The organism is Maribacter sp. 2-571, from assembly GCF_050589625.1.
Lineage (GTDB): Bacteria > Bacteroidota > Bacteroidia > Flavobacteriales > Flavobacteriaceae > Pelagihabitans.
In genome coordinates this window covers 79,374-123,307 of record NZ_JBNGOP010000016.1, presented here as the reverse complement: position 1 = coordinate 123,307, position 43,934 = coordinate 79,374, and the positions used below count along the sequence as shown (strand labels likewise).

The 43,934-nt window shown below is 42.5% G+C and carries 44 protein-coding genes (1 of these 44 only partly in view); 24 read left to right on the top strand and 20 right to left on the bottom strand.

The genetic code is table 11. The features are described from left to right. The first annotated feature begins 282 nt into the window (after positions 1-282). The 5 genes from ACRD7P_RS13000 to ACRD7P_RS12980 all read left to right on the top strand — a co-directional run bounded on the left by ACRD7P_RS13000 (position 283) and on the right by ACRD7P_RS12980 (position 5,945). Positions 283-942 carry a response regulator transcription factor gene (locus ACRD7P_RS13000; protein WP_430908055.1) on the top strand — a complete coding sequence of 220 codons (660 nt, stop codon included), beginning with the start codon at positions 283-285 and terminating at the stop codon, positions 940-942. 28 nt (positions 943-970) lie between these two features. Continuing rightward, positions 971-2,842: a tetratricopeptide repeat-containing sensor histidine kinase gene (locus tag ACRD7P_RS12995; protein ID WP_430908054.1), complete on the top strand. Its 1,872-nt coding sequence runs from the start codon at positions 971-973 to the stop codon at positions 2,840-2,842. Positions 2,843-3,883: 1,041 nt separating this feature from the next. Continuing rightward, positions 3,884-4,789, top strand: a complete 906-nt coding sequence (locus tag ACRD7P_RS12990; protein WP_430908053.1) for a hypothetical protein — start codon at positions 3,884-3,886, stop codon at positions 4,787-4,789. Positions 4,790-5,401: 612 nt separating this feature from the next. Further along, entirely contained in the window at positions 5,402-5,659 is a 258-nt protein-coding gene (locus ACRD7P_RS12985) for a type II toxin-antitoxin system ParD family antitoxin (protein WP_430908052.1), read from the top strand. 34 nt (positions 5,660-5,693) lie between these two features. After that, positions 5,694-5,945, top strand: coding sequence for a type II toxin-antitoxin system RelE/ParE family toxin (locus ACRD7P_RS12980; RefSeq protein ID WP_430908061.1), 252 nt, complete (start codon positions 5,694-5,696; stop codon positions 5,943-5,945). A 50-nt stretch (positions 5,946-5,995) separates the two neighbouring features. On the opposite strand, the gene ACRD7P_RS12975 is transcribed toward ACRD7P_RS12980, so the two are convergent. Further along, positions 5,996-6,883, bottom strand: coding sequence for a JAB domain-containing protein (locus ACRD7P_RS12975; RefSeq protein WP_430908051.1), 888 nt, complete (start codon positions 6,881-6,883; stop codon positions 5,996-5,998). 332 nt (positions 6,884-7,215) lie between these two features. Here ACRD7P_RS12975 and ACRD7P_RS12970 point away from each other — a divergent pair, with 332 nt between their 5' ends. The 8 genes from ACRD7P_RS12970 (at position 7,216) to ACRD7P_RS12935 (ending at position 15,867) form a co-directional block, all read left to right on the top strand. Beyond that, positions 7,216-7,593 carry a hypothetical protein gene (locus ACRD7P_RS12970; RefSeq protein ID WP_430908050.1) on the top strand — a complete coding sequence of 126 codons (378 nt, stop codon included), beginning with the start codon at positions 7,216-7,218 and terminating at the stop codon, positions 7,591-7,593. Positions 7,594-7,614: 21 nt separating this feature from the next. Next, entirely contained in the window at positions 7,615-8,082 is a 468-nt protein-coding gene (locus ACRD7P_RS12965) for an HAD domain-containing protein (protein WP_430908049.1), read from the top strand. A 939-nt stretch (positions 8,083-9,021) separates the two neighbouring features. Next, the gene (lexA, locus tag ACRD7P_RS12960) at positions 9,022-9,645 is read left to right on the top strand and encodes a transcriptional repressor LexA (RefSeq protein ID WP_430908048.1); all 624 of its coding nucleotides are present in this window, start codon (positions 9,022-9,024) and stop codon (positions 9,643-9,645) included. Position 9,646: 1 nt separating this feature from the next. Next, a complete protein-coding gene (locus ACRD7P_RS12955; protein ID WP_430908047.1) occupies positions 9,647-10,651 on the top strand; it encodes an SMODS domain-containing nucleotidyltransferase in 1,005 nt (334 codons plus the stop codon). Position 10,652: 1 nt separating this feature from the next. Beyond that, on the top strand, positions 10,653-12,794 hold the full coding sequence (locus tag ACRD7P_RS12950) for a ThiF family adenylyltransferase (RefSeq protein ID WP_430908046.1): 2,142 nt from the start codon (positions 10,653-10,655) through the stop codon (positions 12,792-12,794). Beyond that, a complete protein-coding gene (locus ACRD7P_RS12945) occupies positions 12,787-13,620 on the top strand; it encodes a DUF6602 domain-containing protein (RefSeq protein ID WP_430908045.1) in 834 nt (277 codons plus the stop codon). Before ACRD7P_RS12950 ends, ACRD7P_RS12945 begins: the two co-directional genes overlap by 8 nt. Continuing rightward, positions 13,617-14,156 (top strand): gamma-glutamylcyclotransferase, encoded by a 540-nt coding sequence (locus ACRD7P_RS12940; protein ID WP_430908044.1) that lies wholly within the window; start codon positions 13,617-13,619, stop codon positions 14,154-14,156. The genes ACRD7P_RS12945 and ACRD7P_RS12940 overlap by 4 nt, the downstream gene beginning before the upstream one ends. Positions 14,157-15,411: 1,255 nt before the next feature. Further along, positions 15,412-15,867 (top strand): hypothetical protein, encoded by a 456-nt coding sequence (locus ACRD7P_RS12935; protein ID WP_430908043.1) that lies wholly within the window; start codon positions 15,412-15,414, stop codon positions 15,865-15,867. A 189-nt stretch (positions 15,868-16,056) separates the two neighbouring features. Here ACRD7P_RS12935 and ACRD7P_RS12930 read toward each other — a convergent pair whose 3' ends face one another. From ACRD7P_RS12930 to ACRD7P_RS12920, 3 genes are all read right to left on the bottom strand, one after another. Then, the gene (locus ACRD7P_RS12930) at positions 16,057-16,824 is read right to left on the bottom strand and encodes a TerC family protein (RefSeq protein ID WP_430908042.1); all 768 of its coding nucleotides are present in this window, start codon (positions 16,822-16,824) and stop codon (positions 16,057-16,059) included. Positions 16,825-16,953: 129 nt separating this feature from the next. Beyond that, positions 16,954-17,496 carry a DUF4251 domain-containing protein gene (locus ACRD7P_RS12925; RefSeq protein WP_430908041.1) on the bottom strand — a complete coding sequence of 181 codons (543 nt, stop codon included), beginning with the start codon at positions 17,494-17,496 and terminating at the stop codon, positions 16,954-16,956. A 125-nt stretch (positions 17,497-17,621) separates the two neighbouring features. Next, a complete protein-coding gene (locus ACRD7P_RS12920; protein ID WP_430908040.1) occupies positions 17,622-17,963 on the bottom strand; it encodes a hypothetical protein in 342 nt (113 codons plus the stop codon). 202 nt (positions 17,964-18,165) lie between these two features. Between ACRD7P_RS12920 and ACRD7P_RS12915 the strand changes: the two genes are divergently transcribed. Continuing rightward, entirely contained in the window at positions 18,166-18,468 is a 303-nt protein-coding gene (locus ACRD7P_RS12915) for an HPF/RaiA family ribosome-associated protein (protein WP_430908039.1), read from the top strand. A gap of 144 nt (positions 18,469-18,612) precedes the next feature. Here the strand turns inward: ACRD7P_RS12915 and ACRD7P_RS12910 are convergent, their stop codons facing one another. Further along, on the bottom strand, positions 18,613-18,978 hold the full coding sequence (locus ACRD7P_RS12910; RefSeq protein WP_430908038.1) for a hypothetical protein: 366 nt from the start codon (positions 18,976-18,978) through the stop codon (positions 18,613-18,615). Positions 18,979-19,106: 128 nt separating this feature from the next. Then, entirely contained in the window at positions 19,107-19,442 is a 336-nt protein-coding gene (locus ACRD7P_RS12905; RefSeq protein WP_430908037.1) for a hypothetical protein, read from the bottom strand. A gap of 236 nt (positions 19,443-19,678) precedes the next feature. Between ACRD7P_RS12905 and ACRD7P_RS12900 the strand changes: the two genes are divergently transcribed. Together ACRD7P_RS12900 and ACRD7P_RS12895 are read left to right on the top strand one after the other, a co-directional pair. Then, the gene (locus ACRD7P_RS12900) at positions 19,679-20,188 is read left to right on the top strand and encodes a YceI family protein (protein ID WP_430908036.1); all 510 of its coding nucleotides are present in this window, start codon (positions 19,679-19,681) and stop codon (positions 20,186-20,188) included. A 323-nt stretch (positions 20,189-20,511) separates the two neighbouring features. Next, positions 20,512-21,459 carry a TerC family protein gene (locus tag ACRD7P_RS12895; RefSeq protein ID WP_430908035.1) on the top strand — a complete coding sequence of 316 codons (948 nt, stop codon included), beginning with the start codon at positions 20,512-20,514 and terminating at the stop codon, positions 21,457-21,459. A gap of 4 nt (positions 21,460-21,463) precedes the next feature. On the opposite strand, the gene ACRD7P_RS12890 is transcribed toward ACRD7P_RS12895, so the two are convergent. From ACRD7P_RS12890 to ACRD7P_RS12840, 11 genes are all read right to left on the bottom strand, one after another. After that, complete coding sequence (locus ACRD7P_RS12890) at positions 21,464-21,901, bottom strand: hypothetical protein (RefSeq protein ID WP_430908034.1); 438 nt, start codon at positions 21,899-21,901, stop codon at positions 21,464-21,466. A gap of 57 nt (positions 21,902-21,958) precedes the next feature. Beyond that, positions 21,959-22,210: an acyl carrier protein gene (locus ACRD7P_RS12885; RefSeq protein WP_430908033.1), complete on the bottom strand. Its 252-nt coding sequence runs from the start codon at positions 22,208-22,210 to the stop codon at positions 21,959-21,961. 66 nt (positions 22,211-22,276) lie between these two features. Next, on the bottom strand, positions 22,277-23,551 hold the full coding sequence (locus ACRD7P_RS12880; RefSeq protein ID WP_430908032.1) for a beta-ketoacyl-[acyl-carrier-protein] synthase family protein: 1,275 nt from the start codon (positions 23,549-23,551) through the stop codon (positions 22,277-22,279). After that, positions 23,541-23,993: a 3-hydroxyacyl-ACP dehydratase FabZ family protein gene (locus ACRD7P_RS12875; RefSeq protein WP_430908031.1), complete on the bottom strand. Its 453-nt coding sequence runs from the start codon at positions 23,991-23,993 to the stop codon at positions 23,541-23,543. Before ACRD7P_RS12875 ends, ACRD7P_RS12880 begins: the two co-directional genes overlap by 11 nt. 65 nt (positions 23,994-24,058) lie before the next feature. Then, positions 24,059-24,874, bottom strand: a complete 816-nt coding sequence (locus tag ACRD7P_RS12870) for an SDR family NAD(P)-dependent oxidoreductase (RefSeq protein WP_430908030.1) — start codon at positions 24,872-24,874, stop codon at positions 24,059-24,061. Positions 24,875-24,954: 80 nt separating this feature from the next. Continuing rightward, positions 24,955-26,010 (bottom strand): type III polyketide synthase, encoded by a 1,056-nt coding sequence (locus tag ACRD7P_RS12865; RefSeq protein WP_430908029.1) that lies wholly within the window; start codon positions 26,008-26,010, stop codon positions 24,955-24,957. After that, the gene (locus ACRD7P_RS12860; RefSeq protein WP_430908028.1) at positions 26,007-26,732 is read right to left on the bottom strand and encodes a methyltransferase domain-containing protein; all 726 of its coding nucleotides are present in this window, start codon (positions 26,730-26,732) and stop codon (positions 26,007-26,009) included. The genes ACRD7P_RS12865 and ACRD7P_RS12860 overlap by 4 nt, the downstream gene beginning before the upstream one ends. After that, entirely contained in the window at positions 26,726-27,859 is a 1,134-nt protein-coding gene (locus tag ACRD7P_RS12855) for an NAD(P)/FAD-dependent oxidoreductase (RefSeq protein ID WP_430908027.1), read from the bottom strand. The genes ACRD7P_RS12860 and ACRD7P_RS12855 overlap by 7 nt, the downstream gene beginning before the upstream one ends. Before the next feature lie 271 nt (positions 27,860-28,130). Continuing rightward, the gene (locus ACRD7P_RS12850; protein WP_430908026.1) at positions 28,131-28,823 is read right to left on the bottom strand and encodes an OmpA family protein; all 693 of its coding nucleotides are present in this window, start codon (positions 28,821-28,823) and stop codon (positions 28,131-28,133) included. A 4-nt stretch (positions 28,824-28,827) separates the two neighbouring features. After that, positions 28,828-29,301, bottom strand: a complete 474-nt coding sequence (locus ACRD7P_RS12845; RefSeq protein WP_430908025.1) for a lipocalin family protein — start codon at positions 29,299-29,301, stop codon at positions 28,828-28,830. A 193-nt stretch (positions 29,302-29,494) separates the two neighbouring features. After that, on the bottom strand, positions 29,495-31,471 hold the full coding sequence (locus tag ACRD7P_RS12840; RefSeq protein ID WP_430908024.1) for an alpha-ketoacid dehydrogenase subunit alpha/beta: 1,977 nt from the start codon (positions 31,469-31,471) through the stop codon (positions 29,495-29,497). A 296-nt stretch (positions 31,472-31,767) separates the two neighbouring features. On the opposite strand from ACRD7P_RS12840, the gene ACRD7P_RS12835 reads away from it, so the two are divergent. The 5 genes from ACRD7P_RS12835 to ACRD7P_RS12815 all read left to right on the top strand — a co-directional run bounded on the left by ACRD7P_RS12835 (position 31,768) and on the right by ACRD7P_RS12815 (position 35,949). Continuing rightward, complete coding sequence (locus ACRD7P_RS12835) at positions 31,768-32,718, top strand: isopenicillin N synthase family dioxygenase (protein ID WP_430908023.1); 951 nt, start codon at positions 31,768-31,770, stop codon at positions 32,716-32,718. Between the two features lie 55 nt (positions 32,719-32,773). Beyond that, a complete protein-coding gene (locus tag ACRD7P_RS12830) occupies positions 32,774-33,100 on the top strand; it encodes a translation initiation factor (protein ID WP_430908022.1) in 327 nt (108 codons plus the stop codon). 124 nt (positions 33,101-33,224) lie between these two features. Next, positions 33,225-34,157 carry a DUF1835 domain-containing protein gene (locus ACRD7P_RS12825; RefSeq protein ID WP_430908021.1) on the top strand — a complete coding sequence of 311 codons (933 nt, stop codon included), beginning with the start codon at positions 33,225-33,227 and terminating at the stop codon, positions 34,155-34,157. 1 nt (position 34,158) lies between these two features. After that, positions 34,159-35,043: a nucleoside phosphorylase gene (locus tag ACRD7P_RS12820; RefSeq protein ID WP_430908020.1), complete on the top strand. Its 885-nt coding sequence runs from the start codon at positions 34,159-34,161 to the stop codon at positions 35,041-35,043. Positions 35,044-35,097: 54 nt separating this feature from the next. Next, entirely contained in the window at positions 35,098-35,949 is an 852-nt protein-coding gene (locus tag ACRD7P_RS12815) for a substrate-binding domain-containing protein (protein ID WP_430908019.1), read from the top strand. A gap of 23 nt (positions 35,950-35,972) precedes the next feature. Here ACRD7P_RS12815 and ACRD7P_RS12810 read toward each other — a convergent pair whose 3' ends face one another. Both ACRD7P_RS12810 and ACRD7P_RS12805 read right to left on the bottom strand, forming a co-directional pair. Next, a complete protein-coding gene (locus tag ACRD7P_RS12810) occupies positions 35,973-36,377 on the bottom strand; it encodes a response regulator (RefSeq protein WP_430908018.1) in 405 nt (134 codons plus the stop codon). 424 nt (positions 36,378-36,801) lie between these two features. Then, a complete protein-coding gene (locus ACRD7P_RS12805; protein ID WP_430908060.1) occupies positions 36,802-37,467 on the bottom strand; it encodes a uracil-DNA glycosylase in 666 nt (221 codons plus the stop codon). 179 nt (positions 37,468-37,646) lie between these two features. On the opposite strand from ACRD7P_RS12805, the gene ACRD7P_RS12800 reads away from it, so the two are divergent. The 3 genes from ACRD7P_RS12800 (at position 37,647) to ACRD7P_RS12790 (ending at position 42,784) form a co-directional block, all read left to right on the top strand. Beyond that, positions 37,647-39,815 (top strand): endonuclease MutS2, encoded by a 2,169-nt coding sequence (locus tag ACRD7P_RS12800; RefSeq protein WP_430908017.1) that lies wholly within the window; start codon positions 37,647-37,649, stop codon positions 39,813-39,815. Positions 39,816-40,158: 343 nt separating this feature from the next. Then, the gene (locus tag ACRD7P_RS12795) at positions 40,159-40,581 is read left to right on the top strand and encodes a thiol-disulfide oxidoreductase DCC family protein (protein ID WP_430908016.1); all 423 of its coding nucleotides are present in this window, start codon (positions 40,159-40,161) and stop codon (positions 40,579-40,581) included. Between the two features lie 136 nt (positions 40,582-40,717). Further along, positions 40,718-42,784, top strand: a complete 2,067-nt coding sequence (locus tag ACRD7P_RS12790; RefSeq protein ID WP_430908015.1) for a mucoidy inhibitor MuiA family protein — start codon at positions 40,718-40,720, stop codon at positions 42,782-42,784. 265 nt (positions 42,785-43,049) lie between these two features. Here the strand turns inward: ACRD7P_RS12790 and ACRD7P_RS12785 are convergent, their stop codons facing one another. Beyond that, a protein-coding gene (locus tag ACRD7P_RS12785; protein ID WP_430908059.1) for a flavohemoglobin expression-modulating QEGLA motif protein crosses the window boundary here: on the bottom strand, positions 43,050-43,934 show its 3' portion. 285 nt of this gene lie beyond the right edge of the window; the window shows 885 of its 1,170 coding nt (coding positions 286-1,170); the start codon falls outside the window, past its right edge; its stop codon occupies positions 43,050-43,052.

Below are 43,934 nucleotides of genomic sequence, written 5' to 3'. Positions count from 1 at the left end.
AACCCTCCCTGAAAAATAACTTCGTGGATACCAAACAACTGTATTTGAACATATAGTTATATCGAACTCACGTTAAAAAAGCAATAGACGGGCAATGAATAAACACTTAGTAACTGACCGACGATAGAACGGAAGACAATAAATATACCATCGCAGCTACACAATCAATGCTATTGCCCTTCAATATGTTAAGGTATTTTTGAAATTTTACATCCAATTTTTCATTACAATCGTATTTATATGGTACTACATACCTTCGGTGGTTCTTAACTCAATCACAAAATGACTGATAGAAAGGCAATTGACATTCTTCTCATAGATGACCATATCATGTTTGCCGATGGACTGCAGTCCATTTTGAACTCCAATGACAACATAGGAACTTTAAAAAGTGTAACCAGCGCCGAAGAGGGCTATCAACTAATTGCCCAAGAGCCTATTGATTTGGTCATTACGGATATTGGTTTACCGAAAATGAACGGTATTGAATTGATTAAAAAAGTGAAGGCACGTAATATAACTGTCCCTTTTCTAGTCTTGAGCATGCATATTGGCAGAGAATTGGTGAAGGAAATTCTGTATGCCGAGGCGGAAGGTTATTTGTTGAAAAAGGCCGGTAAGGTTGAATTGTTAAATGCTGTCGATCGGATCGTTAATGGCGGCACATACTACGGAAGTGAGATTTCATCCATTATGATGGATTTGATCAATGACAAAAAACCCAATAAATTAAAAACGAGGGCAGAACTTACTTCTAGAGAACGTGAGATACTGCAGCTCATCTGTCGTGAATTATCAAGCAAACAAATCGCCAGTGAGTTAAATATAGGTGTGTGCACGGTAGAGACCCACCGCAGAAGTATGTTTCAAAAGACAAATTCAAAAAGTGTCATTGGGCTTATTCGCTATGCTGTTGAAAACAATCTGGCCATGTGGGACTAACCAAATTATTCCAAAAAAACCAGCACGAATGAAGCGCACCCATCTCTCCCTCATTTTTCTGCTCATCGTTTCTATTTCTTTTTCCCAGATTCCCGATGTAGAACTGGCCAAACTAAGACGTACTGCCGATTCCTTATACGATTCCCAGGCCAGTTACCATTTATCGCTAAAAGTGTTCCTAAGATTAGATTCGTTGTTAAAGAACGCACCAAATACCGATTTGGCCTATTATACCAAATCTAGAATCGCCAAAAATTATAATGCCATCGATAACGCCGATAAAGCGATAGCATACAGCAAAAAAAATTTGGTACATGCCGAACAAGAAAAAAATTCATATTACCAGACCGATGCGTTACTGAATTTGGTGGTCAGCCACACACTAAAACGCGAGTTTGATACCGCCTTGGAATATTATGAAAAAAGTGAACAATTCATAAATGAAAACAAGTCGGCATCGCTGGAAATGGATGCAAAAAACGCCTTGGCATTTTTATACGTCGTAAATGGGGATACGGACCAGGCCATTGAAAATTATCAAAAGGCATTGAAGTTCGCTACAGAATTAAAGGCGCATCGTCTGAAGAACAAGATTTATGCGAATTTGAGTTATTGCTACATGAGCAAGGAACAATACAAAGAAGCGATCGCCATTGGTAAAAGAGCAATGGCAGATGGTAAAAAGAACAATTTCAGTTCCAACTATACCATTCCTGGTAATATAGGGTCAAGTTATCAACTTCTCAAACAATATGATTCCGCGCTACACTATTTCAACATCTCCTTTCGACTGGCCAAAGATTCGCGGGTCAAACTTCATGTAGCTACCGCAGAGTATGATATTGGTAGTTATTATTCCGACAGAAAAGAGTACAAAGCGGCCATCCCGCACTTTATGCGGAGCTATATGCTTTCGGACAGTATCAAAAGCTTTCCGGCGATTGCAAGGGCAAGCGAAGAACTTTCGAATGTCTACGAGAAACTTGGGGATTATCAAAATTCTCTAGCTTTTTTGAAAAGAAACCAGATGATCAATGATACCCTTGCGGAAAGATCTAAGAAAAAGAAGCTGGAAGAATTTCAGACCAAGTATGCGACCAAGGAAAAGGAAGAGCAAATATTAATTTTGGATAAGGCAAACGCTGTAAAGGCTAGTATTATCAAACAAAAAGAATACCAAAGAAACATATTGTGGATCGTATTTGCCAGCGTATTGCTATTGCTAAGTTTTGGAATGTGGGGATGGCAAAAAATGAACAGGAAAAAATTACTGGTCAAACAGGAGAGCTTGAGATATAAAAGCATTATTGAAACAGAACAAAAAGAGCGAAAACGAATCGCCCAGGATTTGCATGACAGTTTAGGGCAAACGATTTCAACGATTCGAATGCAGGCAGCTAACTTACCCTTAACCAACGAACTGGCACCTTCTCAAGAGAAATTGTTAAAACAAGTCGATCATGCCTATGACGAACTACGGAATATATCGCAAAACATTATGCCCGACACCCTTATCAAGCTTGGGTTGGTTCCTGCAATACGGGAATTGATCTCCGAACTGGCGGTAGAGAATATCCTGACCATAGAATTACAGGTAGAGGAGCCATTTCGTAGTTTAAGCGAAGATCAAAGTGTAAACCTTTACAGGATAGTTCAGGAAATTTTATCGAATACCATAAAACATGCCCAAGCCACGCTGGTCGATATCATCTTGAAAAATGAAAACAAGAACTACGCATTGCGCATTACCGATAACGGAAAGGGTATGGACCCCAAAAAAATGGATCTTTCAAAAGGTATGGGCTGGAAGAATATTGTGTCGAGGGTAACATTGATTTCTGCAAAAATGGACGTAAGATCAAAGCCGAACCAAGGTACGACCGTTTCCATTCTGCTGTAGTGTATCTCATGGTTTACCCTGAGGAGGATTCCTTGGTTTCGATGAGTAGCTACTGTAGGGAATACTAGTAACTTTAACTCATACAATTCAAATAACTTTTTTCATGATTGCTTTATAACAATGGCGGAAACCGAAAAGCCTAAAAAGAATAGAGTAGGTTCACACAAATCGTATGTATTATGAATAACTTTAAAATTAAATTGTTATGGCTGAGTGTTATTATTATGTGTTTCGTTGTAACCAGCTCTAGCGCAAAAAACGATGAAGAATCAATATACAATGCAGCGCCAGAAGTGATTTCCCTCGTAACAACTCAAATTAACAGTGCTACACTCAATTACCACGTGTCAAGAGATATCGAAATGATAGGAACCGTAAACCTGACGTTTGACTATTGCTACAAGAAAAAACGCGTTTGGGTATGGAAGGGTTGGTTTCCAAAGCGGGTTTGGAAATACGTTAGGGTAAGCTGTTCACAAAGAGGCCCCGGAGGCACAGTGCCACCATATTAAAATCGAACGATCATACCAACGATTCATTTTTATTATGAAATAATTAGGAATGCTTTACAGGCCATAAAGCATCAAAACATAGCTAAAAAACCCGCTTTATAACAAAGCGGGTTTTTTTATGCACATCAATGTGCAAAAAAGTTTACTGCGCGCTTATCCAGAAAGCACCGCATGGCAAGAAATGCTTTTCAGGGTACTTCATGGTGTTGAAAGATTACAATTTATAGGGTAATCGAATGTAGCCCAATTTAGAGGGCATCCTTGGGTATTAATCATCCGTTTATACTGTAAATAAAAGTGCCCCTCCTTGATTACCTTGACACGCTTCTTGTTTACCCTTAGGTAAAATCATCTTTTTAAACGATTTCGCCACCTTTTATCGAGCACTACATTTGAAATATAGAAAATCTCAATGCTTTACTATCGTTAGCTAGATAGACTGGGAGTATCCCAAAGCAGGGTCGACTCAAAAAGGCGGAAACCGAAAAGCCTATGGTAAAAAGAGTAGGTGAACTAAATAGGATATCAAATGAAAACGTTAAGATTTAAAGCTATTTTTTACAGCTTCTTTATTGCGGTTACACTTCTATTCACCGCTTGTGAAAAAGATGCTATTGTAAATCAGCCAACAGAGGCTGCAGCTTCAACCTTTAATGAACTGCCGGATAAGGTCGCAGAACAATTAAAAGGCGTTGAAGCGAATCTCAAAATTCAAACAGAAGATCGTTACAGGTTATTGGAATATTCCGTCGATAGCTACGGTGAGCGTACAGACGGCACTGTTTCAAAAACAGGGGAAAACGAGACCATAGCCTACGGTAACATCGCAAATCCAAATTCGATAGTCTTTGGTAGCGTAAAAGAACTGTCCTCAAAAGGAGGGTCGGTCGCCAAATCAGTTGATGACTTCAAAGCAAAATTGATAAAATCAACAGATAAAGCCATGGAATTGACTTGGGAAGCTGAAGGAAGACAGTTTAAAACCATTTGCTATTATAATGATGAAGGAATCGTATGGGATAATGTCATATTCGGACTTATTGAAATAGAGGAAGATGGTAAAATTGAAAATAGTGCTAAAAAGGGTGAAACTGCCGACAGATCGGGAGGTTCAGCTTGGAGCAAATCCTGGTGGGACATTAAATGGCTTTGGGGAAGTAAAAGAGGTGAAATTGGCTATAAAATTACCGTGAGTTTTAATACGAACGGGAGTGTAAGAAATACGGATAGAGAAGATTGGGGTTGGATGACCGCAGGTTCTACTAAATCAGAATCAAGAGTTTTAAGGAACTCCGGTTCATATGGTCAAATTCAATATGCCCTAGGATGGGCAACCCCTACTGGCTCGGTAAGTTTTGATAGAGAGGGCTTTAAAGTTTCCGTTTCCGGCGTCGGAAGCAAGGGCGCTCAAAATGGCACGAAATCCTACCCATGAAGTACTATTGCTAAGCTCTAAAATCTTGATATAGTTTTGCGATTCAAAAAGAAGAGGATCGCAAAGCTATATGGGATTTTCAGGCAATAAAGAATCGATCCTAATGACAATTAAAATTATCAAGTAGATGATTTTAGTTGGCGGCGAGATGCGGCGGCTTTGAGAGCAACATAGTCAATGCTGACCGCAAATTCCCTTTGACATAATATTAAATAGCACGGAAATGCGCTATCCGCTAAATTGCTACAATTGCACTATACTATTCCGAGTTATATAACCTTGCTTTGGTAAACGGCATTGAAAGGGAAGGTCTGGGAGACCTTTTCTTCTATGAGCGAGATGAAGCGCTGGCCTTTTCTGCACTTCACTTTCTTTAAATTTTTCTTCTAAAAAGTATCTTCTTAAAAGGTAATAAAACCGAGGCCCGAGGTTCATGAATTCCTTAAAAAAGCAATAGACGGGCAATGAATAAACACTTATTAACTGACCGACAGTAGGATGGAGGGCAATGTGCGTGGAATGGGTTATTAAAAGTAAAGCTGAATTATCGGTGCTAATTCGAACAAAATCGCTATATTACACCAATAGTATGATGATTTAAACATGTGTATTATGGCAACAGTTCGTAAAACGGTAACTTTTACCGAACAACAAGATAAATGGATAAAGGCTCAAATCGAAGCAGGCGAATATACTAACGACAGTGAGTATTTGCGAAATCTAGTGCGGCAGGATCAAGCCAACAAATCTAAATTTCTTTCTCTTAAAACTAAACTAGTTGAAGGGCTTGAAAGCGGTGTTAGTTCCAAATCCTTACCCGATATCATGAAAGAAGTTGAAGCGCGCATGCGGGAAGATGGGCGTTTATAGGTTATCCAGTAAAGCTGAGATTGATTTGGCCGAAATGTACGAGTTTGGCATATACAAATTCGGACTAACTCAAGCGCAAAAGTATTTTTATGATATGCATGAAACATTTGAAATACTTGCCGAAAATGCGAATTTAGGTCGAGATGCCTCAGAATTTATTGCTGAGTTAAAAAGATTTTCTTATCAAGCACACACCATTTTTTATCTGCATACGGCAAGCGGAATTTTTATTCTTAGGGTTTTAAGTCAACGTATGGACTATGATTGGAACCTCCAAAAAGGATAGGAATAGACAGCTATTCCGTATAACTTATCGCAATTTTATATAACGTTGGATTATGGAACATTTTGTTCTATAATGTTCCGCGTTATGACACTTTGCTTTGGTAAACGGCATAAAAAGGGAAGGTCTGGGAGACCTTTTCTTTTATTAGCGAGATGAAGCGCTGGCCTTTTCCGCACTACATTTTCTTCAAATTTTTCTTCTAAAAAGTATCTTCTCAAAAGGTAATGAAACCGAGGCACGAGGTTCATGAATTCCTTAAAAAAGCAATAGACGGGCAATGAATAAACACTTATTATGCGAGCCGACGAAAGGAGGGGAGTGTAATGTGTGTGGAATAGTATTATTCTCACTAATAAAACTAAACTAAAGGATGATATCGCTGATCTAGAGGATAACGATTTAGCAATTTCTATAGCCTTTTGCTTTTCAGCCCGTTTTTTCTCGGTATCGATTTTCCATTGCTCCAACTCCTTTTTTTCAGGCCCCATAATCTCGAAAACACCTGATTTTTTAAGTTTTTCGATAAGGCCTTCGTCGGCAAAACTGAAATAGTCTGTTTCAGAGATGACAAGGTGGTCAATGACCTCGATATTGATAAGTTTCCCCACTTTGAGCATGCGGTCGGTAAATTCATTATCGCCTTTTGATAAATCTAAAGAGCCGCTAGGGTGGTTATGAACGAGAATCATTTTTACGGCCAGTTTGTAAATGGCCATTCTAAAGACATCTGGCGGGTCGGCATTTACACGATTTACGGCACCAAGACCTATTAATTCAATAAAAAGTATCTGGTGTTTGTTATCTAAACCAACGACCCAAAAGTGTTCTTGATTTCTACGTATTTTATTTTCACGAAGTAATATCTGCTGCATAATCGCATAGATATCTGTTGAATTGAGCACTTTTATTTTTTGCTCCTTGGTCAGCCGTACGTTCATATCCCAAAGATACAATTTGTTAACATTCGAGAGGTAAAACGGCCTAAGAGAACTTTAGCTAAAACAATAGGGGAGAGGAGCGTTAAAAATTTTAGGCGCGATAAAAAGTGATTACCCAGTGGGTGATTGCTTTTTTCGGCGAGTTGATGCGGCTGCCTTGCTGGCAATAAAGTTTCTTACAGACTGACGCCACCACGCCAGCTGGCTCCTTCGCTAAAAATGTACTTTGGGTACATTTTCTTTACGCTCGGCCCTGTTCCAAAGTTATCTGTAAGCCTTGATTTTTTTGTTTCTTTTTTTATCAAGAAAAAAAGAAAAGATACCTTCGTTGCATGCAAGAAATTACCTTAAAAAACGTTAAAGATTTATTGGAATCGGGCTCTCTGGAGTTTATAGCTACCCAAGAAGCAGTTTGCTTACCAATCCTTCAAAGGATTTACAAAAAAATGAAAATTGGTATCAAATTTGAAGGAATTAAAGTAAAAGGTTCAAGGATAGTTGATGGACATCATAGGTATATTTGTTCTGAACTTTCAAAAGTTGAAATTACCAAGTATAATTGGGGTATAGCATCAGCTATTGAGGATTATAACTGGAGTGAAGTAACTATCAGGGAATATGATTATGAAACACCTGAAAGGATTCACGAGCACAATGTAAGAGATGCTAAGTTAAACGACGTAGATATTAGTATTTTGAACGATTTATAAAATAAAACATATCTTTGTAACATGCTGATTTTACTAGACATAGATGGAGTAATGGTTCCTGCTACAAGTTGGAAACGTCCTGAATTTGAAAATGATGGGTTTCCAAGGTTCAGCAGAAGAGCTGTATTTAGCCTACAGAAAATTATTTCTGAAACAGGTGCAGATATTCTATTGACAACTTCTCATAAGTCTAGCTACAGTATTTCCGAATGGAAAAAGATGTTTTCTATTAGAGGATTTGAAAACCTTAGCATTAAGAGACTTAATAAAAACATTAATAATCTTAATAGAAGAGAGGAAATAATGAAATGGGTAAATAAAACGAGTGAAAGTTCCTTTGTCATTATTGATGATGATAAGTCTTTAAATAATTTACCATATAATGTCAAGTCTAAACTTGTACAACCTAGTGCAACCGTAGGTTTAAATAATGAATTAGCTGATTCAGCTATTAAGATTTTGAAGTCTTCAAGTAGATTAGCAAGTTAAATACAAGACATATATTATACATAATCCCATCATAATCTGGTGGGATTTTCTATTTGACATAATGTTATGAATACCTAAAGTATTTGCTGAAACAAAGGATAGTGGTAGCAAGTGCACAGAAATTTTAATTTCGAAATTTTGTGCTCTTGCGGTAAGCTGACTAAAAGTTTGTGAAAAATTTTATATAAGATAGTTCCTCATAATTCATGTATTTCAAAATAGCTAAAAGGTTTTGCTTTTTTTGGCGCTGGCCAAGCGGCTGAGAATTGCGTATAAAAATAAATGCATCAGCATTTAATTTTTATGAAAGCAATATGCTGTTGGCCGAGCGGCAATTTTGCATAACGACTAATTATGAGTACAGACGAAAGGTTTGTCGTCAGGGTTGACGAATTTTGAAGTTTAGAATAAATTTTATTCCGTGTGGAAAATTTGAAGCTACGTAAATTAAACAGGTTGATGACCCTGTTGATAATTCGCTTAAAAGCTATAAATGTGAGGGATATTTTACATAATAGAATTATGACCTACGTTTTTCATTAAACCTTTACGGTATGTTGGCAGCCGCATCATCTTTCTTGATTATTGCTTCAGCCACTGGCTAAACCAATAATACAAAATGTATCATAATGTCTTGCGTTATGAAACTTTGCTTTGGTAAAAGCGAAGTTATTTACAACAATCTTCTTTTATTTTTTTCTCTCTACAAACTTTCTGGAAATGAAATGGAATACTCTTTGCCCAAGCGACGATAGGAGCGAAGTGGTAATGTGTATGGAATGGGCTATGATAATAATCTTCTTGTCATTACAGAAACCCGTAAAGAACTGGTTTACTAACGAGGTATATTTATAGCATTATTTCAAAATTGTGAATAACTGTTTAACAACTAATGCTTTATGACTAATAATTTGGTGTATGTAAAGTGTATATTTGTGTATGTTTAACGATTTATCAAACAAGGAATTAACGGCATTGAAGATGATTAGAAATTATTTAGTTCATAATGGACGTGCTCCAAGTGTTCGTGAACTGATGATTGCTATGGATTATAAATCCCCTCGCTCAGCGGCTGTTATTTTAAACAACCTTGAAGAGAAAGAAATTTTAAAAAAGAAGGCTGACGGTAGTTATCAAATAATGGATTTCGAAATACCGCAAGACTATGGTTCGAGAGCACAAACCGTCAAAATACCTTTATTAGGAAGTGTAGCTTGTGGAATACCCATTTTTGCAGATGAAAATATTGAGGCAGAAGTTTCCATTTCAATAGAAATGATAAAAAATGGTTACAGATACTTCTTATTAAGAGCTGAAGGAGATTCAATGGATGAAGCTGGAATTGATAATGGAGATTTATTATTAGTTAGGCAGCAGCAAGATGCGGAAAACGGAGATAGAATATTAGCACTAATTGATGATGAAGCAACCGTTAAAGAGTATAATAAAAATAATGGAATGGTAATTTTAAAACCAAAATCAAGTAATAAAATACATCAACCGATAATACTTAATGACAGTTTCAGAATTCAAGGTATTATTGAGAATGTGATAAAATTATAATATGGCTACAAATAAAAATGAACATCTTAAAAAAGTACTAGATACTCACGATATAAATAAAGTAGAAAACCTTGATAAATTCATCGCAAAGAAAAATGCTGTGAAAGAAGCTTTAAATGATAAGTTTTCGGATACTAAGGCTTCAAATGCTATAGATTCTGGTTCTTATGCAAAGAATACTGCCATTAACACAAAGTTTGATATAGATTGTTGTTTGCCTTTTAGAAAAAAAGAAAAAGAGGATGATAAGGGGTATGAAAAGCTTGAAGATATGTTTACGGATGTCTACAAATTTTTAAAAAATGAATATACTGAAGATGATGATGATATAACAAAAGACGATGTTAGAAAACAGAAGGTGTCTATTGGAATGAAATTTAAGATTGATGGTGAAGACTTTGATATGGACGTTGTCCCCGGAAGAGAGAGGCCAGATTATAATGATTACAATAACAACAATACTGACCTAAGTCTACATATCCACCCACCAAACCGTTCCAAAAAAGAGGTTGATGATAATAAGAAGCGGATTAAAACTAATATCAAAAAACACATTGAGTTATTGGGAGGTGCGGAAAGAACACACGAACGTAAAATAACCAGATTACTAAAGGTCTGGAAAACAGAAAGAAAGAATCAAAATGGGGGTAAATTAATAAAGTCATTTATGATGGAGTTATATACCAAAGAAGCTTTTGATGAAGCTGATGAAATACCTTCTGGGCTATGGAAGCAAGTAAAAATGGTAATGAATCATATAATTGATAATATTACTGAAAATGATTTAGTGGACCCAGTAAATTCGGGTAATATAGTTTCTGATTCTATGAGTGACACGGCAAAATTCGATACTAAACGGGATATGAAAAAAACAATTAAAGAAGTAGATGAAGATTCAGATATGATAAAAGAGTACTTCCCAATAAATGATGATTACGATGATGATGATAAAGCCAGTTCAAGTTACTCAACAGCATCAGTTTTAAGCACAAGTAAATTTGGTTAATTTGAAAAGCGATGAGACCAAAATTAAAAGAATTGAAAGTCTTTTAAAAAAGGATGAAAGTCTGACTTTAGTAGAGAATTTAAAGGAAACAGAACTACATTTTAGTGGTAAAATTGAAATTGATTATTTGGGAGTGTGTATCGTTTTTGATATCCATATTCCCAAGGTTTACCCTTTAACGCATCCAAACTCTGAAAACATTTCTATTACATTTAGAAATAAAACTTTAATAGGTTTAAATCATATAAACCTAGATGGTTCGGTATGCTTTCATCCTGATAAGGATGATGATTTTGATAGAAAACTGCTTTATGAAATACAATGTTTAAAGCAATGGATTAGGGATTATTTCGTACACAATAAGGAAGATGACAATTACGCCTATTTAATTCATAATACGGAGGATAATTACATTAATCAGTTATACTTTACAAATACAAAAACCAATTTTAAAAAAGATTCATACGGAACATTTTCATATTCTATTTTTTCTGATGAAAAGTTTGGCGACCAAAAATTATCAGTTAGGAAGTTTTTCAGATTAGGAATCGAAGATGAACAATTTGATAATTGGTCAGATACATTTATCAAAGATTTAAAAAAGAAAAAGTGCAGAAAGGGAGTATATTATTTCATTGAGGAAGAACCCTTGATGAAAGACAATATTGGCCGAAAAGGAATTGAAAATTGGTCGGAATTAAAAGACTATTTTTCTGAAGATTTTATAGAATACCTATATACAGGATTAAAAAGAAAATTTGGAGCAAATTATTATTACGATAATGATATGTTCCTTCTTTTGGGGTATAAAATACCTAACACAGAATCTTATGAAGAGCATTGGGATATAATTCGAATACCTAAAAAGAATATACCAATAGATTCAATCAAAATACATAAATCAGAACAGGAAAACTCTAAAAAACGTTTTGAATGCACCCTTAAAAACTATAAAATAAAATGGGGGAGTACTGAAAACATAGACTACAAGAGGTTTTTTGGCAGGGGTAAATTAAATAAAAGGATTACTGATTCTAGAATTCTAATTATCGGCTGTGGAGCTTTAGGTAGTTCTTTAGCGGAAGTATTGGTTAGAGGAGGTGTGAAGAAAATTGTACTGGAGGATTTTGACATTATTCGTGGGGGCAACTTGTGCAGGGCGAACTATGACTTAGACGATATGAAATTCTTTAAAACAGATAAACTAATAAAAAGACTAAAATCTATATCGCCGTTTGTCGATTTAAATGTAATTACAGTTAAGTTGAACAAATACGAAATAAAAGCAGTTGAAAAAGTTCTCAATGAAAATTTTGATATAATTTTCGATTGCTCTACAGATACTGAGGTAACATATATTATTGATAAGTTGAATTTTTCAGGTAAAACTTTCAGTTTAGCAATTACCAACAAAGCAAAATCATTTGTTTCAATCACAGGAAATAACTTAACAAAACAAGCTAAAATTATTTTTGATTTTGTAGAAAATGAACCTCCAACTTATATTGAAGGTACTGGATGTGGTTATCCTACATTTGAAGCGAATTATAACGACATTAATGCTTTGCTAAATGTTGGTTTAAAGGTGATAAATGATAATTATTCCAAAGATAAAACTCATGAAACCTTAATTATACAACCTGACTTTCAAGATGAATTCAACATAGATATTAAAGAGTTTGAATATTATTACCGAAATGATATTAATAGTTCAATCCACATATCTAAAAGTGTTTTAAAAGTAATAGAAGAGGTGACAAGGTTACACTATCCAAATGAATTTGGCGGGGTTTTTACTGGCTATAAGTCAGATGAAAAATTTATTATAACAGACATTTTGATACCTGATGCATATGAAAATGGGAGGACAGTTTTTATAAGAGAACCTGGAACTTTGAATGAAAGATTGAAACTATTACATGAAATTTCCGATGGTAAAATTCATTACTTAGGAGAATGGCATTCTCATCCTGATGGACCAGCATCGCCTAGTAGTACAGACAATAATGCAATGAAAGAAATTTCAAAAGATGAAAACATTAAAATTGATAAGCCATTATTAATGATTGTAGAAGTAGGTCAGATAGCGTTTGATAAAGAACTATATATCTATGATGATAAAAAATTAAAAAAATATGAGTGATAAAATTAATTTAAGAAAACTGTTTGGAGGTCTACAGGCACAGATGATTGCTCAATTAAATACCAATAGAGAGTTTATCGAGCATCCTGGCTCTAAAGGAGATTCATTAGAAAATACTTGGATTGAATGGTTAAGAACTTACTTACCTAACAGATACTGTGTAGATAAAGCTATTGTTATAGATTCAAAAGGACAATTAAGTCATCAAATTGATTTGGTTATTTATGACCAAACGTACACACCTTTTGTTTTCAAACAAAATGGTATTTTCTATATTCCAGCTGAGGGAGTCTATGCTGTTTTCGAGGTGAAACCAGACCTTGATAAAGGAAATATTGTTTATGCTGGAGATAAAATCGAAAGCGTTAGACAGCTTCAAAGAACTTCTACAAAAATAATTGATAGAGGCAAACCATTTAACCCAAGGTCTTTGACAAAGATTTTAGGTGGTATTCTAACAATAGAAACAGAAATCAAAGAACCAACTATTGAAAGACATCTTAAAGCGTTGAAAGGTCTAAAATCCATTGATATTGGGTGCGCTGTCAAGGCTAAAAGTTTTTACGTTGATTATAATAAAGATGATAGTATTTTTAATCTAGATAAAGATGAAGTTTTAACAGTTAAAGAACATAATGAATTAATTTTAATGTTCTACAACAAACGTAGTGTGAAGAATATCGAATTCAGCAAGAAAAATAACTCCTTAGTAACCTTCTTTTTACAACTCACAAGATACCTGCAGCAAAGTATTGGTACTGTAGCCGCAATTGATTTATCGGAATATGCAAAAGCAATAAACTTCGAAATAGATGAAGACATATGAGCAAAATTAGTTTTTGGGTTTTTGGTTATGGTTCTATTATTTGGCAGAATGAAGACATCAAACCAATTGATATAGTAGATGCGGAATTAGTCGGAGCACATAGAAGTTTTAATAAAAAATCTACAGTAAACAGAGGTACAAAAAAATTCCCAGGATTAGCATTAGGTTTAGAATATGGTGGAAAATGCTTTGGTAAGGCGTTTCAAGTCAATGAAGAATCATTTAAAATACTCAAGAGGAGGGAAGGTGGTTATAATCAAATTAAAACTCCAAATGATAAAATTAAAATCTCTGATATTAAAGGTAATATCATTGAAGATTGTATTGTTTTTTTTCCAAATACTTCGGGTAAAAATTATCTGAATCCGAATACAACTTTACAAGAAAAGGCTGATATAATAAGAGCAGGAGGGCAGGGAACTAAAAGCAATGCCAAGGAATATCTAAAAGAAATTAAAGGATTTCTTAATGAATACGGTATTGAAGATGAAGAAATTGAAATTTTATATACACTAGTCTTTAATAATATTATGTAAAATAGAATAATGGGTTTCTACCCAGAGGGAGCGGTGGCAAAACGGCCTCAGAGAACTTTGGTAAAACAATAGGCGAAATGAGCGTCCATATTCTAGAGGGCTGGTAATACAGCTTATTTGACACGATACTGTTTCAAATAGTTCAAAGTAAACTTAATTGTCAGAATGCTTTCTAGAATATAGCGATTGAGCCGTACATTGTTTCCAAAGTTATCTGCAGCCTTGATTTTTTTGTTTCTTTTTTTATCAAGAAAAAAAGATAAGAATTATTTAAAAAGGCTGAATAATTGCAAAATGTGAGCAAGTGTACAGAAATTTATTTTTCTTAAATTTTGTACTGTTGCGGCAAGCTGCCGAGAATGCTCTAGAAAAAAATATGACGTACATTTTATCGAATACGAGAATTTTGAAAGAATCTAAAAGGTTAGCTTTTTTTGGCGCTGGCCAGGCGTTGGCAAATTGTGTTTTAAAATGAACGCCATTTAGCGTTTATTTTAAAAAAGCAATCCAGCGGTTGGCTGTGCGGCAATTTTACATAACGACAAATTATGGTACAAATGAAAATATGCGTCGCAGACACCGCTTAAAAAAGTTTGATGACCCTGTTGTAAGTTTTAATGGATTCTCAGAGGTTGAGGGCTATTTTATATAATATAGAATTATAGCTTACAAACGTATATTCTCTTGTTTGGTGAAAATGTTATACTTTGTACTATAATTTATATTATGTAAAATAGAATATTTCAGGCTACCCCGAAGCTTCGGGGCCATCATGCTAACGTACACCCTATCAATGCTCCTTTTGGAACCTATACGAATGGCACTTTATATAGCGCTAAACCAAAAATGGTCTAATTAATTTCAGCCCGAGTATCCAGACGCTTGGTACTGCAACACCCTTTGTCTTTACATTTGTTGGGCAATGGCGTGGTAATTGGCTTCGTAGCGGCACATATGGTCGTACCTTTAACCTTTGAATCGCTTGTACGGTCCGGAGCGGCATCAAAGGTGTTCAATGCCCAAAAAATACCGCCTAACCAAAGGCTGTAGAAAATCAAAAAATTGCGGTGTTTTTTCATCTGACTATTGGTATAACCGTATATCACATCGTTTCGTATGTGAAAAATGGTAATCTTTTCCTAAAATTCGCCCCTTTTTAGGCCTATCCTTTCCACTTAACGTGAAAAACATCCAAAGGATGCAACCCCTACCGCAAAACCCTTGTCTTTAGAATAACTATAAAATTCAAGTAGACATGATACAAGCAAGAAAAATTGTTTTAACGGCCCTTGTCGCGGCCTTCACCACTATCGGGCTCCATGCCCAGCAGTACAAAGTGGTCACTAGCGTAGAATCCATCGTGCCCAGTGGTTTGGGCCGCTCTCGGATCATCAACGCCCAAGAAGAAAAAGACCATAAAGAATACACTTCCGCTCAAACCGAAGAGGACAACACCCGAAACAAATCCAAACGAAAAGAAATCCGCGTCAAGGATTTTGAGGAAACCAAATTGCTCAATTTTTATAATATTGCCGGTATTCGGTTCCAGAACATCGCGGCCAACGACGCCCTGTTAACTTCAATGATGAACGATATGGCCGAAGACGGTTGGGAATTGGCCTTTGTGACCAGCTCGGTAGAAAGTGATGCGGGCGATGGTGACAACCAAGGTATTTTTATAACCCGTTATGTTTTTAAAAAACAGCCCTGAATACCGATCTGCACGGTATCTTTAACGATGCAATGGCGGTCGATGTTCCAATGTGGGGCATCCATATCGCCAACGGTCGGTACCCTAGTAACGCGTGTTTTTGGATAAAGCATATTCAGACGTACTTTGTTACAAAAACGGCCCGCCAAAAAGGGAAGTTCCTCCCGCCCTTAAGCAACTTTGGGGCGGTCACTGTCTAGAGAGTTTCTTTTGGTACTTGCTCTGAATGATATCGATGACCACCAATACCACAATAACAAAATAGAAGGTAGTTTTGCTCATTGGGGTTACTTCATTGCCAAAGAGTTTTAAATGGGCCAGATGGCCTCCTTCGGACAACAACATAATACCCACGATAAAAAGGATAAAAAGTCCCAATACCTCGTACATCCGGTTTTTCTTTAAAAAGGTGGTCACCCTTCCGGAAAGCCAGATCATCAACACTCCTCCTATTACTATGGCGATCGCCATTACCCAAAACACATCGGTCAAGGCCATGGCACTCAAAATGGAATCGAAAGAGAAAACGATGTTCATGATTACGATGGAAAAAATAATCATGTTAACGCTTTTCTTTTGTACCTCCACACCATCGTGTTCCTTTTCTAACCGCAGCATATGCCATATTTCCTTTACGGCGGTGTACATAATGAATACACCGCCCGCCAGAACGATCAGGCTGTGCACGTTAAAACTACCTTCCAAAACCCCGGTAACATCAAATCCGAACCAAGGCTCCTGAAAATAGGCGATGACCCGTATTAAAATGAACAGCAGCGCGATCCGTAATACAATGGCCATACCGATGCCCAGGGTACGTACCCGTTTTTGCTCGGCTTCCGGTGCCCTTTTGGACTCCAGTGAAATGTACAGCAGATTGTCCAGACCCAAAACGGCCTGTAGCAGGGTAAGCATGCATAGGGTAATCAAATTATCAAGGGTGAAAAGACTTTCCATTGAAACGGTTTTTGAAGTGGTCGATTATGATTTTTCTGGGACAAATATAAAAATTTCACAGTGGAGCGGTCGCTCCCGACAAAAAAGTATCACCAAAGCTTCATAAAGAGAATTACCGCCCCTACCCCGTTACTCGGGCAAAACATCGAGCTTTCCCTGGTAGTGTATCGGAAAGCGATGGGAGCTGGTTACCCGAACGGAACCGTTTAAATTGGGAAACAATCGCATCGCCACCCGATAGTGTTCCGAATCGGCCTTCATGGAAAGCGTTATGCGATATCCCTTATCCTTATCCAGGGCATCGATCTTAAAATCCGTTGGAATGCCCTCAAAAGCGATCGCTTCCTGATCGCCATACCCGCCACCGGCCCAGCGTTCGCCAAAATAGGGCAAAAAAACCGACACGGAATCCCCCATAACTTTAAAGTAGTTGGGGTTTCCGATCAGATTGATACTGCCCGCGGTGTTCCCCATACCCAATATGCCCGAACTGGCCAAGCTGGCCATGGCGGCCGTCGGCTGTGGCCGTGCCCATTGCGCCTCAAGCGTAAAGGAGCGCTTCGCGATCAAATCGTCCAATCGGGTATCGTTTGTAGCTACAGTGGCCGATTTCGATGCACCACAACCACAAATTAGCACAAGGACCAAAATAAAAGCAAGTTGTTTCATCATATATGAATTGTTTAATCCCCGTTAATGTTCCCTATTTTGAACAAACGTTTAAGAATGTTACAGAAATCAAAATGCATCCACCGCATATCGGAAGATGCATTTTTATCAAAGTAGGCCAGTTCACCTTAGCAATTTCTAACCCCTTGAATGTAATCCTCGACACCTTTACGCATGGTATAGAATGCCAAAAACTGTTTTTTGATATCTTCCATGGCATCCACTGCCGTTTTTTTGGTGTATTTCATATTCTTGATGATGGCCGCATTATCGACACGTAATTGTTCCAATCCAAATTTTAAGGTCTGCATACGTTCGAACAGCAGGGAGGTCTTCGGTTCGCATACGTAAGAATTTAACTTTTTACGCAGTTCCAATAAATCCTTCTGGTGTCGTTCCAATTTGAGTACCAAAGTGTTCTTTTCGTACTCCTCAATTTTTTGTGGCCGGGCAAGAGCGTTGTTCGTCATAATGGGCATCGTTTAGGGTTCGTGAATTCATCGTAGGCATCTTTAAGTTACAAAAAATATGCATTCGACACCCGCTGTAGTACCCAGACATCCAGACTTTAACGTTTTATTGATAGTTAATTAAGATAGGGTTCCCCATTTTTTTTTGGTAGTCCCAATCCTACGCCTTAATTTAAACGTTTACAAACAACAACCCCTAACTATGAACATCAACTTTGAGTACGATGATGTAAAGGCCAGCAATCGACTGGAAATTATGGCCGCTAAAAAACTTGAAAAATTATTTGACAAATACGACTTTATCGTTCGCGCCGATGTTTTTTTTAAAACCGAGAACACCTCGGAACGGGAAACCGGAATGCTTTGCAACATACGACTGAGCGCACCGGGCCCCCGTCTTTTTACGGAGTCGAGTATGGCCTCCTTTGAGGCCTCCATTGCCAAGTCGGTAGATGATTTGGAACGTCAATTACAGCGTAGAAAGGCCAAAATGAGAGCGCGTTAGGCGTTTTCCCTCCAACACCACTAAACGGCACGCCCGCTCACAGCAAAAAGCGTGGGCGACAAACACGACAAAAACAATACTCCCGAAGTACGCGTCAAGCGTTTTAGGGGCATGGTTAAAATAGGGAAAAGTGTACACCGAGAACTACTCGTTCATATCATCCTCGAACTTTATATCCGCCATGGTACGGTTCAACCGCTCCGAAAAAGGATTGTACTTTAGATCGATCAACAATTTTTGACGACGGCGTTCGGAAATATCCAAGGTATCGATAACGCTCTTTCGAAGCTCGATTTCCGCAATACGGTCCAATCGCTTTTGTTGTCGTTCCGTTGCGGTCAGCGAAATATCCGGTGCAAACTTTTCCATAATGGTATGACGTTGCACCTCTTTAGTAGTTCTATTCTCTTTGGTACTCTCGGTAGTTTGGGCAATGGCATTTCCAATACCCAAAAACAAAAGGCATACGGAAAAAGCCCAGAAATGGTTCTTTTTCATTTTGGTTTTCATAACGTTTCTCCCTTTAAAGATACGCATTTTGCAAAATCGACCACAAGTGGGCATCCAATTCGTTCGTTTATCGATACAATTGGAGCATTCATCGATAAAAGAAACGGTTCTTCGATGTTCGCAACCTCTTAATCGACGATTTCATCCTCGAACTTCGTTTCGGTAAGTAGGAGCTCTAGTCGGTCCGTAAGTCCATTTTTGTAAAGATCTTTCAACAACCGTTTCCGCTTTCGGTCCGAAATGTCCATCGTATCCAACAGCTCTCGCGTACGACGCAAACGCTCCCGTTTGGCAGCCATGGAAGTCATGTAGGTAGGTTCAAACTTGAACAGGGAGGGACCGTCATCCTCTTCCTTGTCCATTTTTTGAATCTCCTTGTTGTCGGTATTGTTTTGCTGTGCAATGGCATTGGCGCCGGCCATCAAGAAAATAAACGGTAACAGCAAATAGGGTAATTTTTTCATTTTTTCGGGCTTGTGTCTCGCCGCCAAAGTAAAAAAAATCTGCAGTAAACCACATCCATTGAACGGATATCTTATCGTTCCCCTAGATTTTTAACACTTTTGCCACCCTGCTCTAGCCCTTTTTCACGGCTATTCTGGCAGAATCAATATCTTTGGTCTACATGCTACACCGTCTTATACCATTTTAACTTTGAAATAGTATAAACCAGGTGTAGCAGCGATATTAAATACATTCCATGAAAAAAATTGTAATCCTATTGCTCGTTGTCGCATTTCATAAGGTATTGCCGGCACAAAATGCCAACCTGATCAAAAACGCGAAGATTACCTTTAGCTTTTTATCCAACGAAGTCGATGGCAGTGTATCGGGCTTTAGCTCTTCTTCGGTAATCGATTTGAAGGAACCGGGCAATACGGTACTGAAGGGTTCGGTAGCCACCGAAACCCTGAAAACCGGAAATTTTTTAAGGGATTGGAGCCTAAAGGGCGGAAAGTATTTTGATACGGAAACCTACCCAAAAATCTCGTTCCGGAGCACCTCGGTCGAAGCGACCGATAGCGGATTTGATGTGGAAGGAAAGCTAACCATCAAAAAAACGACGCTGCCCATTCGCATAAGCTTTATAAAAACAGGAACCAACCTGACCGGTAAGACTACGATAAACGCCTACGATTACGGGATAAAAGTAAAGAAGAAAAAAGAGGATAACCTAGTTGCGGTCCAATTCGTTTTTAACTTAAAATGATCAATAAAAATAACAAATGGTATTATCTTTGCCTTCCAAGGAATTACAGGCCTTTAAGCCACTTTCATAGCGGGCCAATTGCCGAGCCTATACGAGCATACCCTGTTCTCCAAATCTCATTCCAGAATTTTGTGTTAACAACATTGGAAAATTATTTTCCCTTGCCATGGCACATAGGCCCGAACGCGCCAATAGCGGTTCCCTATCCATACCGATGAAATGCCAATTTTTCCGGCCAAAAGGAAATGGGCACTAGTTTTCGTGCAGGGCCTAGTATCGAATAGCGACAGGATGATTACCTTCGCACTTTAAAAGTTGCCATTATGTGGGTTTGGACCTTATTTATTGTATTGATATTGGTTTTTTTAGCGCTCGACCTTGGAGTTTTTAACAAGGAAGCTCATGTGGTAAAAACCAAAGAAGCCAGCATTTGGACGGCCGTTTGGGTGACCATAGCCCTCAGCTTCAGTGGGGTCATCTATTGGTTGTTTTCCCAGGGCATCGTAGCCAACCCGACCGGACTTACCCCCGACAATGCCGTGCTCAAGTATGTTACGGGCTATTTGATCGAACTTTCCCTGAGCATCGACAACGTATTTGTAATCGCGGTCATTTTTTCATCGTTTAAAATTCCGGCCCTCTACCAGCACCGGGTGTTGTTCTGGGGTATTTTAGGGGCGATCGTCTTTCGAGGACTTACCATTTTGTTCGGGGTGGCCTTGATCAATAAATTTGATTGGATCATCTATGTTTTCGGGCTGTTTTTGCTATGGACCGCCTTTAAAATGCTAAAGGGTGAAGATGACGATTTCGATCCCAAAAAATCCTTTGTCTTCCGGCAGGTGAAAAAAGTATATCCTATTACCGGTACCATTCAAGGAAACAAGTTTTTTGTCAAAAAAATGGGCATTAAGGCCGCTACGCCCCTATTTGTAGCTTTGGTGATCATTGAATTGACCGATATCCTTTTCGCCTTGGACAGCATTCCGGCCATCTTGGCCATTACCGCCGACCCCTTTATCGTTTTCAGTTCCAACATCCTGGCCATTTTAGGGCTACGCTCCATGTATTTCTTGGTTTCCCGTATGTTGGAGAAGTTTCGGTACATCAACTACAGCTTGGTCATCATTTTGGCGTTCGTAGGGTTGAAAATGTTGTTCTCACATCACATTGCCTTGCCCGAATGGCTATCGTTGGCCGTAATTTCGGTGGCCTTGATCGGCGGTATCGTAGCATCGGTGGCCATCAAGGAAAACGATGCCGAACAATAACGGTTTACGCCCCCTTTTTGTTTGAAAAGACGATACCGTAAATTTTGGCCGCCGCCCAGTTGCCCATGGGGAAATAGAGGGCAAAAAACAGTGCCATTCCCAAACTAAAATTTCGGATACCAAAAAACTGATCGAGAAGATTATCGGGATAGGCATAGGACGATTGCAGCGCATAGCCCCCGAACTCCAGAAGGCCCATAGCGATAAGCCCATACGCATATTGTGCGTGAAAAGGGAGCTTTCGCAACAACAGTGAGATCGGGATCATGTATAACAGGTATACCGTAATAACCTGCCACCAATAGGTAAATCGGGCAATTTCGACCTGGGTACCGAACCAATCCATGCCCATGCCCCATAAAAAGTACAGTACCGCATAGACCAGCACCAACCTTTTGTCCACTTGTAGCTGTGATTTCGCCCAACGAAAAAACTCTTGCATCGTATCCATAATTTACTGCCGCCTTGTTTAGTGCGGCAATGTTGCATTTTTCCCTCCTTATTTGGAGCTGATTTTTCTATCGATAATCCCCAAGGCATCGGAGACCGTCTGCATCTGGTCCATATCCTCGTTTTCCAAGGTGATGTCAAAAGCATCTTCCACATCGAGCACGATATCCACCAAATTGGCCGAATTGATGTTCAGTTCGTCTATAAAATGACTGGAGTCGGTAATACGGTCCACCGCAACATCTTCTGGGAGATATACCGCAATAATTTTTTTCAGGATAGCGTATCGTTCTGTTGACATGGTTTGGATGGAGTTTGGTTTCCTGACCAGAATAAAAAAGCGCGTTCAAAAAGCGCCTTTTTAATATCAGTCGTTAAAAGCCCTAAAAATAACACAAGCATTTACATCTCCAAAACCAAAACTGGCCTTGATTACGGTTTTTGGTGCTACGGCCATGGTCCGCTGCGGTACTTTCTCGCGGGAAACCAAGGCCCCGATTTCGGGATGCAGGTCTTCGGAGTTACGGTTGCCGAACACTTTACCTTCGGAAAGTTGCAGCACAGCGGCGACACATTCGATACTTCCGGCCGCTGCCAAACAATGCCCGACAAGACTCTTAAACGAATTGATGAAGGGAAAATCCGATCCGGAACGCCCTAAAGCGGTACACCAGTTGGCCACCTCAAAAGCATCTTTTCCAGTTGCGGTCAAATGGCCGCTAATAGTATCGATTTCGGATGCGAGCACGCCCGAAACCCGTAACGCACTGTCGATACAACGCACTACGGCTTCACCGTTGGGAGCGGTCATACTTCCCGTGCCCCGTTGACCACCGCTATTTACCGTACCCCCAAGCACCTCTGCGTAAATATGGGCGCCCCGGGCCTTGGCGCTCTCCAGGGATTCCAGTACCAAGGCGCCGGCACCGCTACCGGGCACAAAACCGGCCGCAGTGGCACTCATGGGCCTACTGGCCTCCATTGGACGATCGTTATACTTGCGGGGTAAAATACGCATGCTATCAAACCCCGCCCAAATATAGGGTCCGCTATCACTACAACTGCCCACGAGCATTCGTTTGGCCTTTCCGGCGCAGATCCGATCATACCCCATCAATACCCCTTCGGTACCGGTAGTACAGGCCGAGGAATTGGTGGTCACCTGATTTCCGGAACCCAATATTCCACCCAAATAAGCGCTGATACCACTGGCCATAACCTGCATTACGGCCGTACTGCCCAAACGGCGAACGTTGCCCTGATCAATGGCCAATATGGATTCGCGGAACTTATCGGCGCCAAGGATACCCGTACCGAAGATGATACCGCTATCCCAATCGGGTCGTTCCTTTTCGGCCATCGGCAGTCCTGCATCCTTCCAGGCATCGGTTCCCGCAATTGCACCGTAAACCAGGCCGCTGGCATTCATTCCCCGCAATTGCAAAGGGCTAAAATACCGATTCAAATGGCTCTCGGTCACCTCGGGTTTTCCCGCAATCTGGCAAGAAAACCGTAAGCGGGCCAACTCGGGCCGAAAACGAATACCGGAAACACCATCGGTCATGGCCTCGCAAAACGCCTTTAGTCCGATGCCGTTCGGCGCGCATATCCCTAAGCCCGTAATGACCACCCTATTGTCCATCCGCAGTCGTTTTGATCATTCCGGCAAGCGTACCCTTACACACCATAGTACCTTCTTCGTTGTACATGTTCACCTTACACTTCAATTTTTGAAAACGGAAGTATTGCTTTTCCGAAATTACGGTCACCCGCTCACCAGGATGCACCGTCGCCAAAAACTCCATTTCCGCGCTGCTCATTCCCAATAGCAAATCTTTTAAGCCGGTTTGTTGCCGTTGTAGCAGGTAAATTCCCAAACTGACCAATCCGATCTGTGCACAGCATTCGGTCAAGAGCACGCCCGGTGTTACCGGATGCTCCTTAAAGTGCCCTTTATAAAAATCCGCATCCTTCAAAAAGGTATAAGAGCCCTTTGCACCATTATCATCGATATGTTCCAACGCATCCACGAACAAAAACGGAGGGGCATAGGGCAACGCTTCCAAAACCGATCGGTATTTCATATTATACTAAGGTTGATTACGACCGGTCCAAAGCCGTAAAATTACTACAATCATCAAAAAACGGACTATCGCAAACTCTCCCCACCATCGACCGTGATTACCGTTCCCGTAATCCATTGCGCCTCCTTTGTAGTCAACAAATAGGCAACATTGGCGACATCTTCCGGTACCGTCAAACGCTTATTGGGGTTGCGCAACAATGCATTTTCCTTTAAGGTCTCATGCCCGGGAATACGTTCAAAGGAGGGCGTAAGCGTTACCCCTGCCTGAATGCAATTGGCCTTGATACCCACGGGCGCAAATTCCAAAGCGATGTTACGGGTAATGGCCTCAAGGGCGGCCTTTGCCGCCGAAACGGCCGCATAATTGGCCCAAGCCTTGGTATTGCCCTCACTGGTATACGAAATGACCCGGGCATCCTCGGCAAAAAGGCCGTGGTCATAGAGGGCCTTGGTCCATTCGAACAAGCTACTTGCCATAGCCGCTATGGTGAGTCCAAAATCCTGTCCGTTCAATTCCGTTTTTTCCGGCGATCGCATGGGTTTTAGGTTTCCTTTCGCCAAACTGTGCACCAACACGTCGATACGGGCTCCATCCTCCAGAACTTCCTTTATCCGATGTATTATTTCGCTTCTATTTTCTTGCTTCAAGGCGTCCATATTGAACAAATGAACCCTATTCCCACTTAAAGTAATTTCTTTAAAAGCATCATTAATTTGCTCCAAATCAGTTCTTCTATCGCGATGTATGATGAAAACCGAAAAACCTTCTTGCAACAGTTTTTTGGCAGTAGCAAAACCTAGCCCACTACTCCCTCCCAATATGATGGCCGTCCGTTTTGTGGACGCTTTCTTATTCATATTTTCAACTCTTGTCGCCATACTTGAATTATTTTTTTAGCCTTGGTACAATAGGACTTCCACAGTTGATGTTGCCACAAATCGTTTCATCCCATTTAGCCTTACCACTCCAAAAGGATACGTTGGGCCGAAAAACCGGGGCCAAAGCTGAGCATCAGGCCTTTTTCCCCAGGTTTGGGGTGTTTTTTCATAAAACGTTCCAACACGTACAACACCGTGGCACTGCTCATATTTCCATAACGGCGCAACACCTCCTTGGTATCATCGATGTTTTTTCCCAGTTCCCCGAAAAGCCCTTCTACCGTCTGAACGATTTTTTTTCCTCCCGGGTGAAAAATGAGGTGCTCGATATTGTTGATATCGGTTCCGTATTTTTCCAGAAAGGGATGTACAATATTCGGAAAATGATCGGATATCGCCTGGGGCACACCGGGGTCCAATATCATTTGCAGTCCGAAGTCGGTCAGGTCAAAACCCATCAAATGCGTGGTATCGGTAAAATGGTACATTTCACTACCGCACATCCTTGGCCCTTCTGCCGCTTCCTCGGACGACAAGAGCACACAGGCGGCGCCATCACCAAAAATGGCGGCACTCACCATATTGGCCATCGAAAAATCGTTTAATTGAAAGGTTGCGGTCGGACTTTCCACGGCAACAACGGCAGCTCTTTTGCCCGGGTTGGCCTTTAAAAAATTTTGGGCGTAAAGCAATCCTGAAATTCCTGCCGCACAACCCATTTCGGTAACGGGGAGCCGCACCACATCCTGCCGCATGCCCAATGCATCGATGAGATAGGCGTCCAAAGACGGTATCATAATACCCGTACAACTTACGGTAATAATAAAATCCAGGGTATCGGCTGCCCATTCGGCTTTTTGCAATGCATTTTGAAGCACCTGGGTACCCAACGTTTTCACTTCCCGCACGTAGATGGCGTTTTTATCCTGAAAGGAAGTCACCGAAAAAACATCCTCGGGATCCATAATGCTATAGCGCTTGTCTACCGCGGCCCCTTGAAAAATCTTTAATACTTTACGCTGAAATCGTTTCTCCTGGCCTGCGAGCCAGAGTTCCACAAAAGGCAATATATCCTTGGTTTCCCTACTAAAGGGCGGTAATTGTTTTGCCACTTGGACAATACGGGTATCGTTCATATCGTTTTAGGTCGCTTGGGTTGCATAATCCATACATATCGGAATGCCCATTTCCACTTTATTTTATGATTCATTTGCGGTAGTGCCTTGGCAAAAGCCAACAGTTCCCGTTTTTTAAAGCCTTTCCGGATAGAAATGAGTCCATCAATTTTGGCGGTCGGTGTTCGAATAAAAAAAATACTGAATGCCTTGAACAAATAAAAGGCCAAGGCGCTTCTATGCAGGTCGTTATTGACCACGGCGATATCGGTCAAACGCGCAAATTGGGCCAGGAGCACCCTTAGGTCCCCATCGGTAAAATGATGGGTCATCAAAGTGGTAACCAATATATCACATGTAAAGTCCGCTTCGGACAATTGCAATACATCTTGCTCGCGATACCGGATTTCTGGGAAGTCCTTGGACGCCGCTCTGGCCAGCTCCAAGGCATCCACACTGAGGTCCAAGCCCAAAAAATCGGCCGTGACCCCCTTTTTACGGCACAACAGCGCTAGGGCCCTTAGCATACTACCGTCCGCACAACCGACATCCACTATCGTGTACCGCTCCCTAGGGTTAGCGCTCAACAAACGATGGACGGCCGCAACGGTGATCTTGTTTCCGCCCAAAATACGGTTTACGTTGTTGATATCCTCCAAAACCGATTGGAGCGTTTCCGGAGTACCCTGAAAATTATCCATGATCTCCGGATCGGTACTTCTTGTTTTCAATCCTTTTAGCATACCAAAGGTTTTCCGTGGGTATTCGCAATAATTTTTTGGAGCAACCAAGAGGAACGCGCTACCGTCGCCATGGCCGTTCGGGACAACTGCGGATTTAAAAGCAATTTTTGCAGGATGCGTCCCGTTCGCATGCGCACGGCAAACTGTTCGTTCCAACTTTTGGTATATGCTTTTTCCAGTTGTGTTCGGTCACTATCGGAAACACTGAAATACCGCAGCACGGCTTCCGAAGCGATCTTGGCGCTATGAATGGCCATCGCCATTCCATTTCCGCAAAGCGGGTGAATGAGTCCCGCCGTATCGCCACACATCAACATATGGTCCACCACCGCCCGTTTTGGCGCAAAGGAGATCTGCGCAATGGTCAACGGGGCATCGAACAACGGCTCGGCTTTTTTTAAAAAAGCGCCCAGATGAGGATTTTTGGAGACCACCTTCTGTTGAAATGAAGCGATATCGGGATATTTTTGAAACGTAGCGTAGCTTGCCAAATAACAGAAGTTTACGGCGCCGGTCTCCGTTTTTGATAGCCCGCCGTAACCGCCTTCAAAGTTGTGCAGTGCAACAAGATCGTCCGAAAAGCCGGTATAACGGTAGTGGGCCTTTACCCCCAACCAGCTGGACTTGTTACGAATAAAATTCCGTTGCAATCGTTTGTCCAACGCATCCCGCTTTCCATAGGCACCGATGGCCACAGTGGCATTGATGTCCCCATCTACATCCGTACCGATCGCGAACCGTCCGTCGGCGGTCGAATAGCGTACCGACTTAACCGTGCGTTTCATCACTTTGACCCCAAGTGTTAGGGCATGGCGATATAGCGTATCGTCCAAACAATGACGGCTTAGGCCGATACCGCCCAAGGGCAGTTGAACGTCGACCATACGGCCATTTACCGTACTAAGCTGCAAATGCCGAATCCGCTGATAGGGAATTTGCCCAAGGGGCACTCCCATCCGTTCCAAGTAGGGAACGACCTCCTCGGACACATATTCTCCGCAAACTTTGTGATGTGGGTAGGTCTTTTTTTCGAAAAGTACGATTGAAAGTCCCTCCTTCGCCAAATGAATGGCGGCGGTCAATCCGGCCAGGCCTCCTCCCACGATAGCAACATCATAGCAATTCATTACAGTGAAGATACTGAACTCCGTTCTCTTTTTTTGGTTTTATATGAATTTAGCCCAAGTTTCCAAGAAGCGGCCCAACGGGCAGGAAATTTCCATCCGAAACGAATAGATTCCCACGGGCCAAACAACTCCCGGCTGCTATCCGAACAATGGGAACGTACGTACTATTGAAAACAAAAAAATCCCGAGAATTCCCGGGATTTTTTGTGCTATACCCTTTAAAATCGCAGTCAGCTATGTCTTATGCCATTTTAACTTTGAAATGGTATTATTACTGTCCCGCTTTTTCCTTGGCCTCTTGTTTTAGCTCCTCATCGGCAACGATGGCAAGCTCTACCCTGCGGTTCTTTGCTTTTCCTTCGGTGGTCGTATTGTCCCCTACCGGTTGTCCCTCTCCGTACCACTTGGTGGTAAAGCGGCCGTTAGAAATACCTTGCCCCACCAAATAGCGTGTTACGGATTCTGCCCGTTGTTTGGAAAGGCTCATATTATAATCCTCTGGTCCGGCACTATCGGTATGGCCCTCCACCAAAATATAGGAATGTGGATATTCCTTGAATATTCCGGCCAATTTGTCCAATGTGGTAGCGGAAGTTCCTTTTACGCTGGATTTGTTGGTGTCAAAATATACCCCGGCGTCTTCCGTAAAGGTTACGTTGATTCCTTCCCCTACCCGGGTTACTTCGGCACCGGGAATTTCGGATTCGATGCGTTCGGCCTGTCGGTCCATACGGTTTCCGATATAACCACCGGCCGCACCACCGACAACTGCGCCGATGATGGCACCGAGTGCCGTATTCCCTTTGCCGACATTATTTCCGATGACACCGCCCAACACGGCACCCCCACTTGCACCGATAACGGCACCTTTTTGGGTTTTGTTGGCGTTCTGTACTGTTTTACAGGCCGTAAACATGGTCAATGCCATTACGGCGCTAAATATTTTAATCGTATTGCTATGCATTGTTCTATTTTTTAGTGAATTGATAAACGATGGTCACTCGATCCGCACCTACCGTGCTGTTCGACTTTAAGACCATTTGGGTAGCGGACAAGGAGCTGATGTTCAAGCGATATCCCTGTCCCCCGGAAATATCCTTGTTCTTTTCATCGATACGTTTGAACTGTAATTGGTTCGGGCTCCCATCGACAACGGACCATCGGATATACCGATCACCGCCCGTACAAAGGGACGAAGCGGAAAGGGTATAGCGACCTGTGCTATTATTGTCCCTAAAAAACCAATCACTGCCTTCAAAACAGATGTCCTTGGCATCGTTGAAGAGGGTGGATTGGAAGCTTCCCGAACTATTTTCATAAGAAACATCAGTGAGCGTCCATGTACCGCTCAATAGGTTGCGTTGTTCCCGTACCGCCTTGGATAGAGAACAGGAGCTGATGGTAAATCCCAGCGCCAGAAAAAATAAAAGTGTTTTGTTCATTGGGGTGTTTTTTATAATTCTATATACGTGTCCGACCGCTTGCTTGGCCTTGAAAAAACGTTAAATGATGTTAATTGATTGCAAAGATGAGGCAAAAGCGGTCAAGTGATTGCCCCATATCGAAGATGCTTTGATGCTTTTCGCTAAAGAAGACCGAAAAATGGGACAAAAAAACCGGCAACTTAAAATGGTATTAATATGCCAATAGGTCCAGTAATTCCGATTCGAAACGTCCTTTGGGCAAATAACCGTCCTCAAGGTTTTTTGCAAAAGGGATGGGCGTTTCTTCACTGGCCACCCGTTTGATAGGTCCGTCCAAATACGCAAAACAATGCTCTGTAACCAATGCGGAAATATCACTGGCCACACCCCCGAACAGGCTGTCTTCCTGGAGAATAATGAGTTTTCCCGTTTTTTGTACCGATTGGAATATTGTTTCGGTATCCAAGGGAGCGAGCGTCCTTAGATCGATAAGTTCGGCCTGGATGCCCGGATGCTTCGCCAACGTATCCATTGCCCAATGGACCGCTGCACCATAACTCACGATGGTAATGGCATCACCGGACCGCAGTATCGATGCCTTGCCAAAAGGAAGGGTATAGTAGTCGGTCGGCACTTCTTGGTCAACACTTCTATAGAGTCCTTTGTGCTCAAAAAACAGCACGGGATTGGGGTCCGCTATCGCGGTAGCCAGTAACCCTTTGGCGTCATAGGGAAAAGCGGGATACACTACTTTTAAACCCGGTGTTTTGGTAAACCAGGCTTCGTTCGTCTGCGAATGGAAGGGTCCGGCGCCTACATCGCCCCCACAGGGCATCCGTATGACCACGTCGGCCTTTTCGCCCCATCGATAATGGCTTTTGGCCAGGTAGTTTACAATCGGATTAAAACCGGTACTCGCAAAATCGGCGAATTGCATTTCAACAACGGCTTTCATACCTGCAATGGAAAGGCCCATCGCGGCCGAAACCACGGCCGATTCACAGATCGGTGTATTACGCACCCGTTCTTTTCCAAACTCCTGTACGAACCCCTCCGTAATTTTGAAAACACCGCCATAGTCCGCAATATCCTGACCCATGATAACCAGATTTTGATACTGCTCCATGGCTTGTCGCAGCCCTTGGGAAATTGCATCTACAAAACGAATTTTTTCAGTATTATTACCAATTTTAATTTCTTTAAAATCAAATGGTTTGTATACATCATTTAATTCATCACTTTTATTATACTGTACAGACTCCTCGGCGAAAACGGTTTTCAAATGGGTATCGATTTCCGCTGTAATTTCCGATTTAAGCTCCGCTATGCGGGAACCCGTTAGCAACCCTTCTTCCCGCAGAAAAGTCTCATAGTTTTCCAAAGGGTCCTTCGCCGCCCATTTGGCCATAAGTGCCTCCGGAACATATTTGGTACCGCTCGCCTCTTCATGACCGCGCATACGAAAGGTTTTAAATTCCAAAAGCACGGGGCGGGGATGTGATAACATGCTTTTTCTTAGGGAATCGATCAGGGCATATACCTCTAGCACATTGTTGCCATCTAGAAAATGGGATTCCATACCATACCCTGGGCCGCGATCTACCAAATTGTCACAATTATACTGCTCCTTGGTCGGGGTCGAAAGTCCGTATCCATTGTTTTCGATGCAAAATAGTACCGGCAAGTTCCAAACCGAGGCGATATTGAGCGCTTCATGAAAGTCACCCTCGCTGGTTCCCCCTTCCCCGCTGAAAACCGCGGTCACTTTCTTGTCCCCCGTAATGGTATGGGCCAATGCGATACCGTCGGCAACACCCATTTGCGGACCCAAATGCGAGATCATTCCAACAATTTTATGTTCTTGGCTGCCAAAGTGAAAACTGCGGTCCCGCCCCTTGGTAAAACCATTTGCCTTGCCCTGCCATTGCGAGAACAATCGATTCAACGGAATACCCCTGCTGACGAACACTCCCAGGTTCCGGTGCATGGGAAGTATATATTCCGCTTCGTCCAAGGCGGTGGTAACGCCTACCGAAACGGCTTCTTGCCCGATACCACTGAACCATTTGGAAATTTTACCCTGTCGGAGTAGGATAAGCATCTTTTCCTCGATCATTCGTGAGGTCAACATCCTTTGGTAAAGCAATACCGATGTCGCGTCCGAAATGCCCTTGTTTTGGTACTTCATGTTATATTTTGGCGTTTTTTAATACAATCTAAGGATAAATGTAACGAAAATGCACGCTTAAAACAGCATCCGTACGCTATTCCATCCTTCCAATATTTACTAACTTTGTTATAATTCTAATTGAACCGGTTCAAACGTCTTGTTCGGAACCCATAAAATTTGCATTTGTGCCGTTTTGTAGTCGTTTTTAGAAAACGTGATAGGAATCGAGTTCCTGAAAATAACGGGATAGCGATGTAAAATGTGATTTTTGAAGGTCGGAAAACAAGCCTGTACAGGTTCACTAAATAAAGGGCATGAATACAATACCCAGTGTCGATTTACGGGATTTCATATCGGATGACCCCGCACGGAAACAAAAATTTACCGAGGATATCGGCAATGCCTTTGGTGATATCGGTTTTGTCGCCTTGAGCGGTCATTTTCTATCAGAGGCGCTGGTAGCGGATCTTTACACCGAAATAAAAGCGTTTTTTGAGCTGCCACAGCAAACCAAGGACAAGTATGAAATTGCAGGTATCGGCGGGCAACGGGGATATACTTCTTTTGGAAAAGAACATGCGAAAGGACGAAAAGAAGGCGATTTAAAGGAGTTTTGGCATTTTGGGCAGTACGTTACGGACAACCCCGCCCTGGAAAAGGAATATCACGATAACGTGTTGGTAGCGGAACTTCCCAAATTCAACATTGTGGGCAAGGAAACCTATCGGATGTTGGAAAAAACGGCCAAATACGTGTTGCGGGCACTTGCACTGCACCTTGATCTGGAGGAGACCTACTTCGACAAGTTTATCAAGAACGGGAACTCCATTTTAAGACCCATACATTACCCACCTATTACCGACGAACCAAAAAACGCGGAACGGGCCGCCGCGCATGGAGATATCAACCTGATCACCCTGTTGATGGGCGCACACGGTAAAGGGCTTCAAGTGCAAAACCACCAAGGAGAATGGATCGACGCCATTGCGCGACCCGACCAACTGATGATAAACGTAGGCGACATGCTGTCCCGTTTGACCAACAACAGGCTAAAATCTACCATACATAAAGTGGTGAACCCCCCAAGGGAACTTTGGGGAACATCGCGCTATTCGATTCCCTTTTTCATGCATCCCATTAGCGAAATGCCATTGAACTGTCTGGAAAACTGTGTTGACGACAACAAACCAAAACAATTCGAGGACATTACCGCAGGGGAATTTTTGCATGAAAGGCTTATCGAACTCGGGCTGGTAAAAGCCTAAACGACATGTTTTTCACAGTACCGATGCCCCATTATCAACAAAACACCAACTATCCATGGATCTCAAAGACCAACTAAAAAACCTTTTTCCGGAGCATGTACCCGAAAAAGAGGTGGAAAAACCGGCCAAATCGGAAGTTTGGTTGCAGGAGGAACCCATTCTCTGCAAGTATGAAAAGCGCAAAGGAAAACCGATTACCATTTTGGACGGGTACAACGGCGCCGAAAGCGATTTCAAAAAACTGGCAAAAACGTTGAAGACCACCCTAGGGGTCGGCGGAAGTTTCAAACAGGGCACCATCATCATACAAGGAGATTACAGGGACAAGATCATGGCCATTTTAAAGGAGAAAGGCTTTAAAGTAAAGCGCGTCGGGGGTTGATCATGCCGGAGAAACGGAACGGGGACATTTTTAAAAACACGGATAGCTACACTTTGTGTTAATTTAATTTTGTTTGTTTCGATTAAATGCTATTTTTAATAGCTAGAACCAATACCTAAGTCCAATGAGCTCAGTTTTACACATCACGAACGGGGATTTTTTTACCGACCGTTTGAAGAAACTTCATTGGAAAGGCGATATCATTACATGGCGCGAAATGTTGTGCGAGGGAAAAACCTTGACCAGCGTAGGTAGCGAATCGTTCTGGAAGGCCCGCTTCGATTTTCTGCATAAAAACTACCGCATTTCAAAGTCCTCCTTTATCGAAAAGACCCTAAAGGAATACCGTTCGCTCTGCAATCACAAACAGCAGGACGAAATTGTATTGTGGTTTGAATACGATCTTTTTTGCCAGATCAATATGTTAGCGGTGATCAGCTGGCTAAAAACCCATCGGAAGTACGCCCAGGTTTCCCTGGTATGTAGCGGCAAAGAGGACAATAGCGACCGTCTTTTCACCCTCGACCAACTCTCCGATGAGCAATTGTCGGCCCTTTACCAAAAAAAGATAACCCTGACTCAGGACGATATCGAGTACGCGGACTACGTTTGGCAGCTCTACTGCAGCGACAATCCTATGCGGCTGGAAAACCTTACCGATTTTGATCAGTATCAATTCCATTACCTCTCCGACGCAATAAAAATGCATCTGCAGCGATTTCCATCGATTCGCAATGGTTTGAACCATATGGAAAATACCATTTTGAAGCTGGCAGTACAGGAGAAACCCTCCAATAAAAAGGAATTCCTGCGTGCACTACTGCAAAATCAAAATTGGCTGGGATTCGGGAACAGCCAGTACAATAGGGCAATCCTTCGCCTAAAACCGCTGTTTTCCTCTTTTAATCCCGTTCGCCTATCGAACAAAGGAAAGGACATATTGGCGGAAAAAACAAGCTACTATTCGGGATTACAGGACCATGAAGTATACTTGGGCGGCGCATTGAAGTACAGCTACCTTTACAACACGGATACCGATCGAATACTGAAACTGTAGTATGCCCCTAGCCCCGTCCGAACTGATCCTTAACGAGGATGGCTCCATTTATCATTTATGTCTCCGACCGGAGGATATTGCCAAAACCATCATTTTTGTGGGTGATCCCGAAAGGGTCCCGCAGGTTTCCAAACACTTTGATAGGATTACCGTTTGTAGGAACAAAAGGGAGTTCCATACCCATACCGGATATTTGAACGAAAAAAAATTGACCGTGATTTCCACAGGTATCGGAACGGACAATATCGATATCGTTCTAAATGAATTGGATGCATTGGTCAACATCGATTTTGAAAGTCGGACCATAAAAAAGGAACGAACGATACTGGACATTGTGCGCATCGGTACTTCCGGCGCCGTGCAGCCCGATATTCCCGTAGATTCCTTTTTACTGAGCGAATTCGCACTGGGACTGGACGGACTAATGCACCACTACCAACACCAGCTAGATGGGAAACAGCGACTGGCCAAGGCCTTTGTATCCCAAACAAAGTGGGCAAAGGAAAAAGCCGTGCCCTACAGCCTTCCCTGCGACGAAAACCTTAAAGATCATTTTATCTCAAATCGTATACGATTTGGGGTGACGGTAACCAATACCGGATTTTACGGCCCTCAAGGAAGAAATTTGCGCTTGCGGGCTTCCAATCTTGCGTTTTTTGAACAGTTGACCAGTTTTCGATACGGCGACCACCAAATAACCAACTTGGAAATGGAAACCTCAGGGATATACCTGTTGGCAAGCTTATTGGGACACCGGGCAGTCTCCTTGAACGCCATTTTGGCCAATCGGGCCACTGGCGCCTTTTCCATCAAGGCCTCGGAAACGGTGCAGGAACTTATTCAATATGCTCTGGACCGTTTGGCCTCTGCCGGTACCGAACCGTGAACATCCAAAACGGAAAAACTATAAAACCAAAACCCCTTATTGATTACGTTCGATATGAAAACAGTAAAAATCGTAGGCGTACCGGAACATTTTAACTTCCCTTGGCATTTGGCCATTGACGAAGGTGCTTTTGAAGAAAGGGGCATCGACCTGCAATGGACCGATGTACCCGAAGGAACGGGAAGGATGAGCGAGTTGCTGGCTTCCGGGGAAGCGGACCTCGCCATTATTTTAACCGAGGGCATCGTAAAAAGCATCACCTCCGGAAATACCGTCAAAATCGTTCAAAAATATATAGAGAGCCCCTTGCGCTGGGGCATCCATGTAGGGGCAAAAAGTAATTTTAGGGAAATAAGCGATTTAAAAGGGGCAAAAGTGGCCATTAGTCGTTTCGGCAGCGGTAGTCATCTCATGGCCTACGTACATGCCGAAAATGAAGGCTGGGATACCGGTTCGTTACGGTTTGAGGTCGTCGACCATTTGGATGGTGCCGTGGAAGCGCTCACCAATGGCAATGCCGATTACTTTATGTGGGAACACTTTACCACAAAACCCTTGGTAGACAACGGCACCTTTAGACGATTGGGCGACTGCCCTACCCCATGGCCCTGTTTTGTTATCGCCGCAACGGACCGTTTCTCGTCCACGGAACAGGCCTGTTTGAAGCATGTATGCGAGCTCATCAAAAAATATACCGTTGAGTTTAAAAACATTCCCAGTATCGACCGCACCTTGTCCAACCGCTATGGGCAGACCCTACCGGACATTCAGGAATGGCTACGGCTTACCGAGTGGAGCCAGGAACCGCTATCCGCTTCAGGCTTAAGGATGGTTCAGGAACAACTTTCGAAGTTGGAACTGATCGATACCATACTGCCATCGGAAAAACTGCTCCTAATTCCATAACAACAAGCAATAACGCTTAGATTTTAAAAGTACTTTTTTATCAGCCGCTGAAATTTAAGGTCCGATAACGGTTTTTGCATGTAACGTGAAACATAGGGGTTCTTTTTCGCCTTGGCTTTATCCGTTTCATCAGTACTTACCGTAATCATCACGATTACGATTTTATCCTTGATTTCCTGGGGAATCGAGGATTCGTACCGTTTTAGAAACCCCCATCCGTCCATAACGGGCATATGAATGTCCAAGATGAGCAAACAGGGTCCTACAAAGGAATCATTGATAAAGCGAAGTGCTTCTTCTCCGTTTAGTGCGATATTCACCTTAACGTCCAACCCTAATTGGTTGATAAAGATGGAGTTAATAAAATTGTTCGCATGGTCATCGTCTACCAATAAGATAGAGCGAAGGTTTGGTGTGGTGGTTTTCAAATGGTTGAATTTAGTTTGATATTCTTATATAAAAGTAATACTTTTCTTTGCCTTTAATCGCTAAAAGAAACATAAATATCAGTTTTCAACCGGGTTGCTCGTGAATATCACAACATCCCTCAAGCCTTATATTTTCAATGGGATCACTCTTTTCTAGGATGGCATGCCGTTGTATTCAACTCTTTTTTAAGATGTAGGAAAATCACAATACAGCTCCTTTTTTTAAATCGAAAAAAAAGGCTTTGACCAAGTATCGCTTTTCCATTTAACGCCAATAAACCTTAGCGATCGTTACCGATTAAACCCAAAAACAAAGGACAGCGAACATAAGGCTGTCTCAAATGTAAAATTACCAAAGCGGTAAAGCCAAAAATAGCTTTAGAGGGTACTAGAAAAAATAGAAGTTATGTCGGTATCCCCAGGCCTACCATACGATAGGGACTTTGCCCTGCTGCTGCAACAAGGCATTGGTTTTACCAAAATGACCGTTCCCGAACCAATATCCCCTATTGGCGCTCAAGGGAGATGGGTGGCCAGAGGTGAGCACGTGGTGCTTTATGGTGTCCACCAAACTGCTCTTCTTTTTTGCAAAACCGCCCCAAAGCAGAAAAACCACTCCCTCCCGCTTCTTCGAAAGGGTACGGATCACCGCATCCGTAAACGTTTCCCATCCCTTTCCCTGATGGCTACCGGCGCTATGCGCGCGAACGGTAAGTGTAGCGTTCAGTAGCAAAACTCCTTGTTTTGCCCAACGTTCCAAACTTCCGTTTTTTGGATAAGCGGTACCGATATCCTTTTCTATTTCCTTAAAGATATTGATCAGTGAAGGCGGATGCGGCATGTGTTCCTGAACCGAAAAACAAAGTCCGTTCGCTTGTGAAGGGCCATGATAGGGGTCCTGCCCTATGATGACCACCTTTGTGTCATCGTAGGCGCAATGGTCAAAAGCGGCAAAAATATCCTTTCCTTTTGGGTAGCAAACGTGGTCGGTATATTCCTTCTTGACAAATTGGGCCAATTGTTGAAAATAAGGCTGTTCAAATTCGTCCTGCAACTGCGTTTTCCAACTCGGGGCGATCGTAACGTTCATAGCGGTATGGGTATTGGGCATCAAAAATACCTTTTTTCCCACTTCTAGAACAACTTTGCGGGATCTGAACCCGGAAGCGTTTTTTCCATAGGACATCCCCTTGGCGCCATAACTTTAGCCTTTCGGCATACTTCGGGTTTCGCCCCTAATACATACCTTTGCTCCGTTTTACACCACAGATGCGAGCAATACGACAAAAAACCCTACAAGACCTGGAGTTCCCCACAGTACTGGAACAGCTTTCCGGTCGTTGCAATACCGAATTGGGAAAAGAGGCCGCCCTGGCGCTCTCCCCCTTCACCGATGAAACCAAGCTTTTACGGGCGCTGGGCCATACTGCGGAATACCAATCCTCCTTAATCAGCGAAAACCGTATTCCAAATCATGGTTTCGATGCGATCTCGACCGAGCTGAAGCTCCTTAAAATTGAAAACACCACTTTGGAAGTAAAAGGGTTCCGAAGGATTTCCGGCATCTGCGAAACCATCAATCTGCATAAAAAATTCTTTAAAAAATTTAAGGAGTATTATCCCTTGCTGTATGCCTTTTCGGAAGAGGTTGAGGCCAACAAGGAAATTCCCGCACAGATCGACACCATTATCGATCGTTTTGGCGAAGTAAAGGACCGTGCGTCCGATACGCTCTTTTCCATACGCCGCCAGATAAACCAGGTACGCGGAAAGATCGGACAGAGTTTTGCAACGGCTCTGAATTTGTACCACGGATCGGATTATTTGGACGATATCCGGGAATCGGTCGTTGAAAATAGGCGGGTACTGGCGGTCAAGGCCATGTACCGAAGAAAGGTGAAGGGAACCGTCATGGGATCTTCCAAAACGGGAAGTATCGTTTACATTGAGCCCGAAGCGTCCTTAAAGTACAGCCGGGAACTGAACAATTTGGAGTTTGATGAAAAAGAGGAGATCCAGCGCATTTTAAACGCGCTTAGCGACTTTCTAAGACCGTTTTCCGAACCCCTGCGCGACTATCAGGTCTTTTTAACGGAAATGGACGTAACCGCGGCCAAAGCCAAGTACGCCTCGGAAATGGATGCCTTGTTCCCGAACATCAATACGGAAAAAAGACTTTTTCTAAGGGACGCCTATCACCCGTTACTCTACCTCAGCAACCGCATGCGGAACGAAACCACCTACCCGCAAACCATTGCCCTGGAACCGGAAAACCGGATCATCGTGATTTCCGGACCCAATGCGGGCGGTAAAAGCATTACCCTAAAGACCATAGGACTCTTGCAGGTAATGCTCCAATCGGGATTGTTGATTCCGGTACATGAAAGGAGTTCTGTCTGTTTCTTTGATCAGGTATTGACCGATATCGGTGACAACCAATCCATAGAAAACCACTTGAGCACCTATAGCTATCGGCTAAAGAACATGAACCGTTTCCTAAAGACTTGTGATGCGGATACGCTCTTTTTGATCGATGAGTTCGGTACCGGTAGCGATCCGGAACTCGGAGGGGCGCTGGCCGAAGCTTTTCTAGAGGTGTTCTACGAACGGGGCGCGTTTGGCGTTATTACCACCCACTATGCCAACCTGAAGGCCTTGGCCGATGAATTGGCCCATACGACCAACGCCAACATGTTGTTCGACGGCAAAACGCTGGAACCGACCTTTCAATTGGTACTCGGGGAAGCGGGAAGTTCGTTCACTTTTGAGGTCGCCCAGAAGAATGGCATCCCCTACTCCCTCATAAACAAGGCTAAGAAGAAGATAGAGCGCGGAAAAGTCCGTTTTGACGCCACTATAGCCAAATTACAGAAAGAACGCAGCAAAATGGCCAAAACGGGCTCTAGACTGCAAGAGGAGGAACAACGGGCAAAAGAGGAAGCGTTGCGATTGGAAAAGCTGAACGATAAGATAAAGACAAAGCTGGAAAACTACCAAGAGCTTTATGACCATGATCAACGCATGATCCATTTGGGAAATAAAGTGGACAAGGCGGCCAACAGCTATTTTAAGACGAATAAAAAGCGCATCTTGGTATCCGAACTGTTACGGATCGTAGAAACCGAGAACAGTAAGCGCAAGAAAAAATCGGCCAAAGAGGACCGTGCGGAACGCGCCAGAAAGGCAAAAGTGGCCCAGGAGGCCCAAAAGGAGGTAAAGGTAATCCGGGAGAAAAAGGCCGTGGCAAAGAAAAAGGGGCTCAAAAAAAACCCCGAAGCCCCAAAACCCGAACTAAAGCTTGGGGACCGGGTGCGCATGACGGACGGAAAGGCCGTGGGCTCCATAGACAAACTGGAAAAGGGAAAAGCGGTGGTCAACTACGGAATGTTCACCACCAGTGTAAGCGTCTCCCAATTGGAGCTCGTGGAACGGGCGTAAAAGATGGTAATACCTTACCGAAAATCGTATACGATTATATCCAAGTTGCCTATTTTTCGGTGGGTTTCGATAAAAAGCGTGCGTATGACCATTGGGATGTATTTATTCGCAAAGCGTTACGGACACTGGAACAACTAACGCTACCCAAACGAAGTTTCTAGGACCGAAACCTGAGAAACGGATTTTTTTGTATTGAAACCATCCGCTTTTACCGTTTTGGAAAACCGTCCTCGACAACCTTGTTGCAACGGTTTAACCGAACGAATGACAGTATTGGTTAAATCGATGCCAAAAATATCAGACAAAAAAGGCTTTGGCCGTATCTTTGTTACTTTATTCGAAAATGGAACAGCAGACGATGGAAAAGGCCAAAAAAATCATACTCTTCGATGGGGTCTGCAATTTGTGCAATAGCTCCATTCAATTTGTGATCCAACGGGACAAAAAAGACCAATTTCGATATGCTACCCTACAAAGCACTTTGGGGCAACGGTTGCTATCGGAACGAAAAATAGATACCGGAAAGGTCGATTCCATCATCCTAATTGAGCCCGGGCTGGCGTACTATACCAAGTCGGACGCGGCCTTGCAAATAGGCAAACACCTGCGCGGCTACGGGCTGTTATCGTCGCTGTTGTTATGGATTCCGGCTCCAATCCGAAATATCGTATACGATTTTGTTGCCCGTAACCGGTACCAATGGTATGGCAAAAAGGAGCACTGCATGGTACCTACACCAGAATTGAAGTCCAAATTTCTGGATTAATACCATTTTAACTTCGAAATAGTATAACTCAATCAGAAGGCCTTTTCACTCACCACTACCCTATCTTCCCCGTTTCTATATTGCCAGTATCGGTTATCCCCTATAGGTTTGCCACAACCTTAAAAACAACGACCGTATGAAAACGCTATGCCTATTTCTGGCCCTTTGCCCTTTATTGACTTTTGGCAACGATACAAAAACCCCCTCCGCAATAACCGCTGTAACCGTGTACTTGAACGGTGCGAACATTACACGGACTGCACAGTGCTCCCTTCCGGAAGGAACCTCCGAGATTACACTGACAGGACTTTCTACTGAAATCGATGAAAGTAGCATCCAACTTAGCGGATTACGTTCGGTATCCATACTGTCCATGTCCTATGATCTCAATTTTAATCCCATCCCGATAGCCACTACCGTGTCCGACCCGTTATTGGACCGATTGGAACGGATAGCCCTTGAAATTGCCGCTTTAAAGAATAATATCGCCGGGTTGGAAGAGGAAGAACGCGTCATCCAGGCCAATCGGGAGGTGAGTGCACGTAATCAAGCGCTGAGCCTCGAAAAAATCAAAGAAATCGGCGCGTACTACCGCCAACGCATTACCGCCATCAAAAATGAGATTTTTAGTGCGAACCTATCGGTAAAAAAGCTGGACCAAGAGACCAGGGCACTTCAAAAACAACTGGCAGAATTAAATAATGCCCCGGAACAAGAACGCGGTGAAATCAACATCACCTTCGATGCCCCCGTTGCCACAAGCCTGGATCTGGAAATTTCCTATCAGGTACAGGGCGCCGGTTGGATTCCGAATTACGATATTACCTCCAATAAGATCGATACCCCGTTATCCCTAAAATACAAAGCGCATGTATACCAAAAAACGGGAAACGACTGGGATAACGTCACCATCACCTTATCGACCGTAAACCCCAACATTAACATGGCCAAGCCCAATTTGGGAACCAAGTACCTCAACTTTACCAATGGTTATCAAAACACCGTTCCCCGGGCGGCGAAAAAGAAAAAATACGTGTACAATCCTTCGGTAAGGAAGGTTACGGGAACCGTAGTGGACGAATCGGGCGCTCCTTTGCCCGGGGCGACCGTACTCATCAAAGGAACTTCGGAAGGTACCCAGACGGATTTTGACGGTCATTTTTCCCTATCCGTTCAAAAAGGGCAGGAACTGGTCGTCTCCTATATTGGTTTCCACAACGAGGAACTCCCCATTTATTCGTCCGTGATGAACATTCGGCTGGATGAAGATGCCTCTCAGCTGGATGAGGTAGTACTTATCGGCTATGGCACCAACAAGAACGAAGCCTCAACCGGTGCCGTAAGCGCTGTACAAAAAGTAGCGGGAAAGGCGACGGGAATAACGATACGTGGTGCCAGTTCGGTTGGTAGGGAGCAAACGCCATTGTACGTTGTGGACGGTGTTGTTGTGGAAGGGTTTATGGAAGGGGACATCGATAGCGATGCCATACAGGCGGTGGAAACGCTAACGGGAGCCAATGCCAGGGCCATTTATGGTAGCCGTGGCAGTAATGGGGTGGTTGTCATCACCACCAAAAAAAGCACCGTTGAAGATACCCTTACGAATACCAAATTCGTAATAAAAAAGCCGTATAGCATCGCTTCGGACGGTGATATCGTTGCCATAGAGATCAACACCTTTCAACTCGATGCCAAATACGAGTATTTTGCGGCGCCCATCGTAAATGAGCATGTATTTCTGACGAGCACCTTTCAAAACTGGGAAAAATACAAGTTGTTGCCGGGAGAAGCCAGCATCTATTTTAAAGGTACCTATGCAGGAAAAACGACCATTGACCCTTATACGACTAAAAAAGAGATGACCGTTTCGCTGGGAATCGAACAAAACATTACGGTAACACGAAAGCAGCGTAAAAATTTCAAGGCAAAATCGTTTACCGGTAGTAATCGCATCCTGAACAGGGCTTATGACATTACCGTAAAAAACAATACGTCCGCGCCCATCGACCTCAAGTTGGTAGATCGCATCCCGATTTCTCAAAATAAGGACATCAAAGTAAGTGAAATAACGACCCATACGGCGGCATACGATACAAAAAAGGGACTTTTGGCCTGGAAACTGCAGCTATCGCCACAACAAAGTAAAACAGAAGGTTTTTCGTTTCAGGTGAAGTATCCAAAATACAAACGGATCTCCATTTAACCCGCTTTATGCATTAGAACTTCGTAATGAAGCTTTTAGCTGCGATAAAATATGACATTTTATGAATGTAAGCATAGCACCGCTACGGTTACATTTAAAAATGTAGCGCAGCACCATATTTTGAAGTAGCTGGAAGCTGTAATAGATTTTCTAATGCATAAAGCGGGTTTAATGGTGTTGCAATGCCATGTTCTTTATGAAAGTCAAAGGTTTTTGCACCTCATAGGGAACAATGGCATTTGCTTTGAAAAAGCACTGGGTCTTCCTACTTGAGATTGTTCAAAATGAAGTCAAGCGTTTTATCGGTATTCCGGTTTTCCTCAAAAGCGTGGTTGTTATGGGTAATGCGCAACGCCAATCCCTTATCGTATAGCGTATTAATGGCGTCCTCATAATCGACCGATACCTTTCCGGTCAATAAATGGTCCATAGATCGTCCCTCCCGATAGCGTTTGTAAATGGTACGCAATCCGCTCAGGTATAGGCGGTCCTTGGTAAAGCCCCCTCCCCTATGCGCCCGAAGGGTAATGGCGAAAGCATCGTTTCTGTTGAGCTTGTACTGGTTATGGATCAGATCAAAGGTCCCCTTAAAATCGTATCCTTTGATCAGACTGTCCGATGCCAGCACGCGATACGCCAACTCTTTTAACCGTTTTAAGGTGAGCGCACCGCTCATGTATTCACTGAAAACGGCAAGCCCTTCCTGGGTTTCCACATTCTTTGGAAAACCGTTCGAAAAGACTTTGAGCGGTTGCAACATGCCATTGAAGGTGGTGACCAAGTGCACGCCAATTTCATGATTTGCCAAGGTCAACAATTGATTTTTACTGAATTTGGTGTTCTTTTTGATCAATAAGGTCTGTGAAACGTTGCTCACCATGGCATCGGCGGCCATATGGGTGGAAAACTTTACGTTGAGCGGAAAATCATATTGTTTTGAAAAATCCAAAAAATAGGACTTCGCCTCTTCGGGGCTAAAAATCTTGTCCATCTCCGGGGGATGCGGGGCATCGGCATAATGGAGGATAAAACGGGCGTTCTGTACGTCTTTTTCCGTAGGCGAGCCATACACCCTTAGGGAGTTGTAATAAAAGCGCTTGCCTTCCCCTATGGTCTCGATACACTGAACCATATTGGAATAATAGTAAAT

What these genes read in the sequence shown, in the direction of transcription:
- ACRD7P_RS13000 (WP_430908055.1), top strand. Translation starts at nt 283, where the DNA reads ATGACTGATAGAAAGGCAATTGACATTCTTCTCATAGATGACCATATC.
- ACRD7P_RS12995 (WP_430908054.1), top strand. Translation starts at nt 971, where the DNA reads ATGAAGCGCACCCATCTCTCCCTCATTTTTCTGCTCATCGTTTCTATT.
- ACRD7P_RS12990 (WP_430908053.1), top strand. Translation starts at nt 3,884, where the DNA reads ATGAAAACGTTAAGATTTAAAGCTATTTTTTACAGCTTCTTTATTGCG.
- ACRD7P_RS12985 (WP_430908052.1), top strand. Translation starts at nt 5,402, where the DNA reads ATGGCAACAGTTCGTAAAACGGTAACTTTTACCGAACAACAAGATAAA.
- ACRD7P_RS12980 (WP_430908061.1), top strand. Translation starts at nt 5,694, where the DNA reads ATGTACGAGTTTGGCATATACAAATTCGGACTAACTCAAGCGCAAAAG.
- ACRD7P_RS12975 (WP_430908051.1), bottom strand. Translation starts at nt 6,883, where the DNA reads ATGAACGTACGGCTGACCAAGGAGCAAAAAATAAAAGTGCTCAATTCA.
- ACRD7P_RS12970 (WP_430908050.1), top strand. Translation starts at nt 7,216, where the DNA reads ATGCAAGAAATTACCTTAAAAAACGTTAAAGATTTATTGGAATCGGGC.
- ACRD7P_RS12965 (WP_430908049.1), top strand. Translation starts at nt 7,615, where the DNA reads ATGCTGATTTTACTAGACATAGATGGAGTAATGGTTCCTGCTACAAGT.
- lexA (WP_430908048.1), top strand. Translation starts at nt 9,022, where the DNA reads ATGTTTAACGATTTATCAAACAAGGAATTAACGGCATTGAAGATGATT.
- ACRD7P_RS12955 (WP_430908047.1), top strand. Translation starts at nt 9,647, where the DNA reads ATGGCTACAAATAAAAATGAACATCTTAAAAAAGTACTAGATACTCAC.
- ACRD7P_RS12945 (WP_430908045.1), top strand. Translation starts at nt 12,787, where the DNA reads ATGAGTGATAAAATTAATTTAAGAAAACTGTTTGGAGGTCTACAGGCA.
- ACRD7P_RS12940 (WP_430908044.1), top strand. Translation starts at nt 13,617, where the DNA reads ATGAGCAAAATTAGTTTTTGGGTTTTTGGTTATGGTTCTATTATTTGG.
- ACRD7P_RS12935 (WP_430908043.1), top strand. Translation starts at nt 15,412, where the DNA reads ATGATACAAGCAAGAAAAATTGTTTTAACGGCCCTTGTCGCGGCCTTC.
- ACRD7P_RS12930 (WP_430908042.1), bottom strand. Translation starts at nt 16,824, where the DNA reads ATGGAAAGTCTTTTCACCCTTGATAATTTGATTACCCTATGCATGCTT.
- ACRD7P_RS12925 (WP_430908041.1), bottom strand. Translation starts at nt 17,496, where the DNA reads ATGATGAAACAACTTGCTTTTATTTTGGTCCTTGTGCTAATTTGTGGT.
- ACRD7P_RS12920 (WP_430908040.1), bottom strand. Translation starts at nt 17,963, where the DNA reads ATGACGAACAACGCTCTTGCCCGGCCACAAAAAATTGAGGAGTACGAA.
- ACRD7P_RS12915 (WP_430908039.1), top strand. Translation starts at nt 18,166, where the DNA reads ATGAACATCAACTTTGAGTACGATGATGTAAAGGCCAGCAATCGACTG.
- ACRD7P_RS12910 (WP_430908038.1), bottom strand. Translation starts at nt 18,978, where the DNA reads ATGAAAACCAAAATGAAAAAGAACCATTTCTGGGCTTTTTCCGTATGC.
- ACRD7P_RS12905 (WP_430908037.1), bottom strand. Translation starts at nt 19,442, where the DNA reads ATGAAAAAATTACCCTATTTGCTGTTACCGTTTATTTTCTTGATGGCC.
- ACRD7P_RS12900 (WP_430908036.1), top strand. Translation starts at nt 19,679, where the DNA reads ATGAAAAAAATTGTAATCCTATTGCTCGTTGTCGCATTTCATAAGGTA.
- ACRD7P_RS12895 (WP_430908035.1), top strand. Translation starts at nt 20,512, where the DNA reads ATGTGGGTTTGGACCTTATTTATTGTATTGATATTGGTTTTTTTAGCG.
- ACRD7P_RS12890 (WP_430908034.1), bottom strand. Translation starts at nt 21,901, where the DNA reads ATGCAAGAGTTTTTTCGTTGGGCGAAATCACAGCTACAAGTGGACAAA.
- ACRD7P_RS12885 (WP_430908033.1), bottom strand. Translation starts at nt 22,210, where the DNA reads ATGTCAACAGAACGATACGCTATCCTGAAAAAAATTATTGCGGTATAT.
- ACRD7P_RS12880 (WP_430908032.1), bottom strand. Translation starts at nt 23,551, where the DNA reads ATGGACAATAGGGTGGTCATTACGGGCTTAGGGATATGCGCGCCGAAC.
- ACRD7P_RS12875 (WP_430908031.1), bottom strand. Translation starts at nt 23,993, where the DNA reads ATGAAATACCGATCGGTTTTGGAAGCGTTGCCCTATGCCCCTCCGTTT.
- ACRD7P_RS12870 (WP_430908030.1), bottom strand. Translation starts at nt 24,874, where the DNA reads ATGGCGACAAGAGTTGAAAATATGAATAAGAAAGCGTCCACAAAACGG.
- ACRD7P_RS12865 (WP_430908029.1), bottom strand. Translation starts at nt 26,010, where the DNA reads ATGAACGATACCCGTATTGTCCAAGTGGCAAAACAATTACCGCCCTTT.
- ACRD7P_RS12860 (WP_430908028.1), bottom strand. Translation starts at nt 26,732, where the DNA reads ATGCTAAAAGGATTGAAAACAAGAAGTACCGATCCGGAGATCATGGAT.
- ACRD7P_RS12855 (WP_430908027.1), bottom strand. Translation starts at nt 27,859, where the DNA reads ATGAATTGCTATGATGTTGCTATCGTGGGAGGAGGCCTGGCCGGATTG.
- ACRD7P_RS12850 (WP_430908026.1), bottom strand. Translation starts at nt 28,823, where the DNA reads ATGCATAGCAATACGATTAAAATATTTAGCGCCGTAATGGCATTGACC.
- ACRD7P_RS12845 (WP_430908025.1), bottom strand. Translation starts at nt 29,301, where the DNA reads ATGAACAAAACACTTTTATTTTTTCTGGCGCTGGGATTTACCATCAGC.
- ACRD7P_RS12840 (WP_430908024.1), bottom strand. Translation starts at nt 31,471, where the DNA reads ATGAAGTACCAAAACAAGGGCATTTCGGACGCGACATCGGTATTGCTT.
- ACRD7P_RS12835 (WP_430908023.1), top strand. Translation starts at nt 31,768, where the DNA reads ATGAATACAATACCCAGTGTCGATTTACGGGATTTCATATCGGATGAC.
- ACRD7P_RS12830 (WP_430908022.1), top strand. Translation starts at nt 32,774, where the DNA reads ATGGATCTCAAAGACCAACTAAAAAACCTTTTTCCGGAGCATGTACCC.
- ACRD7P_RS12825 (WP_430908021.1), top strand. Translation starts at nt 33,225, where the DNA reads ATGAGCTCAGTTTTACACATCACGAACGGGGATTTTTTTACCGACCGT.
- ACRD7P_RS12820 (WP_430908020.1), top strand. Translation starts at nt 34,159, where the DNA reads ATGCCCCTAGCCCCGTCCGAACTGATCCTTAACGAGGATGGCTCCATT.
- ACRD7P_RS12815 (WP_430908019.1), top strand. Translation starts at nt 35,098, where the DNA reads ATGAAAACAGTAAAAATCGTAGGCGTACCGGAACATTTTAACTTCCCT.
- ACRD7P_RS12805 (WP_430908060.1), bottom strand. Translation starts at nt 37,467, where the DNA reads ATGAACGTTACGATCGCCCCGAGTTGGAAAACGCAGTTGCAGGACGAA.
- ACRD7P_RS12800 (WP_430908017.1), top strand. Translation starts at nt 37,647, where the DNA reads ATGCGAGCAATACGACAAAAAACCCTACAAGACCTGGAGTTCCCCACA.
- ACRD7P_RS12795 (WP_430908016.1), top strand. Translation starts at nt 40,159, where the DNA reads ATGGAACAGCAGACGATGGAAAAGGCCAAAAAAATCATACTCTTCGAT.
- ACRD7P_RS12790 (WP_430908015.1), top strand. Translation starts at nt 40,718, where the DNA reads ATGAAAACGCTATGCCTATTTCTGGCCCTTTGCCCTTTATTGACTTTT.